Source organism: Neoroseomonas marina (genome assembly GCF_012927745.1).
Lineage (GTDB): Bacteria > Pseudomonadota > Alphaproteobacteria > Acetobacterales > Acetobacteraceae > Neoroseomonas > Neoroseomonas marina.
In genome coordinates, this window is record NZ_JABBKX010000005.1 from 276231 (window position 1) to 332653 (window position 56423).

General features: G+C 67.7%; 53 protein-coding genes (2 of these 53 cut by a window edge). 14 read left to right on the forward strand and 39 right to left on the reverse strand.

The genetic code is table 11. The features are described from left to right. Window positions 1–746: the 5' portion of a restriction endonuclease gene (locus GWK16_RS16280; protein WP_170055021.1), read on the reverse strand. It extends 175 nt beyond the left edge of the window; the window shows 746 of its 921 coding nt (coding positions 1–746); it begins with the start codon at window positions 744–746; the stop codon falls past the left edge of the window. 106 nt (window positions 747–852) lie between these two features. Here GWK16_RS16280 and GWK16_RS16285 point away from each other — a divergent pair, with 106 nt between their 5' ends. Next, window positions 853–1587, forward strand: a complete 735-nt coding sequence (locus GWK16_RS16285) for an SOS response-associated peptidase (protein WP_170055022.1) — start codon at window positions 853–855, stop codon at window positions 1585–1587. On the opposite strand, the gene GWK16_RS16290 is transcribed toward GWK16_RS16285, so the two are convergent. Further along, window positions 1584–2084 (reverse strand): hypothetical protein, encoded by a 501-nt coding sequence (locus tag GWK16_RS16290; RefSeq protein ID WP_170055023.1) that lies wholly within the window; start codon window positions 2082–2084, stop codon window positions 1584–1586. The two genes, GWK16_RS16285 and GWK16_RS16290, sit on opposite strands and share 4 nt — an antisense overlap. Before the next feature lie 98 nt (window positions 2085–2182). Between GWK16_RS16290 and GWK16_RS16295 the strand changes: the two genes are divergently transcribed. After that, window positions 2183–2425, forward strand: a complete 243-nt coding sequence (locus tag GWK16_RS16295; protein WP_170055024.1) for a hypothetical protein — start codon at window positions 2183–2185, stop codon at window positions 2423–2425. 3 nt (window positions 2426–2428) lie between these two features. Further along, a complete protein-coding gene (locus GWK16_RS16300; RefSeq protein ID WP_170055025.1) occupies window positions 2429–5716 on the forward strand; it encodes an error-prone DNA polymerase in 3288 nt (1095 codons plus the stop codon). 88 nt (window positions 5717–5804) lie between these two features. On the opposite strand, the gene GWK16_RS16305 is transcribed toward GWK16_RS16300, so the two are convergent. The 18 genes from GWK16_RS16305 to GWK16_RS16390 all read right to left on the reverse strand — a co-directional run bounded on the left by GWK16_RS16305 (window position 5805) and on the right by GWK16_RS16390 (window position 23291). Next, window positions 5805–7199: a toll/interleukin-1 receptor domain-containing protein gene (locus tag GWK16_RS16305; protein ID WP_170055026.1), complete on the reverse strand. Its 1395-nt coding sequence runs from the start codon at window positions 7197–7199 to the stop codon at window positions 5805–5807. 39 nt (window positions 7200–7238) lie between these two features. Next, the gene (locus tag GWK16_RS16310; protein ID WP_170055027.1) at window positions 7239–7460 is read right to left on the reverse strand and encodes a helix-turn-helix domain-containing protein; all 222 of its coding nucleotides are present in this window, start codon (window positions 7458–7460) and stop codon (window positions 7239–7241) included. Then, complete coding sequence (locus GWK16_RS16315; RefSeq protein ID WP_170055028.1) at window positions 7447–7677, reverse strand: hypothetical protein; 231 nt, start codon at window positions 7675–7677, stop codon at window positions 7447–7449. The genes GWK16_RS16310 and GWK16_RS16315 overlap by 14 nt, the downstream gene beginning before the upstream one ends. 83 nt (window positions 7678–7760) lie before the next feature. After that, window positions 7761–8543 (reverse strand): hypothetical protein, encoded by a 783-nt coding sequence (locus GWK16_RS16320; protein WP_170055029.1) that lies wholly within the window; start codon window positions 8541–8543, stop codon window positions 7761–7763. A 262-nt stretch (window positions 8544–8805) separates the two neighbouring features. Continuing rightward, window positions 8806–10383, reverse strand: coding sequence for an anti-phage dCTP deaminase (locus GWK16_RS16325; RefSeq protein ID WP_170055030.1), 1578 nt, complete (start codon window positions 10381–10383; stop codon window positions 8806–8808). A gap of 535 nt (window positions 10384–10918) precedes the next feature. Next, the gene (locus tag GWK16_RS16330; RefSeq protein ID WP_170055031.1) at window positions 10919–11677 is read right to left on the reverse strand and encodes a hypothetical protein; all 759 of its coding nucleotides are present in this window, start codon (window positions 11675–11677) and stop codon (window positions 10919–10921) included. Between the two features lie 23 nt (window positions 11678–11700). Next, the gene (locus tag GWK16_RS16335; protein ID WP_170055032.1) at window positions 11701–12102 is read right to left on the reverse strand and encodes a hypothetical protein; all 402 of its coding nucleotides are present in this window, start codon (window positions 12100–12102) and stop codon (window positions 11701–11703) included. A gap of 247 nt (window positions 12103–12349) precedes the next feature. Beyond that, window positions 12350–14914 carry a phage/plasmid primase, P4 family gene (locus GWK16_RS16340; protein ID WP_170055033.1) on the reverse strand — a complete coding sequence of 855 codons (2565 nt, stop codon included), beginning with the start codon at window positions 14912–14914 and terminating at the stop codon, window positions 12350–12352. 76 nt (window positions 14915–14990) lie between these two features. After that, complete coding sequence (locus GWK16_RS16345) at window positions 14991–15227, reverse strand: hypothetical protein (RefSeq protein WP_170055034.1); 237 nt, start codon at window positions 15225–15227, stop codon at window positions 14991–14993. A gap of 284 nt (window positions 15228–15511) precedes the next feature. Beyond that, window positions 15512–18580 (reverse strand): phage tail length tape measure family protein, encoded by a 3069-nt coding sequence (locus tag GWK16_RS16350; protein ID WP_170055035.1) that lies wholly within the window; start codon window positions 18578–18580, stop codon window positions 15512–15514. A gap of 12 nt (window positions 18581–18592) precedes the next feature. Beyond that, window positions 18593–19000 carry a phage pre-tape measure protein gene (locus tag GWK16_RS16355; protein ID WP_170055036.1) on the reverse strand — a complete coding sequence of 136 codons (408 nt, stop codon included), beginning with the start codon at window positions 18998–19000 and terminating at the stop codon, window positions 18593–18595. Beyond that, on the reverse strand, window positions 18997–19152 hold the full coding sequence (locus tag GWK16_RS16360; protein WP_170055037.1) for a hypothetical protein: 156 nt from the start codon (window positions 19150–19152) through the stop codon (window positions 18997–18999). The genes GWK16_RS16355 and GWK16_RS16360 overlap by 4 nt, the downstream gene beginning before the upstream one ends. Further along, entirely contained in the window at window positions 19145–19354 is a 210-nt protein-coding gene (locus GWK16_RS16365; protein ID WP_170055038.1) for a hypothetical protein, read from the reverse strand. The genes GWK16_RS16360 and GWK16_RS16365 overlap by 8 nt, the downstream gene beginning before the upstream one ends. A gap of 382 nt (window positions 19355–19736) precedes the next feature. Continuing rightward, window positions 19737–19940, reverse strand: coding sequence for a hypothetical protein (locus GWK16_RS16370; RefSeq protein WP_170055039.1), 204 nt, complete (start codon window positions 19938–19940; stop codon window positions 19737–19739). A gap of 67 nt (window positions 19941–20007) precedes the next feature. Further along, window positions 20008–20433 (reverse strand): hypothetical protein, encoded by a 426-nt coding sequence (locus GWK16_RS16375; protein WP_170055040.1) that lies wholly within the window; start codon window positions 20431–20433, stop codon window positions 20008–20010. Beyond that, on the reverse strand, window positions 20430–20678 hold the full coding sequence (locus GWK16_RS16380) for a helix-turn-helix transcriptional regulator (protein ID WP_170055041.1): 249 nt from the start codon (window positions 20676–20678) through the stop codon (window positions 20430–20432). Before GWK16_RS16380 ends, GWK16_RS16375 begins: the two co-directional genes overlap by 4 nt. 92 nt (window positions 20679–20770) lie before the next feature. Next, window positions 20771–22495, reverse strand: coding sequence for a tyrosine-type recombinase/integrase (locus GWK16_RS16385; protein ID WP_170055042.1), 1725 nt, complete (start codon window positions 22493–22495; stop codon window positions 20771–20773). A gap of 295 nt (window positions 22496–22790) precedes the next feature. Then, the gene (locus GWK16_RS16390; RefSeq protein ID WP_170055043.1) at window positions 22791–23291 is read right to left on the reverse strand and encodes a hypothetical protein; all 501 of its coding nucleotides are present in this window, start codon (window positions 23289–23291) and stop codon (window positions 22791–22793) included. A 230-nt stretch (window positions 23292–23521) separates the two neighbouring features. Between GWK16_RS16390 and GWK16_RS16395 the strand changes: the two genes are divergently transcribed. The 7 genes from GWK16_RS16395 to GWK16_RS25750 all read left to right on the forward strand — a co-directional run bounded on the left by GWK16_RS16395 (window position 23522) and on the right by GWK16_RS25750 (window position 29329). Further along, the gene (locus tag GWK16_RS16395) at window positions 23522–24013 is read left to right on the forward strand and encodes a DUF892 family protein (protein WP_170055044.1); all 492 of its coding nucleotides are present in this window, start codon (window positions 23522–23524) and stop codon (window positions 24011–24013) included. 261 nt (window positions 24014–24274) lie between these two features. Continuing rightward, window positions 24275–24943 carry a hypothetical protein gene (locus tag GWK16_RS16400; RefSeq protein ID WP_170055045.1) on the forward strand — a complete coding sequence of 223 codons (669 nt, stop codon included), beginning with the start codon at window positions 24275–24277 and terminating at the stop codon, window positions 24941–24943. Between the two features lie 96 nt (window positions 24944–25039). After that, window positions 25040–25741, forward strand: coding sequence for a BON domain-containing protein (locus tag GWK16_RS16405; RefSeq protein WP_170055093.1), 702 nt, complete (start codon window positions 25040–25042; stop codon window positions 25739–25741). Between the two features lie 74 nt (window positions 25742–25815). Next, on the forward strand, window positions 25816–26745 hold the full coding sequence (locus GWK16_RS16410) for a manganese catalase family protein (RefSeq protein WP_248291423.1): 930 nt from the start codon (window positions 25816–25818) through the stop codon (window positions 26743–26745). A 28-nt stretch (window positions 26746–26773) separates the two neighbouring features. Continuing rightward, on the forward strand, window positions 26774–27676 hold the full coding sequence (locus GWK16_RS16415; protein WP_170055046.1) for a hypothetical protein: 903 nt from the start codon (window positions 26774–26776) through the stop codon (window positions 27674–27676). A 50-nt stretch (window positions 27677–27726) separates the two neighbouring features. Next, a complete protein-coding gene (locus GWK16_RS16420) occupies window positions 27727–28179 on the forward strand; it encodes a DUF6766 family protein (protein ID WP_170055047.1) in 453 nt (150 codons plus the stop codon). A gap of 70 nt (window positions 28180–28249) precedes the next feature. Further along, complete coding sequence (locus GWK16_RS25750; protein WP_170055048.1) at window positions 28250–29329, forward strand: diguanylate cyclase; 1080 nt, start codon at window positions 28250–28252, stop codon at window positions 29327–29329. A 9-nt stretch (window positions 29330–29338) separates the two neighbouring features. Here the strand turns inward: GWK16_RS25750 and GWK16_RS16430 are convergent, their stop codons facing one another. The 3 genes from GWK16_RS16430 to GWK16_RS16440 form a co-directional block, all read right to left on the reverse strand. Continuing rightward, window positions 29339–30553: an ABC transporter substrate-binding protein gene (locus GWK16_RS16430; RefSeq protein WP_211187477.1), complete on the reverse strand. Its 1215-nt coding sequence runs from the start codon at window positions 30551–30553 to the stop codon at window positions 29339–29341. Between the two features lie 80 nt (window positions 30554–30633). Beyond that, window positions 30634–32442, reverse strand: a complete 1809-nt coding sequence (locus tag GWK16_RS16435; RefSeq protein ID WP_170055049.1) for a thiamine pyrophosphate-binding protein — start codon at window positions 32440–32442, stop codon at window positions 30634–30636. A 22-nt stretch (window positions 32443–32464) separates the two neighbouring features. Beyond that, a complete protein-coding gene (locus GWK16_RS16440) occupies window positions 32465–33274 on the reverse strand; it encodes an IclR family transcriptional regulator (RefSeq protein ID WP_170055050.1) in 810 nt (269 codons plus the stop codon). Between the two features lie 153 nt (window positions 33275–33427). On the opposite strand from GWK16_RS16440, the gene GWK16_RS16445 reads away from it, so the two are divergent. Then, window positions 33428–34030: a Bug family tripartite tricarboxylate transporter substrate binding protein gene (locus tag GWK16_RS16445; protein WP_170055051.1), complete on the forward strand. Its 603-nt coding sequence runs from the start codon at window positions 33428–33430 to the stop codon at window positions 34028–34030. Window positions 34031–34033: 3 nt separating this feature from the next. Here GWK16_RS16445 and GWK16_RS16450 read toward each other — a convergent pair whose 3' ends face one another. From GWK16_RS16450 to GWK16_RS25310, 7 genes are all read right to left on the reverse strand, one after another. After that, a complete protein-coding gene (locus tag GWK16_RS16450) occupies window positions 34034–35056 on the reverse strand; it encodes a succinylglutamate desuccinylase/aspartoacylase family protein (protein ID WP_170055052.1) in 1023 nt (340 codons plus the stop codon). An 8-nt stretch (window positions 35057–35064) separates the two neighbouring features. Continuing rightward, a complete protein-coding gene (locus tag GWK16_RS16455; protein ID WP_170055053.1) occupies window positions 35065–36048 on the reverse strand; it encodes an ABC transporter ATP-binding protein in 984 nt (327 codons plus the stop codon). Beyond that, window positions 36045–37022: an ABC transporter ATP-binding protein gene (locus GWK16_RS16460; protein WP_338144493.1), complete on the reverse strand. Its 978-nt coding sequence runs from the start codon at window positions 37020–37022 to the stop codon at window positions 36045–36047. The genes GWK16_RS16455 and GWK16_RS16460 overlap by 4 nt, the downstream gene beginning before the upstream one ends. Further along, entirely contained in the window at window positions 37019–37903 is an 885-nt protein-coding gene (locus GWK16_RS16465; RefSeq protein WP_168040671.1) for an ABC transporter permease, read from the reverse strand. Before GWK16_RS16465 ends, GWK16_RS16460 begins: the two co-directional genes overlap by 4 nt. Beyond that, window positions 37896–38840 carry an ABC transporter permease gene (locus tag GWK16_RS16470; protein WP_170055054.1) on the reverse strand — a complete coding sequence of 315 codons (945 nt, stop codon included), beginning with the start codon at window positions 38838–38840 and terminating at the stop codon, window positions 37896–37898. Before GWK16_RS16470 ends, GWK16_RS16465 begins: the two co-directional genes overlap by 8 nt. A 4-nt stretch (window positions 38841–38844) precedes the next feature. After that, window positions 38845–40416: an ABC transporter substrate-binding protein gene (locus tag GWK16_RS16475; RefSeq protein WP_170055055.1), complete on the reverse strand. Its 1572-nt coding sequence runs from the start codon at window positions 40414–40416 to the stop codon at window positions 38845–38847. An 87-nt stretch (window positions 40417–40503) separates the two neighbouring features. Continuing rightward, window positions 40504–42699 carry a N,N-dimethylformamidase beta subunit family domain-containing protein gene (locus tag GWK16_RS25310; RefSeq protein ID WP_248291424.1) on the reverse strand — a complete coding sequence of 732 codons (2196 nt, stop codon included), beginning with the start codon at window positions 42697–42699 and terminating at the stop codon, window positions 40504–40506. Window positions 42700–42821: 122 nt separating this feature from the next. On the opposite strand from GWK16_RS25310, the gene GWK16_RS16485 reads away from it, so the two are divergent. Continuing rightward, on the forward strand, window positions 42822–43586 hold the full coding sequence (locus GWK16_RS16485; RefSeq protein WP_170055056.1) for a class II aldolase/adducin family protein: 765 nt from the start codon (window positions 42822–42824) through the stop codon (window positions 43584–43586). 3 nt (window positions 43587–43589) lie between these two features. On the opposite strand, the gene GWK16_RS16490 is transcribed toward GWK16_RS16485, so the two are convergent. The 5 genes from GWK16_RS16490 to GWK16_RS16510 are packed head-to-tail and all read right to left on the reverse strand — an operon-like array spanning window position 43590 to window position 49390. Continuing rightward, window positions 43590–45176 carry an ABC transporter ATP-binding protein gene (locus GWK16_RS16490; RefSeq protein WP_170055057.1) on the reverse strand — a complete coding sequence of 529 codons (1587 nt, stop codon included), beginning with the start codon at window positions 45174–45176 and terminating at the stop codon, window positions 43590–43592. Beyond that, window positions 45173–46006: an ABC transporter permease gene (locus GWK16_RS16495; protein WP_170055058.1), complete on the reverse strand. Its 834-nt coding sequence runs from the start codon at window positions 46004–46006 to the stop codon at window positions 45173–45175. Before GWK16_RS16495 ends, GWK16_RS16490 begins: the two co-directional genes overlap by 4 nt. Further along, window positions 46006–46983, reverse strand: a complete 978-nt coding sequence (locus tag GWK16_RS16500; protein ID WP_170055059.1) for an ABC transporter permease — start codon at window positions 46981–46983, stop codon at window positions 46006–46008. The genes GWK16_RS16495 and GWK16_RS16500 overlap by 1 nt, the downstream gene beginning before the upstream one ends. Window positions 46984–46987: 4 nt before the next feature. Beyond that, entirely contained in the window at window positions 46988–48580 is a 1593-nt protein-coding gene (locus tag GWK16_RS16505) for an ABC transporter substrate-binding protein (protein WP_170055060.1), read from the reverse strand. Window positions 48581–48601: 21 nt separating this feature from the next. Continuing rightward, window positions 48602–49390, reverse strand: a complete 789-nt coding sequence (locus tag GWK16_RS16510) for a VOC family protein (RefSeq protein ID WP_170055061.1) — start codon at window positions 49388–49390, stop codon at window positions 48602–48604. A gap of 42 nt (window positions 49391–49432) precedes the next feature. Here GWK16_RS16510 and GWK16_RS16515 point away from each other — a divergent pair, with 42 nt between their 5' ends. Beyond that, on the forward strand, window positions 49433–50806 hold the full coding sequence (locus tag GWK16_RS16515) for an MFS transporter (RefSeq protein ID WP_248291425.1): 1374 nt from the start codon (window positions 49433–49435) through the stop codon (window positions 50804–50806). A 15-nt stretch (window positions 50807–50821) separates the two neighbouring features. Here the strand turns inward: GWK16_RS16515 and GWK16_RS16520 are convergent, their stop codons facing one another. Beyond that, window positions 50822–51574, reverse strand: coding sequence for an SDR family NAD(P)-dependent oxidoreductase (locus tag GWK16_RS16520; protein ID WP_170055062.1), 753 nt, complete (start codon window positions 51572–51574; stop codon window positions 50822–50824). A 122-nt stretch (window positions 51575–51696) separates the two neighbouring features. On the opposite strand from GWK16_RS16520, the gene GWK16_RS16525 reads away from it, so the two are divergent. Further along, a complete protein-coding gene (locus GWK16_RS16525) occupies window positions 51697–53040 on the forward strand; it encodes a GTPase (RefSeq protein ID WP_170055063.1) in 1344 nt (447 codons plus the stop codon). Here the strand turns inward: GWK16_RS16525 and GWK16_RS16530 are convergent. The 3 genes in view from GWK16_RS16530 to fcl are tightly spaced (at most 22 nt apart) and all read right to left on the reverse strand, a layout consistent with a single transcriptional unit that may run on beyond the window. Further along, window positions 53037–53948, reverse strand: coding sequence for a glycosyltransferase family 2 protein (locus GWK16_RS16530; protein ID WP_170055064.1), 912 nt, complete (start codon window positions 53946–53948; stop codon window positions 53037–53039). The genes GWK16_RS16525 and GWK16_RS16530 overlap by 4 nt on opposite strands. After that, window positions 53945–55621: a glycosyltransferase gene (locus tag GWK16_RS16535; protein WP_170055065.1), complete on the reverse strand. Its 1677-nt coding sequence runs from the start codon at window positions 55619–55621 to the stop codon at window positions 53945–53947. Before GWK16_RS16535 ends, GWK16_RS16530 begins: the two co-directional genes overlap by 4 nt. Before the next feature lie 22 nt (window positions 55622–55643). Further along, on the reverse strand, window positions 55644–56423 hold the 3' portion of the coding sequence (gene fcl, locus GWK16_RS16540) for a GDP-L-fucose synthase (protein ID WP_211187478.1). It continues 174 nt past the right edge of the window; the window shows 780 of its 954 coding nt (coding positions 175–954); its start codon lies beyond the right edge, outside the window — the gene reads right to left on this strand; the stop codon is at window positions 55644–55646.

The window sequence follows — 56423 nt, forward strand, 5'->3', positions numbered from 1 at the left end:
CCGGCCGAAACGAAGAGTCCAATGTCTTCGTCGTCCAGCACCGCGGCGAACGACTTCAGCCCGTTGATGTCCACCTTCTGCAGGACGCGTTTGACCTGGACTTTTATCCGCGGAGGCTTCGTTCCGAGCGGGTCGCTGTAAGCGAGGACATCAATACCTCCGTCCTTTCCAGGGGGAGACACCCACTCAACGTGATAGTCCATTGCACGAAGCAAATCCGCCACGAGGTGCTGAAACTCAAACGGCGGCATGGAGTGCAGAAATTGCTCGATCTCGAGCCGGGCTTGCTCATCGGCGGCCTCGAATGTCACGTCGGCCGATTGCTCGACGGCACTATCCTCAAGTTCAGTTGGCTGGGATGCCGGTTCACCGGTGAAGCTTGATTCAGATGGATAGCCGCTCTTGTTCTTCTCCCAGGCCTGATAGAGCTTTCGAGCCTTGCGGTAAAAGTCTTCACCATCCGTGAAGTCGCTGTACGCCTTCCTCCCGTCTTCCGTGATCGACCAGCGTCCCTTCTCCTTGACCAGCCAACCGGCCTTTGAGCAGTCGACAGTGGCGAAGCGGACGATGCGATCAAACCGCCGCCCGCCCGACGGGTAGTCTCCGGCCTCGTAGGGCGACAGCGAAACGGAGCCCTCAAGCTGCTTGATGGCGTCTCTGCCGAACATGCCGTCGGGGGAGCTCATTAGGATCTTGAATAGCTGGCGAAGAAGTTCTCCGGTCCGGCGGTAGGTGATCTCGGCCATCGCGTCTGTCTACCCCAAGGCAAATTGCATGCTCATGCAAATGCAGCCTAGCTAACCTCGCATTGATCCGCATCAGCGCAGCTAACGAGGCCAGTAGGACCCAAGCATGTGCAACCTCTATTCGATCGTATCGAACCAGCAGGCCATCCTTCAGCTTGCGCGGGCGTTCCGCGACAAGACGGGCAACCTGCAGCCGATGCCTGGCGTGTTCCCGGACTATGCCGCGCCGATCGTGCGGAACACGGCCGAGGGCCGTGAGTTGGCCGTGGTGCGGTGGGGCATGCCCAGCTCGAAGAAGGCGCTGCTCGACGCCGCGACGAAGCGCGCAGACAAGTTGCGGGCGAAAGGTAAGCCGGTCGACTTCGACGAACTGCTCCGCATGGAGCCGGACGCGGGCACGACGAACATCCGCAACACCACCTCGAGCCATTGGAAGCGTTGGCTCGGTGTCGAGCACCGCTGCGTCGTGCCGTTCACATCCTTCAGCGAGTTCAACCGCGATGCGGGCGGTGACATCTGGTTTGCGCTCAGCGAGACGCGTCCGCTCGCCTTCTTCGCTGGCGTGTGGGTTCCGCAGTGGACGAGCGTGCGGAAAATGAAGACCGGCGAGGAGACGATCGACCTCTTTGGCTTCCTCACATGCGAGCCCAACGCCGAGGTGCAGGCCATCCATCCAAAGGCGATGCCGGTTATCCTGACGAAGCCAGATGAGATCGAGGCTTGGATGACGGCGCCGTGGAGCGAGGCGAAGGATCTGCAGCGTCCGTTGCCTGATGGATCGTTGGCCATCGTGGCGCGCGGCGAGAAACACGATCCCGCGGCCGCGAAGAGGCTGATCTAGAACGGCAGCGGCGGTAGGTTATCCGGATCGATTCCCTGCTCGCGTAACGCCGCGCAGATTGCCGCATCCTCTTCTTCGCGCGCTCGAGCCCGCTCGGGGAAGGCGATGTCCTTCAGAACCTCATACTCCTCCTGCGGAAAGTAGACCGCGATGTCGATCCGCTCGTCGGGCCACCTGAGCGTCACGTCGGGACCATAGACGGCGTGAGCGGCGGCGATGATCGCGGCATCCCAGGCCCCGCCGCCTTGGATCTCGCGCTCAGTCGGCTTGTGCTCGTCGAGGAACCCGAAGTCCTCCCACAACTCGCACGCGCTGCTGCCTTCAAATGCCTCAAGCGCCGTCACACCCCGTGCAGCGAACTCGGCACGGATAGCATCCGTCGCTGCTTCCACTTGATCGGGTGTCGCGCCTGGCGCGCGGGCGTGCGCGAAGGATTCACGGCTGATACGCGCCATCTCCGCCAAGGCGGAGGCGCGATCCATCTCGGCGTCGGGCATGAATGCCTCCTCCGATCTGCTGACCAGCGCGATTTCGGCTGGCGAGGCATCCTTACAGTGTTCTTGATTCGTTCTCAAGCGTGCGCCATCGTCCCGCCATGTCCGACCCTCTCGCCATCCCTCCTGTCCCCGCTGCCAGCGCGGGCCTGATGCCGGCAAGCCCGGCCGAAGTGGCGCAGTCCCTGGCCTACGCCCTGCGGTACGACGAGCGTGGCAAGGCCCGGGCGGCCGGGTTGGAACTCATCGCGGCAATCGCCGCGGAACGCCTGGTCGAACACCTGCAGCGCAGCGGCTTCGTGGTGCTCAAGGCGAGGACTGCACCGGCGCACTCCGCGGGATGACACATGACCGCCCCGGCTTTCGCCGAGCTGTGCGCCAGGAGCAATTTCAGCCTCCTCGACGGTGCATCACATCCCGCCGAGCTTGTGTCGAAGGGTGCTGATCTCGACCTCGCCGGGATCGGCATCTGCGACACCAACACCCTCGCCGGCGTGGTGCAGGCGCATGTTGCCGCCAAGGAACTCGGCCTGCCCTTCGCGGTCGGTGCGCGGGTCCTGGTGGACGACGGCGCCGAGTATCTGGTCTGGCCGACGGACCGCGCGGCCTATGGCCGGCTGACCGCCCTCCTGTCCCGTGGCCGGATGCTGGCCCCGAAGGGCGAATGCCGGATCGGCCGCGCCGATCTGATCGGCGCCGTGCAGGGCTCGGCGGTGGCTCTGATGGCGCCCGACCTTCCCTCCGCCGAGTTCGGCGCCCGCCTGTCGGCCGATGCTGAAGCCCTGAGGGACCGTCTGCCGCTTCTACTGCACTGCGCCGTGCCGTGCGTCATGGACGGCGCCCTCGACCGGCGGCTCGACTGCGCCGCCGCTGCCGGCGTGCCGCTGCTCGCCACCACGGCGCCGCGCTACCACGAGGCTTCCCGGCGGCGCCTGGCCGATTTGCTGACGGCCATCCGATTGCGGACCACGGTCGACCGGATCGGTCGGGCCGCGGAGATCAATGCGGAACGCCGCCTGAAGTCCCCGGAGGAGATCGCAAAACTATTTTACCGTCATCCGGAGGCGCTGACGGCCTCGCTTCGCATCCTCGAGGCCACGCGCGGCTTCAGCCTCGACCAGCTCCGCTACGAATATCCCGAGGAGGTGTTGGAACCCGGTAGGACGGCGCAGGAGACGCTTGTCGCGCGCGTCGCCGAGGCGGTCGCGGAGCGCTGGCAGCATGGCGTGTCAGACGATATCACGAGGCGGCTGGATCACGAGCTGCAACTGATCGAGCAACTCGGCTACGCGCCCTATTTCCTGACGGTCCACGAGATCGTCCGCTTTGCCCGGTCCAAGGGCATCCTCTGCCAAGGGCGCGGCAGCGCCGCCAACTCGGCGGTCTGCTACGTCCTCGGCATCACCGCCGTCGATCCGGCCAAGCATGACCTCCTCTTCGAGCGCTTCGTCTCGGCGAGCCGCGGCGAACCGCCTGACATCGACGTCGACTTCGAGCATGAGCGCCGCGAGGAGGTGATCCAGCACATCTACGACCGCTATGGCCGCGACCGTGCGGCCATCGTGGCCACGGTCATCCGATACAGGACGCGCAGCGCCATCCGCGAAGTCGGGAAGGCGATGGGCCTTTCCGAGGACGTGACAGGCAAGCTCGCGAAGTCGGCTTGGGGTCCCGGATCTGACGAGCCGCTCGAGGACATCGCAGCGTCGGCGGGACTGGACACCAGCGACCCGCGCCTTGGCATGGCGCTGGAACTCGCCGGGGAGATCCAGGACTTCCCGCGCCATCTCGCGACGCATGTCGGCGGCTTCGTCATCACGCGGGGGCCGCTCGTCGAGCTGGCGGTGGTGTCGAATGCGGCCATGGAAGGCCGAACCGTGCTCGAATGGGACAAGGACGACGTCGAGGCGCTCGGCATCCTCAAGGTGGATGTGCTCGGTCTCGGCATGCTGTCCTGCCTGCGCCGGGGCTTCGACCTTCTCCGCAACCACCGGCACGTTGCGCTCGACCTGGCCAGCGTGCCGAAGGACGACCCGGCGACCTATGCCATGTTACGCCGTGCTGACAGCCTCGGCGTGTTCCAGGTCGAGAGTCGGGCGCAGATGGCGATGCTGCCGCGCCTGCGTCCGAGGGAGTTCTATGACCTGGTCGTGCAGGTCGCCATCGTGCGGCCGGGACCGATCCAAGGTGACATGGTCCACCCCTACATCCGCCGGCGCTGGGGCCTTGAGGAGCCCGAGTATCCGGGTCCCTCGCCGGAGCATGGGCCGGCCGATGAACTGAAACAGGTTCTCGGCCGCACCCTCGGCGTGCCGCTGTTCCAGGAGCAGGCCATGCGCCTCGCGATCGTCGCAGCACAGTTCTCGCCCGAGGAGGCAGACGCGCTGCGGCGGGCCATGGCAACGTTCAAATACACCCAGGGCGTCGGCGCCTACCGGGACCGCCTGGTGAGCGGCATGGTGCGCCGCGGCTATTCGGAGGAGATGGCCGAGCGGGTCTTCAAGCAGATCGAGGGGTTCGGGAGCTACGGCTTCCCCGAAAGCCACGCCGCCAGCTTCGCCCACCTCGTCTATGCGTCGAGTTGGCTGAAGTGCCACCACCCGGCGGTGTTCGCCTGCGCCCTGCTCAACAGCCAGCCCATGGGCTTCTACGCGCCGGCGCAGATTGTCCGCGACGCGCGAGAGCATGACGTTGTCGTGCGCCCGGTCAGCGTCGACGCCAGCGCGTGGGACTGCTCCCTCGAGCCCGACCCGGCGAGCGCCGATCAGCATGCACTGCGGCTTGGCCTGCGGATGGTGGCAGGTCTTCCGGAGGAGGAAGGCCGGGCGCTGGTGAAGGCGCGGGTCGCGAACAACGGCGCTCCGTTCGCCTCCGTCGAGGAAGTGGCGCGGCGGGCTGGCCTGAGCCGTCGTGCCATCGAAGCCCTTGCGGACGCGGATGCCTTCGCCGCCCTCGGGTCAGGGCGCCGGGAGGCGGCCTGGGATGCCGCGGCCATCGACCGTGGACTGACGACCGACCTGCCGCTCTTTGCGGCGGTGGCGGCCGCCGACCATCCCGACGTGCGGTCCCTGATCCCGGAGGCCGGTCCGACGCTGCCGGCCATGCCCGAGGGCGAGGCCATCGGGCGGGACTACAGCGCAACCGGCCTGACCTTGCGTCGGCATCCCCTGGCGCTGCTGCGCCCGATCCTGGCCCGCCTACGCTGCGACGACACGCGGACCCTGGCTCGGACGCCCGCGGGGCGGCGCGTCCGAATTCCCGGCCTGGTGCTGATGCGGCAGCAGCCGATGACCGCGAAGGGCGTGATCTTCATGACGATCGAAGACGAGCACGGCCAAGGCAACATCGTCGTCTACACGCACATCGCCGAGCGCGACCGCATTCCGCTGCTGACGTCGACACTGATCGTCGTTGAGGGGCGCTTGGAGCGGGAGGACGAGCACGCGGAGGTGCCGATCGTCCATCTCATCGCGTCGCGGCTCATCGACCGGTCGGACCTGCTTGGGCAGTTGGCAGCGATGGGCGAGGACCGTGGCGCGTCGGCGGAGCGGATGCTTGGCCGGGCAGACGAGGTGAAGCGACCGGAGCCCGGGTCGCAGCGTGTGAAGCTGCCTGCGACGCGGGATTTCCAATAGTCAACCGTCAGCGCTGTTCACAAAAGGCACCATGGACGCACTCGAACGGTGTGCGGTGCGGCAATCATTGACGGCACGCCAAGCCAATCTACGATCCGAAGTCCTTCCCGCCGTCGGGCAGAATCGCATAGCGGATCGTTAGCGCGTCGCTTGCTGATCCGCGGGAGCTGTCCTCGACGCCCAAGACTTTGATGGCGGCGAAAAAGCCATGCACATTCCTCAATACCGCAATCTGGCCAGTCTGAATCGCCCGGACGCGGGACGTGAAGTCGTATTCGGACGCGTCCTTAATCTGCTCCAGTTCGGTCGCTCCACGCGCGATAGCAATTCCATGGATCGAGGGTGGATCGTTCATCAGGTAAATGCTGGTATCGCTTGCCTTTGACCAGCAGGTCTCAAACGCCGTCGCTCCGCGCCCGATAATGTATCGTCCATTGTGTGAGCCATAGTCGAACGTCACCTCTCCAGACATGGCCCCGGATGTTGGTGCAGGGACGTCAGAGGCCTTTCCTGACGTCGGGGAGATGCCGACCTTCTTCGCAATCTCGACTGCAAGTTCCGCTGGAGAGTAGCGGTTCGCGTCGAGGTACTGGAGTGTGGCCGGCAGGCCCGGGACCGGCGTCTCGTCGAACCGTACCGGGAGGATAAACTCCTCGTCGCTCTCCATTTGGCGGCTGATGGCGGCTCGCCGTTCATGGCGCGTCCAGCTCTTGCTGACGTACTCCGTAGAGATGAACATCACGACGAACTGGCTGTCGTGCGCAAAAATCTGATGGAAGTACTCAGCGCCGTCTTTGCCCCATAAGGCGTTAGCCTCGAAGCGGTCGTAGAAAACTGCGATATGCTTCGCGGCAAGTGCGTCCGCCACGCGGCTCACGTAGTCGCGCTGCTCACCGGCAAAGGAGAGAGCAACCTGGTACGGGCGCGAAGCTCGTTCGACGTTTCGCGAGGAACCCATCAAAGGCGAAGCCTGGTTGGTGGCATCTTGGCCTCCCGATGCTGGCGGCGTGGGATTTGCCACCAAACGCGCCCCCGGGGCTACCAGGTCAAGGCCAACGTCGAACTGCCGGATCTGATAACGAACGTAGTCGCGGAGCTTGTTCATCCGCCCCTGAATCGCGTTGGTGGCTGCTGTGCCACCAAATTCCGCGCACCACGACGCTAAGTTGGAATTTTGCTCAAGGATCCCAACCATGTCGTGAGCCCGCGCGATGGTTTGGTCTCGACACGCCGGAAAATCGACTCCCGGGATCGACTTCATGTGGCGCAGCACATCGACCATCTCAGACAACGCGGTGTGGAACTCTCCCTCAACCAGACCTGCCACAGCCCTGAGCGTGGCGCCTGATCGGAATAGACCTCTCGCGGCATTGCCAGCCGCAATGGCCCTCGCTCCCTCCCTTGCTCGGCCTGCTGCGGCATTCTGGATGGTGTACAGGCGATCAAGGAAATCGTTCACGGTTGGGAGGGTGTCGTTCGGCATGCAGGAAGTATAGGCAGCTGGATTACCGACCAGCGAGGTCTACGGGGCGGTGGAGCGGCGGCTACCCGACACTGTGGCCGTCGTTTTCGTCGTTCTGATCTCTACCATCAGCCGCAGCGCCACTCGCACCGGACCAGGGATCGCGCGCTCTCCTAGCGCCCATCGCCGCACGGTGCGCGCATCCACCTCGAGCGCTGCGGCAGCTTCGACCTGCGTCATGCCGAGATCCGCGATCGCCTTGCGGAACTCATCCGCGGACAACGATGCCGTCCTCGCGCAGCGTCATGCCGTGCTCGGCGAACACAGGGCGCAGCGTCTCGTAGGTGTCTTCGATGCCGAAGGTGTTCGAGATGGTGCCATCGGCCCGGAAAAGCGCCAGGCGCTCCGGCCGATCGACGCGCCGCGAGACGTAGCCCACGGCCTCCGCCGGGAGGGCGGGGTGGGTCATCGGAACCGGGTTGTAGGTGCGCTTGGCCATGAGGAGAGAAATAGGGCCATTGGCCCTAATTCATCAAGAGTCTTGTCCACGGGATTCCGTGCCGAACTCTCGCGTCTGACGCCTCAGTTTCGGTAGGTGGCTCGCTTTGGGTCAAACCCGGCGGGTTCCTCAACATCGGGCCATGCACGCACGATCGCCCGACATGCAGCTTCGACATTTCGCGCCATGCGCTTATGGCTCGCGGGCGCCGGGGTGGCTGTCTGCCGATGGCTATGGAATACGATGCAGTGATCCGCCGAGGCCCGAACGCCATCCTGCGTGATCGCGCGCTCGACAAGCCGATGGACCATGACAGCTGTTACCTGACTGGCGAGTAAGGCAGCGGCCTGCGCATCTGCAGATTTTAGCATCCCGCCCTTCGCGGGATCGACAATCACTGCGCCAGCCAAATCAAGGCCACGATTCCGGTTGAAGCGCAGCCATATGGTCGGCTGCACGCTCACTGTTACTCCCTCAATCACCATCGGCCTTTGAATCGAAGCTCGCGTTACGATGCAGCCGGCCGTGTCGAGATGCGGAGATGCCTTTTGAAAGGCATCGAGGGCCGCGATCTCATGATCGAGGTTGCGCGACTGTTGCTGAGACGTAGCGGAGCGCCTTCGATTTAGGAGATCCGCTCTGCAAGCTTCGAGGATCGTCGGATCGCGGCTTTGACCAGCGAGATATCGAGCAATGGCCATCCGAACAGTTCTATAGAGCGTCGATCGCGCAATCCGCTCGAACTTCATGCCCCGCACGATGGTATCGCGGGGGTCGTCGTCGGCCGCGATGTACTCCCCAAGCTCAAAGGCGGTAATCCGAGGGCGCCTGTTCACGCGCCAGACCTTGTCGTCGGAACCCAGCATGATTCCCCCGAAGACATCAAGGGCACCGCAGCGCTACGCCACCGAACCGACGGTGACGCGCCCCACTTCGCCGCGCTCTAGCGTCAAGCCCGCTTTCCTGGGTGAGCGACGAGCGCGTGATCCGACTCGTCCTTCGGTGGCGGGTTTCTCACGGCCCTTGTCGCCTCACGCCGCATGGCGTCCTGCTTCCACTGCGGCCAGGACGCTACCTCGCGCTCTGCGCGCTGCATTTCGCGGTTAAGCATCTGCTTGTCATTCATGATCAGGGCTCCTCTTCGTTCTCCGGACTCGGCTCTTCGATACCCCAAGCGTGCTTGTTCATCGAGAGTTCCGCCTCGAACGCAGTTTCAGTGTCGCGAAAAGTGGCGCTCTGCATCACGCGGGGGTTCGCGCGATCCGGGTCCCACTTCACCGCTCTCCCGAGTGCGTCCTTTCGCCGCACCATATCAAAGAACTCCAGATAGCGACGCGGCGCCACGCCGACAAACGGGCGGAAATTCACAGTCTCGCTGCAGGGTGCTGCACTGTGATCCACGTTGATCACCCCCTCGTACAATTCACCCGCCATGCTCTTCGGGTAAGGTTCGACGTAAACGACGGTACTCAAACCGGCCGCCACGATATGACGTGCGCACATGTGGCAAGGGAACGTCGTGCAGTAGAGCGTCGCACCTCTTACTGAGACGCCAAGCCTGGCCGCCGATGTGATCGCCGACATCTCGGCGTGTACGATGCGGCCAAACTCAATGATGCTGGCGGCGCGTGTTCCCTTCAGAATCGCACCGTCTTTGTGGAAGAGCGCAGCGTCGAACATCTGCTCCACCGACTGACCTTGAAGGCGTTCGCTTAGCCAGCCGGCATCCTTCAATCGGCCAAAAATTTCCTCGAGAATCTCTTTCTTCATCCTGGCGCTGGAATCAAAGCCAAGATGGAAATCGCGAATGTCGGATGGTGGACCCGCGTCGCTTCCTTCCCACACGGCGCCGCCGCCGAACTTCGGGACCTCGTTGCACCCCGCGACAAGGATATCGCCATCAGTGTTGGCAATGACGGCCCCCACCTGACGCGATAGATCGGCAGACCGCAACGCTGCTGCACGAGCATGGAACAGGCCGTACTCTTCTTGCGTTGGCGTCCGGAAAGGGTGGCTGAAGAGAATATCGACGAAGCGCGCGATCTGCCTCGTCAGAGCGTCATCGTCCGATGCGTCGAGGAACACATCGCATTCAGGGAAGGCGTCGCGAACGCTCTGACCAAACTCGTCGCCATCCTCCTTTTCATCGCGATCAATCAGCCTTCGGGCCTCTTCCTCATAACCCTCTGATCGGAGGATGTCCCTTGTGTCGCGGATGCGCTTAGCCAGTCGCTTCACTCGAGCGCCCTTCGGCAAATAGACCGCGATGGCGAAGAACGCGGAGCCGTACACGTCACGAAGAGTGCTAATTTCGTCTGGCGTCTTCAGCGAGTGGATAATGTGAGCATGCCGGGCCAGGGTCGGCACCTTATCCGAGCGATCGCCCGCTGCCCGCGCGATCTGCGTTCGCTTCAAGGCGATGTCTCGGATGCCAAGTAGCGCGACAGCGTCACCACGGTTCGCGGCCCGGCGAAGCGCGTCGCCTGCGTCCATCAATTCAGTGAGCCGCTCGTCCTCGGGCCACGGGGGCGCACGTCTGAGAGCGGCGAAGCGGAAGCAACCAAGCAGGCTATCACTCAACCTGATGCGAGTTGCCGAATAAGACACACGGCGCAACTCGCGCTCAATCCGATCACCGATATCCCGCAGGTCTGTGCCGCAGGCACCTACCAAGCCGAAGACTAGCTCGGGACCTTCTCCGGACATGCTCAACCTGCGAATCGGACGACACCCGCATTCAACTGGATTGTGCGGCACAGGGGAATCGCCTTGTTCGGACGGCTCCCCCGCCTATTTGGAGGGAGGCGCCGGGATAGGCAGAGGGGGCGGGGTTCCGGGTCCCTCTGGCCGGCTGGCGGGGCCGGCGGGAGGGCGCTGAGCCCGGGTCGGCACAATTTGGGGGCCTCCCTTGGCACCATTGGTCCGGCCAGGGTGGGGCTACGCCAAGTGGCAAACTAGTTTTTCGGCGGGGCATCCGGGGCGATCTGCGACGCCTGCGACGGCGGAGACGCCTTTTCGAAAACTCCCCTAATCCGCGCGCACGTGAGGAGACTCTTGGAATCGCGTCTTTGTCGTCGCAGCCGTCGCAACCACCCTGGACGATGATCGCGGAATTGCTGGCCGGACCCTACCGGGACCAATGGTGGAAGGCACACAGAGTGCCCCTGGTCCCTGCACCATTGGTCGCAGGCCGATCCCGGACCGAGGGGCGAGGGGGCCTCGGCCGGATCAGATCACGCTGTTAGCGGGCTTGCCCGGTGATGGGGTCTACAAAGTTTGCTGCCCCATTGGGCGCCTTCCAGCCGCCAGGCACTCCGGCAGCTCGCCTGAGTGCCTCATCCAGATCCCGAGCGAATGAGTGCTGCTGCTCGTCCGTCGCCCGGACACGGAGGCCTTCCCGGATGATGCTGTCGATGGCCTTGGACGGAAGCACCCCCAACAGGCGCTGCAGCAGCATGTGACACTCGAGCGCGTCATCCAGGTAGGGGCGCACATGCTCGTCTGCCGCCATGATCGCACGGTTCATCGACCAGTGTGCGCGAGTGGTCAGATAGGCATCCAGCCGCCGGCCGACTTCGAGGTCGGCGTCCGCCGCCTCCGCAATGGCCTTCGCAACCATCTCCTCTCCATGCTGGACGAGTGCCAGATCGTCGGCGGTGCGCTCCTCCGCGTCCTTCAACGCTGCGGCGGCTTCACGCGCCTTTCTGTCCGCAGCCCTCTTCGCGTCGATCGATCCCTTACCCGCAATCATGGCGGCGTAGGTCTCGCGTACCTCCCGCTCGGCATCGGCCAGTACCGCCTTGGCGGCGGGAATACTCGACACCGCTGCACGTGCTGCGGCCAGGCCATCAGTCACGGTTGTGAGTTCCCTCGCTGCCTTGCTGCGCTTCCGGCCAGCGGCGCGCAGGGCCGACGCAAGGTCGGCCAGGTCTTCGCGGACCTCCGCGCGGATACGGTCGCGCAGCGGGATCGCCGCGGTGGTGTCCTCGGTCATCGTCATGGTCATTGTCCTCTTCTCTGTTGTCACAGGTCGTCGTCGTCGGACTTCGGCGGCGCTGGTTCCGTTCTCAGCCCCTCAGGCGACGGCGTCTCCGCAGCGGGCCGATCGCCGTTGAACGACTTGTCGAGCCGGTGCGAAAACTGCAGGCAGATGAAGCCGAGGGCCTGCCGGACGTCCTTCTCGGCTTGGTAGCCGAGTCGGCCCTTCACCTCGTGGAGGAGAATCATCGCCTGGCCGAGCCGCCCCACATCGCCGTCTTTCAGGTCGATGTACGGGCGACCCTTGATGATGCGGTAGACATCGTGGAGAGCCTTCTTCGCGCGGTACTCAGCGTTGCTGTTCTCGCGGCGCTCGCGCGCAGCGGCATCGCTGCAGGCTCGCTCTCGGTCTCGCTTGATCTCCTCAAGCATGTCGGCTGTGGGCACTGTTGAGTCTCCTTCTCAGGGTGAGGTGCGAGGGGGATAGGGTTGATGCCGGCCGAATGAAGCGGGCGGCGAATGGTCCGGCCCGAAGCGGTCGCGGCCATGGGTGGGGACCTGGGCAGGGGCCGCAGACCGCGTTGCGACGGATGCGACGAAAGAGACGCCCTTTCGAAAACTCTCTTCCTATGCGCGCACGTGAGAAGGTCTTCGGAATGCCGTCTCTGTCGTCGCAGGCGTCGCAGATGGAGCATCACAAGTCATCATCCGGCCGGATGCGGAGGCCGCGGAAGCCACGTCCTCTGATACCGCCGGTGTCCTTGATTCGCTCGAACCCCTGGGCGGACAGTGCGAGAGGCAGATCGATCGCAGAGGCGTCCTCGCGCCGACCTTCACGCACGAGCCAATCGGCAAAATTCCGCTTGAGCGCATCGTTTGTGACGGTGAAGCCGGGGCCTGCCTCGCATACCTCGGCGAGGAATCGCGGGACGACGTCCTCGGCTTCAAAGTAGTTTTCGCTTGCCTCTTTGATTGCGTGCGGAATGCTCAGGCCCTCCGCGTACCATCTGGCCGCGCCGTCCAGCATCCATCGAAGGATCGCAGGCGCCTCGCGCCACATCTTCTCCGGCAACTCCGGATCAGGCTTGCTCGGGACCCGGTCAGTCTCGAGGATCAGGAGGCGCCGTCTGATAGCAGCGTCCACTCGCGCAAGCCGTGGCCGAGTGTTCATCGCGAACGTGAACACGAAGGTTGGGATGAAGTTAGTTCGCGCCTGATAGAGGCCGCGCGCGGTGATCGGATCGGTGGAGATCAGCGATGTGAGTCGCTGCTGACTCCACTTTGAGCCGGGCGGGACCTCCTGGACCGTGACAAACCGAAATCCGCGCAGCGCATCAACATCTTCCGAATGCCGCTCTGAGGCGCTGCCAAGGAACGTGGCCGACGAGGCGACGGTCCCGTAGGAGCCGAGGATCTTCTGAATGATGTTGAGCAGGCTGCCTTTGCCATTGCCGCCAGGGCCGACGAGGACGAGTGCGCGGTGCTCCCTCGCGTGGCCGGTCATGCAGTAGCCGAACCACGTTTGGAGAAAGGCGATTATCGTCCGATCGCCTGCGGCGATGAACTCAAGCAGTGCCGCAAAGTGCGGAGCGTCGCGTTCAAGCCTCAACGGATCCGTCTGAGGTGACACCGCCGTGCATCGGAGGAATCGATCCCCTGGTTCGGCGGGGCGCGCGCAGTTCATCGGAAGGATCTGCACGCCGGTAGGTGTCGCCGCTAGATCAGGGTCCCGGTCGAACCTGTCTGCCGTGGTTGCAATGGTGGGTAGAGCCGCAAGAGCGTCGGCCGCACCGCGAATGCGCGACTGTCGTTGGAGCATTCCTGCCAGCGCTGCACATCGCTTCTGCGTTGCTTCGGATCCATCGCTGTTCCGCGCTTCCTGGAGTGCTTCGGAGAACAGTTGCTTGAGCTTCTGCGTGAGACGCTGAAGCACGAATGCCCGAGGGACGGGTTTGAACGACGTCTCACCGTCTTCGCGCCTGAGGAATCCTAGACCATCGATATGGACGATCTGACCTATAAGCCCCTCGGCAGTATGCTCAGCGAGCTGGACTTCGCCGGGCACGGGCGTCGGCGCATCTTCGTTTTCAGGAGCATGTGCCAGCCGCTCGCCTCGGGCCTGCTTGATCAGCCATCTCGCGGTGAGCGGTCGGCGGTCCTTGTGGGAGACGTCGAACGATGGCCACCGGCGCTCGCACTCGGCTTGCACATGTTTGGAGGAGAGGCCGGACCATTCGCACCAGAGGCGAAGGCCGTCGTCGGACCCATCTGTCTCGTGGAACAGCGCCATGCCGACATTGAGCCAGTCGTCGAAGCCGGCGGTTCCGTTGACGCCGTCATTCGGAATGGCGTCGAGAAGCTTCTTCAGATCGTCTAACGAGAGGTTGGCCTTCCCGCGGTCGAGGTTGGCCGTCCAGTCGTCATCGTCTCCCGCCGTGGTCAGGCTCGACGACCCGCGGCGCTTCACCTCCCACCCGAGTTCCTTGCATCGTGCCTCGAACCACTCGATCAGCGCCTTCGCCTGTGCGACCGTGATTAGCGGGAGGTTCGCAGCCTGCACTTCGACCGGGTCGGCGCCTGGCCACACGTAGGGTCGCTTCGTGTCAGGGTGGACGGCGTAGGCAACGAACTGCTCGCCCTCGCCGAGGCCCTCGATCTGCGCTTTGCGGCCCTGCCCATCGACGAACTCGGCCGAGGTGATCTTCTTGATCGGCGTCTCGGTGCGGAACAGCAGCAGGGTCTTCGGCGCCAGCCCGGTGCGCTGCGGCGGGTTGCCGGGCAGGTTCCACAGACACCAGTCGAGCGTCTCGGCCGCCATGCCTTCGTCGATGACGTCGATGTCGATGGCGAAGAGGCCGCGGCCAAGGTTGATACCGACGCCGGCGTCGGTAAGTCTCTTGTCATCGATCCAGGTCTTCACCCGCCTCGGATCCGGCTTCACCGCCGACCAAGGGTCGCCGTTCTTGTGCGACATCCAGACCGGCGGATGCTTCGTCCCGGGCATGATCGGGATGACGGCGTAGCCATTGCGGACAAGGGTGTCGCCGAAGCGAGACAGGTACGACTCGCCCGTCGACGGCGGCGTAGTCCGCTGCTGGCTGGTGCGCCGCTCGAGGGGTGCCGTAGCCCCGGCGAGATCGGCGGTGTGCTGGATGCGCGCCCTTACAGCGTGCTCGACGCTGCGGGGGGCCGGCGCCAGCCCTGGCGCAGACGACAACGGAAAATCATTGAAATGGGAGTCGGTGTCGGATATTTTCACGCCATCGTCTCTCTGCTTGAGCGATAGTTCTGTGGCAGTTGGAAGCCCTCGCCGAACCCGAGCCGGCGGGGGCTTTCTACTGTCCGGCGCGCGGAAGGCTTGCGAACAGCCGCTCAGCGCTCGCGACGCTGATCAGGGACTTGCGGCCGACCTTCACCATCTCGAGCTGCCCCCGGCCAACCAGCTCATAGATCTTCGTTTTACCGATCCTGTAGGCGCCCTGGAACTGCGGGATCTCTAGCCATTTCGGCTCAGAGTTGTGCTCGCTGACGCGCGGAACAGTCCTCACTTCGGGACGCATTTCCATCTCCATGTGCAGCCTTCCGGCGAACGCCGGAGGGCGCTGAAGTAGGGCGGCGACGAAATAGAGTCTAGAAAAAAGACCATGAGAAAGAATGCAGTCAACTTCTTGGTGAGTAATCATTTTGTTGAGTGTCGAGATTATGCCCGAGCGACCGCCGAGTTCTTAGAATACTCAGTGACGTCGTTCTGCCTCGATCACCTCAGGGCGGCCGACAGGCCGCGGAAGGCGCTGCAGGTGCGACCTGCGACGAATCCATCATTGGGGAGCAGAGAAGCGTCCGAGTGATGTGCGGACTACTTCAACATCGAGCGGATTGAGAGGACGTTTCGCTGCAACGTGGACAAGATCACACGCTCGCCCGGCGCGCTGGCCAGCGCATTTGCGATTTCTGACTCGCCAACGGCGAAGACCGCGCGGATCGATTGAGCTGGCCCCTGGCCGCCCTGCGTCGCGCCACCATTGAGGATGTTCCGCGGGTCGTTCTTGGATAGCACCTCTTCGCCGCGCTGCAGGATCGCCGGCACCTCGTCAGGCCGCAGGCCGGCGATGCCGCCGGAGTGAAGCCGCGGGGCGTTGGCGAACCACGAGCTGGTTACGGTGCGCATCGGCGCGGGAGTATGTCCGACGATGCCGCCGGAGTGATTCACGGGTACGGATGTACCGCCGCCAATGGCGCCGACGATGCTCTTGATCGCGAGTAGGGCCTGTTGCTGGATGATGGCCTGCGCAATCGACCGGGCGAAGTCGGCGAAGAACTGCAGGACGGCGCGCCCCGCTTCGTCGAACGCGTCTCCGATCTTGCCGACACCCGCCAGGAAGTTGCCCGCCGCCTGCGCGGCGGTCTCGAACGCAGTGCTGATCGACTGCACGAAACCGATCTCGATCGAGTTCCGCAGCCGCGCGACCGATGGGTCGACCCTTTCGAGATTGGCCCGGTACAACTCGACCTGTGCGTTGACCGATCGATAAGCGCCCTCCGTGATGGCACCCGATGCGCGCGCGGCCTCGGCGGCCTGCTGTAGGAGATCGATCTGACGAACAAGCTCGTCGTTCGTCGCGCGGTACACCTCGACGATGCGACGCTCAGCCTCACTCGACGACACCGCGCCTTGCTGCTCGAGTGCGTTCTGGGTCTGGACGAACTGCTGCCGCTCCTGGACGAGCCGCTGCACCTCGGTCTGTTGCGAGCCGAGGATCTGCTGCACGCCTTGCCGCGAGCCGAGCGCACCCGCCTGCCGCTCGGCCTGTGCGACCAGGGAGTCGATGGCAGCGCGTCGGACGGCATCGCCGCCCTGCTGTGTGTCGCGGAACCGCCGCGCCTCTTCGGCGAGACGCTGCAGGGCCGGTCGGGCTGCGTCGGCGGCCTCCTGGATGCGACGAATCGCCTCGGCCGGCGTCAGTGCTCCCGCCGCCACGTCCTCCTGCGCGCTGCGGATAGTCTCGTCGCGCGTGCGGATGGTGGCGGTGATGTCGTTCTGGATCGCCTGGAAATCGCGACGGACTGCCGCAGCAGCAGCCGCACCGCCGCGCGTCAGCTCCTCCGCGATTTTTTGCCGCAGGGCGATCTCGGCCAGATCGGCGATCTCGGCGAGATCGACATCCGATGCCTCGGGGTTCTGCTCGCGGAAGCGCCGGGTCGCCAGCTCACGCGCAGCGGCAATGCGCCGCGCTCGGGGAAGGGTCCGCTCATCCCGCTCGAACTCGAGAACCTGTTCCTGCCGTGCCCGCTCTGCCGATTGCTGGCCGGGTGTCATCCCGCCAACGGCGCCCCGGCCAGTGGGGGCGCCGGGCGTCCGCGCCGCTTCGCCCTGCGGAATGAGGCCAAGCGATCGGGCGATACGCGCGGCGACGTCGAGTGCCGCGATCGCTGGCGCGAGCGCTGTCGTGATGCCTCGGCCAAGCGCATGGAATGCGAGCCGTGCAGCCTGTGCGCTCTCCCCGATGCGCGCGAGCGCCGCCGCCACGAGTTGCAGCGGTGCGGAGTTCCCGACGTCGTCCAGGAAGTCGCGCCACGCGTTCCGGAGCTCGCGCGTGGCCCGCTGGAACGGCGTGAGGGCCTGCTGCTCGGCGTCGCGGAACCTTTGGCCGAGAATGCCGAGGAGCTGCTGTTGTCGCTCGAACGCGTCGGAGGTCTGGTTCGCCTGGGCAATGGCATCCCGCTCCGCTTGCGTGAAGCGGACGCCCGCCTCCTGCAGCGCCGTGAAGCCCGCCTGTCCGTCGCGCAGTGCGCGGGACACCAGTCGCGTCGCGTCGGCGATGTCGATACCGAGCACGGTCGCGAGGCGTGCCGACGCCGTTGCCGCCGCTTGGATGTTGGCCGGTGCCAGCCCGTCGCGGAGGAACGATAGGGCGGCCTTGCGCGCATCCTCGAAGGACGGGCCAAGACGCTCGACCTGGCGCGCGATCTCGGTGAGCTGCTGCGCGGAGACGCCGAAGGCCGCGCCACCGGACCCGCCGCCGGCGAGAAGGCTGAGGTTCCCGGCAAAGCCTCGGTTCGACGAGGCCGTCTCGTACAGGCGGCCGATCGCCGCGGTAAGGGTGACGAAGCCCGCGGCGAGACCGCCGATCATGGGAGACCAGCGCGCCAGGGAGGCCCATGCACCCGGGCCGAACACCTGGACCATCTGCCCGCCCTGTTGCGCCAGGGCTTGCGTCGCGCTGGTGCCGGACGCGATCTGCGTGAATAGGTCGTTCAGCTGGAAGCCGAGGTTCTGCACCTGGTAGGATTCGAGGCCGAAGACGCCCCGTTGCCCGGCATTCGCCTGCCCCGCCTCGCGTGCCGCCCGTGCGGCCTCCTTGGCGTTGCGGGCATAGCCGAGCATCGCGGTCGTCAGGACGGTGGCCGCCTGGCCCGCCTGCGTCGCCGACTGGACGATGGTGCGCTGCGCTTCCGCGAGGTTCCGGGTGTCGATCCCGGCCGACTGCAGCGCGGTGCGCGACGCCGTCAGTGCCTCCGCGTTGCGTCGTTGTGCAGCCTGCGCGGACTGGTAGGCACGCTCGAGGCGCTTGAAGTCCGCCTCCTGCTTCCGCGTGATATCCGCGGAGCCGGCGAGGGCATACGAGAACTCGCGCAGCGCGCGGCCCGCATCGCGCACGTTGTCCTCGAGGCGTGCAGCATCCGCGGAAAGTCGGTTGAACCGATCCAGGGAACCCTGTTGCTGCGAGAGGGCACGACCGGCCTGCTGAACCTCCCTCAGAGACGCGGCGAGTTCCCCGAACGATGTCTCGCCACGCTTGGCCGCCGCCACCTGGTCACCCAGGTTCTCGGTGACCTGCTGAATGGCGCCGGCAACGTCGCGTAGTGGCTTGCTGCTGAGATCCTTGGCACGGATGAGAAGTTCGACATCGCGACGCTCGACCATGATCCGGGGTCCTCAGTGCAACGACGGAAGGTGTGGCCCGATCAGCGGGCCGAGGATCTCGGCGAAGGGGCGACGGTCGCCTGATTGGCCGAAGGTGAGGCGGTCGATTGCGCCGAGGAGTTGAAGCACGGCACCGAATGGCAGACGCCGCGCTGCCTCGACCTGGTCCGGCTCATCGGACGCGAGGGCGATGACATGGGCGATGGCGCGTGGCGCAATCTCGAGCAGCGCCAGAACCGACGCGACGGGCTCAGCGCGGATCGATCGCAGAGGCACTGCGATGTCGGCTGCATGCTTCCCGAGAAGCGTCGCGATATCCTCCGCCGAAAGAGCGCGGACCGAGAGGGCGACACCCCGCGACAGGACGACGTCCTCACGCTCGGCGGCAATGGAGGCCAGAGCGGCGAGGCGGCCGGTCATGCCCGGCACCCCTCGGCCTTCAGGTGCCCGCGGCGATTGACGAGGGCGTAGCCGGTGGGGCGGGTGTCGGTGGTGTGCAGCGTCATGCCGAGGCGCTGAGCGATCTGCCGCGCCTGGCGCTCGACCTCGCCGCGGCTGAGGTGATCAGCCACGGGCAGCCTCCCGCGGAAGCAGGCCGCAGGTCTCGAGGTTGGCGAGAATGGAGGCCGCACGGCAACTCCCGGACTGCGGTGCTCTGCTCGGCGGCGCCGGCGCCTTGTCGTCGTCGAGGACCGCGATGCCGATCGCTCGGGCGGCGGCCAGGAGGCGCGCCGCGCCCTCCCGAGGAGAATCGGCGGTGGTGGCTGCAGGCATTTCGAGAATTCCCCTCGCAAGCGAGGGCCGAGGCTGTGCCATAGTTCAATTCGGAGTCAAAGGAAACCACGACGGAGAGAATCGATATTGTCCGCAGGACAGATATTAGAACCGGGTGATTTTCAGCGTACTCGGTATACTGTCTGTCATCCTCGGATTATGTCTGCACATGGCGGATATTTTGCTACGAATTCGATGTGGCTTCTCGGTCACTGTAGCGCGGCGGGTTCGGGCGAGGGACACGACCGAACCGCCGGGCATCGGACGCGCTCCCGGCCTCGTGGACTGCGGCGCGCAAGGCGTCCTGCGCGCCGACCCTCGCCGCCTCCCTCATCGGGATATGCCCTTCGTTGCGTCGTTGTGGGGTTGAGGCGGGCGGGACCTACGCTGCCCGGCTTCGCCAGTCGGGCGGCAGGAAGCGATCCACGTCGAGGCGTTGGCCGCTCGTGGCCTCGTGCCGTGCAAGGGTCGCGAGGCCCAGGCTTAGGGCGTCAGTGAGGCCATCATCGACGGCCTGGCCTGTGCTGGAAAGCGCATCACCGATCGCCGAAAGAATACGCGCGAGATCCATGACATTAATTTCCATGTTTTGGCCCTCCTTCCTGGCCGCAAGTCAAGTCATGCATATAGCGCTATGTAATGCATCTACCTTTTTAGTTGGGGGTCTCAACATCGTGTTGAGCCGTATTACTGGTCCACTCCGATCCGGACATTTGCGCAGCCGCGTCAAGGGCGGTTCCGAGGTCTGGCCAGGTTGCCCGCGCTACCGCAAGCAACTCCCGCACTATCGCGCCGTACCGCAGCATCTTCTGGACGTCGCTTCCGATGGTGGCGAGGAGACTGTCCAGGTCCCGCGCCTCCGGCGCCAGCACGCGGATGCGAGCCGACAGGAATGCGATTTCTCGTGCGGCATCGGCATCGGGATACGGGGAGATGTGGCGGGCCGACCTCCCCACGATCGCCGAACCGGCAAGCAGGGCATCCCGGAAGGTGAGCGACCGAACTGCACGCTCCGCGGCCTCGAGACGAGCAGCGCCGAAATAGTCGGCCGGTGTGCCGAACGCGGCGGGCGCCGTCACGACCGCTGCTCCCGCGTCGCCGCCTCGTGTGCGTTCGACTTGAACGTTCGGCTACGCATCCAGGCGTCAAGGTCGGCCTTTGCATAGGCGACGCGGCGCTTTCCGAGGCGGATCATCGGAGGGCCATCGCCATCGACGGCGAGGCGCTCGAGGGTCTTGGTGGAGCACTTCACGTAGATCGCAGCACGGGTGCGCGTCAGATAGACGTCGCTGATGTCGTGTGGGTCGGGCTTGACGGTGTCCATGTCGCCTTCGCTCCTCTGCTTTCGGCAGTCGGAGGAATAGCGGACACGAGCGGACGCGCCGGGGGACAGTCTGCCCGCCGAGGGGGGACAGTTTATCTCGAGCGCGCGGTCGCTCTGCTTGCGATCTCTCGCATCACCTCGTCCAGATTGCTCGGCACAGCATTCTCGCTATTGAGCAGGTCCGTCAGTTCGCGAAGCGCCTGCCACCGACGCTGGATCGAGTTGGACTGATCCTCGAAGTCCGCATTGAGCCGCTCGAGCCGGGGATCAAACTGCACGCCGAGAGATTGGGCGCGCCGAACGGCCTTCATCCACTGCGCAACCGCCTCCCGCCGCTCGTTCATGGCAGTGATTAATCTGCCAGCATTCGTCCCATTCCTCTCTAGCGCTCTGAGCATTCTATCGAAGCGCTTCTCTTCGGTCTCTCGATCCGCCGCGCGGACCCGTCCCGTCCTAACTCGCAACTCGGCAAGGGCCTTACTGCGGAGATGCGGATTCTCAGCGGCTAGGCAAAGCATCTCCTCATTGATGTAGCGAAGCCCAAGTGAGGTCGGGCTCGGCCTGTGAGTGGTGGCTGGGATCTTTGCTGAGGGCACCGCCCCCGCCATCCCGGTGTCGGCCGCGGCAATCAAATCCATGACATGCTTCGACCAACGGTCGAGCGCGTCGCGTCGCTCTGCCTCGTACTGGTGGCGCTGATAGACGCCGACGATGCCGGTGCGCGTTCCGCTCACGTGATTCAGCACTGCCTCGATAATCACGGGCAGCACGCCAAGCCGCTGCATCCCTGTTGCTGCAGTCCGCCGCAGATCATGCAGGACCCAAGGCGCAACGCTCTCCCCAACAGCGTCGTCGAGCCGCGCCTTCATCTTGCTGAAGCCGGATGGCGATGTCTCGCCGCGGCTCTGGAACACGTAGATGGCACCCTTCTCGCGCGGCTGCGATCGAATGATCTCCAGTGCGGAGGCGGAGAGCGGCACAAGGTGGGTCGCATTGTTCTTGGCGCGCTCTCGCGGGATGGTCCACATTGCGCGCTCGAGATCTACTTCTGCCCAGGTCATCCCGGCGACCTCACTGCGGCGCTGCGCCGTCAGGATCAGCAGGCGGGTGATGTTGCGCCAGGTCCGAGCCATTCCCTCCGTCGCCTTCCACACGGCGACAATCTCGTCATCGCTGAGGACTCGGTCTCGGGCGACCGCCTTGGTCGGCTTTGGGATGCTGGCCCACGGATTTACCTCGATCTCGCCCCGGCCGATCGCGAATTTCCAGCATGCATGCCCGGCCGCGTGCAGATGGTTCGCGGCATAGGGGCCCCTCGCCCCAGCCGTGGCATCGAGGGCTTCGCGGACGTCGGTCTTCGTTATGGCGGCAGCCGGCTTGTCCAGGAGCTTATCAAAGGCCGCCTTCAAGGTTCCCTCGCTTTGCGAACGGTAGTCTGCGGTCCGCTGCGACAGGTGCTTCTCGCTCCATTGGTCGATCATGATCCGGACAGTGAAAGCTACGCGTTGGCGCTCAGCCTTTTGCGCGGCCACCGCAGCCTTGCGCTCGGAAACCGGATCGCCGCCAGCGCGGACCCTGCCCCGCTCTTGTTCGGCTCGCTTTCGGGCCTGAGCGGTGGTGAGTTCCGTGCCCCAGGTGCCGATGACGAGCCGCCGCTTCTGGCCGGCCACCTTGTACTGAAGGCCGAAGACCTTCGCACCCTTGGCCGGAACTCGGACGTAAAAGCCTCGGAGGGCGTCATCGAATACGAGGGTGTCCTTGACCCCCGCAGGACAAGCCAGGGCCCCAACAACCGCGTCCGTGAGCCGTACCGCCACCGCCTTCCTCCGCGCGCCCGGCCCAACAATGCGGACCCCTAGCGGACCCCCATTGTCGAGTAGGACGGACCGCTTGTGTCCGTCCTTGTCTCATGCCCTTCCCGGCATATCAACGGTTTTGCGGGCACCTGAGGGCTCGCGGACCCCTCAGTCACCCCACGACGGACCCGGTATCCATTATTCCTAATCCTGGGGCCGTGAGTTCGAATCTCGCCGGGGACACCACCACACCGGCCGCCGCGGCGGCCGGGAACGCCGCGAGCTCAAGCACCCCAAGCAGCCGCCGTCCGCGCCCCTAACCGGCCGCGACGAGCACCCGCAGGCAGATCTCATCCCATGTCAGCTTCGGCGGCGATGGACTGCCGACCGTCTCGCCGTTCTCGGCAAGCCAGCTGGCGATGACGGCATTCACCGACGGATCGTGCAGCATCTTCTCCCGCATCTCGTCATCGGGAACGTCGTCGTCGCCGAACAGCACGTGGCCGAACAGAAGTCCCTGCCTGACCTGGAACCGAGCCGTATGCGGTCCGACACGCAGTACTTCGATCTTCGATCCCATGATGCCCCTCCGGTTCTGCGTTTGCGCGGAAGGTAGGAGGGCCGATCCGTGCTGGCACTCACATTTCTTCGAGCGTGCGCTGTGGGCAACTGCGAAGCAGCGCGCTTCGCCGCCGAAGTGATTGATTCGCACCCGGCGGCCGCCGCAGCCGCGATCCGTCAATTCGCCGCGAGCGCCCCTTCCCGATACAGCAATCGTACCGGCCTGCGTCGTCGATGCTGGCAGCACCGACAGCACAGCGCTGCTGCGCGTGAACCTCCGCCCGCACGCGACGGTTCTAGGAAGGTCCAACCGGAGATGACCCGATGCCTCGGATCAAGAAGGATGCGCCTGCTGCGGCGAGCGTGAAGGCGACGGCACCTGCCAAATCGAAACTGCGCCCTGTACCCGATCGCGCGACGAAGCGCGGTGGGCCGCGCCGCCCGCGGGATGTCGGTCCCGCAATGCGGGCGTGAGGACCGGCATCGATGGCAGATAGCCGCGACATCTTTCTCCAGTGGCTGCGCGATGCGCATGCGATGGAGGAGCAGGCGGAACAGATGCTCGCATCGACGGCCGGCCGTCTCGAAAGCTACGGGGACCTCAAGCTGCGCCTTCTGCAGCACCAATCCGAAACGCGTGAGCATGCGCGCCTCGTGGACGCCTGCTTGAGACGGCATGGCACCGCGTCCTCGACCATCAAGGACATGACCGCACGCGCGACGGCCTTCGCACAGGGGCTCAGCGGCCTCTTCGTGGCGGACGAGGTCATCAAGGCGACGCTGGCGAGCACGACCTTCGAGCACATGGAGATCGCCTCCTACGCGATCATCATCGCAGCCGCCGAGGCGCTCGGCGACGCCGAGACCGTGTCGATCTGCAGGCGCATCCTCGAAGACGAACAGCAGATGGCGCGTTGGCTCGAGGAGAACACGCCGGCGGTGGTGCAGCGCTTCCTGGCGACGGGCGCCGGCACGTAGGCGACCGCGCCTCGAGGTCGCCTGCAGCGACACCGCACACCGCATTCGACACGCCATGCAGCCCCGCGCCGCGTGGCGTTTCCTCGTGCGCGAGCGGGTTTGGAAGGCAGGCTCGATGCGCGGAAGACTCTCATCGCTGTTCATGCAGCGCTGCGAACTTCGGGGCGGACGACCGGTTCTCCTTTGCGGCAACCGAGCGGCCATCGTCCGCTCAATATCGCCAAAGATGAATGGAGACGCAGCATGCCAATGAACCGGAACATGCCGGACCGCGACGAGCGTGGTCGCTTCGTGTCCGACGACGACGACGATCGGCGGGGCGGCCGCGGCCGCTATGAATCGCGCGGCTACGATCGCGACAGGGACGATCGGGGCCGCTTCGTGTCCGACGACGATGACGACGGCTACCGCCGCTCGCGGTCGGGCCGCGACGACGACGATCGTCCCCGCAGCAGCGGCTGGTACGGCGACTCCCGCGGCCATTCGGAGGCCGCGCGCCGTGGCTGGGAAGGCCGCGGCCGCGGCTATCGCGACGACGACGATGACGGCCGGGACCGCTATCGCGGCGAAGGCCGTGACCACGGCGAGGGCGGCTGGTTTGGCGACCCGCGCGGCCGTTCGGAAGCATCGCGGATGGGTTGGGATCACCGGCGCGAGGGCGGCGGTGGCCGCTATCGGGACGATGACGGCGACCGCCGTGGTGGCCGCTACCGCGACGACGATCGCGACCGTGGCCAGGGCGGTTGGTTCGGCGATCCCCGGGGTCATGCCGAAGCGTCTCGCCTCGGCTGGGAGCATCGGCGCGATGGTGGCCGCGGCCGCTACCGCGACGATGACGACGATCGCGGCGGACGCGGTCAGGGCGGCTGGTTCGGTGACCCCGAGGGTCATTCCGAAGCCTCCCGACGCGGGTGGCAGAACCGCCGCTAGCGTGCCGGGGCGGCGGGCGGCCACGGGCACCGTGGCCGCCCACGCCTTCCTTCATCCGGTGCCGCAGTTCTCGCATGTCCAGGGGAGTTTCAGGTGATGCCGCAACGCGGGCGCTATGAGGATCACGAATCCGGTCGGGCGTATCGCTACGGTCGGGACCGCGACGACGCGGGCCGGGACCGCCAGGACTACGGGCGGTCGTACTACGGCGGTGGCGGGGATCGCTACGGTGTCGACAGGCCCGATGGCGACACCTTCGGTCGCCGCAGCCGGGATGATCGTCCCGACTACGGCCGCTCCGACGATGATCGCTATCCTTCGCCCGAGGCCGACTTCGCGCGAAGCGACTGGGCGCGGCGCGACAAGCCCGGCCGCGAGCGCGACGAGTACCGCGACGAGGACTGGCCCAGCGCGCTCACCCAGGATCGCATCGGCGTGGGACAGCAGGACCCCTTCTCCGCCGGGCAGGCGGAAGGGCCGCATCGGGGCAAGGGGCCGCGCGGCTACAGCAGGAACGACGAGCAGATCCGCGAGGATGTCTGCAGTCGCCTGGCCGATGACTCGAATCTGGATGCCACGGATATCGAGGTCGAGGTGAAGGACGGCGAGGTCACCCTCGCCGGCAATGTCCGGGAACGCGGCGACAAGCGTCGCGCCGAGGATATCGCCGATGCCGCATCGGGCGTGAAGCACGTCCAGAACAACCTTCGCCTCAAGCCCGCGGGATCGGGTGGCGAGGAGGACGGGTCCGAGAAGACGTCCGGCACCACGCAGATGCGCGCCGGCAAGAGGACCTGACGAAGCCCGGCGGCGGGGACGCGCGCCCCCGCCGCCGGTCCCCCGTCACGACCGACCATTCCGCAGAGCGAGGTATGACCACCATGTTCCAGCGCATCGACAGGCTGCAGGTCGAGATCCCCGCTCCACGGCGCCAGGATCCGAACGCCGCGGCCGCCCTGCAGGAATTGCTCGGCGGGAAGTACGGGGAGATGTCGACCCTCGGGAACTACATGTTCCAGAGCTTCAATTTCCGCAGCAAGAGCAAGCTGCGCCCGTTCTACAGCCTGGTGGCCAGCATCACGGCAGAAGAACTGGGGCATGTGGAACTGGTGTCCAATGGCGTCGCCATGCTGGCCAACGGGCCGGATCGCGATCCCGCCCCGGACGGCGGCGATGTCGCCGACGCGCCCTTCGAGGCGATGAAGGACATCCGGCTGGCGGCTGCCTTCTTCTCGAATGCCGGGGGCGCGACGCCGGTGAACGCCAATGGCGCATCCTGGAACGCGGACTTCGTCACCACGACGGGCAACGTGGTCCTCGATCTCCTGCACAACTTCCATCTCGAATGCGGCGCGCGGCTGCACAAGCTGCGGGTGTACGAGAGCCTGTCCGATCCGACCGGGCGCGAGGTCTGCGGCTACCTTCTCGTGCGCGGCTCGGTCCACGCGCATGCCTATGCGCTCGCGCTGAAGAAGATCACCGGCGTTGCCATCGAGAAGATGCTGCCGGTGCCGAACATCCCGCTCGACAACATTCCCGAATGCCAGAAGTACCTGGCGGAAGGATCGCATCGGCGCCTCTACACCTTCAGCCCCGCAGATTACGCGGAGATGGCGGGTATCTGGGGCGGCGACGAGACGGCGTTGCCAGCCGATCCGGAAGGGACGCTCGAGGTGGTTCCCGGCATGCCCGACGGCGGGAAGATCCATCAGCTCGAAGGCGTGCCCTCGGCCTTCACGCCCAACTATGCGCCCGAGGAGATGTTCGAGATTGCCGCCAAACTTTACCAGGCATCGCGCTGACCGCGAGCCCACCCAAGGAGAACCGGTGATGTCGGACTATACTGCGGTGCCCGCGATGAACGCGGTGGCGGAGGGCGGGGCCAAGCTCCGGACCCGCGTATCCTTCAGCAGCGTCTTCGTCGGAACGCTGATCGCGATCGCCGTCGGCCTGCTGCTGCATCTGCTCGGCCTCGGCGTCGGAATGACGTCGGTCGACGCGGTGGACCGTGACTCTCCCTCGGCGACGACAGTGCTGCTGATGGCCGGCGCCTGGACCCTGTTCACCGCCCTCGCCTCCCTCGGGATCGGCGGGTACGCCGCGGCACGACTCTCGGGCAATGCCGACCGGTGGGACAGCTCGCTGCACGGGCTGGGTGTGTGGGGCTGCGCGGTCACACTCTCCTCGATCGTGGCGGGTGTCATCGCGATCGGTTCGGCGACGACGGCGACGAATGCCGTCGGGTCGGTCCTGGGCGGTGCCGTCCGGGGCGGAGCGGCAGCGGCGGGTGCCGCCGCCGGCACCGCGGCGCCGCGCATCGACGATCCGGCCGGCCTCGTGCAGCAGTTGCGCACGACCCTGGCGACGCCGGCGGACGTCTCCCGCATGACGACCGAACAACGTGGCGCCGAGATCGCAGCGATCGTCGGGAACCGCGTGCGCGACGGGGAATTCGGGCCCGGCCAACGGCGCCGCCTAGCGGCGTTGATTGCCGCCGAAGCCGGCATCCCGGAGGCCGAGGCGGAGCAGCGCATCGCCGCCTACGAACAGCGGGCCCGCGAAGCGGCGCAGCGGGCCGAACAGCGCGCGCGCGAGGTCGCGGATGCAGCGGCCACGGCCGGCGCCATTTCCGCCTTCTGGGCCTTCGCCGCCTTGCTCATCGGGGCCGCAGCGGCCGTCCTTGGCGCGGCGCAGGGCGCACGCGACATCGCCTACCTCCGGCCGCCGCCCTGATCCGCGGCGACGATCGACGGGCCCGGACGATGGGTGCGCGCGACCGGAGCATGGACGAAGCATCGGGCAGCGCCGGGGGATGGTTCCGGCGCTACGCCTATGCCTGGATCACCTTGCTGTTCTTCGCCGTCTCCCTGGGGCTGCACTGGTGGTTCGGATGGAAAGCGTACCTCAACGAGCAGACGACCCATGCGACGACACCCGAGGTCGGCGGTTTCCTCGTGGAGATGGCACGGGACACCTTCGAGAACTGGCAGTCGGAAATCCTGCAATTGCTGTGGCAGGTCGTGGGCCTCGCCTACTTCCTGTACATCGGATCGCCCGCGTCCAAAGAGAATGACGACCGCACCGAGGCGAAGATCGACGCCATGCTGCGCCTGATCGCGAAGGAAGATGCGGACGCGATCATCGCCGACATCGACCGGCGCTTCCTGCGCACCCACGGCCACGCGCAGCCTCATGCGCATGAGGAACATCGGGAGGCCTGGCGGCGGTTCCGATGAGAGGCCGCGTGGAGGGCATTCGTCCGGGGCGGAGTGCCGACGGTCCGTCGCCGGATAACCATCGATTCACGTGACCGCACGCAGTCTCTCCCAGGCAGCGGCCTTGGGGGACTGCATGCAGGATTCGGCTTCGGGCGACGCCGCCGTGCTGTGCGCGGCGGCGCTTGAATCGATGCGACAGCACGCGCTGCCGCCGACGCCGGTGAACTACGCCGTCTGGTTCGAGTTCCACGCCGGCCGCAAGACGGGGCTGCGGCGCGTGCTCTCGGTCGCCCTGTCGAACCGGCGCGCCATCGACAGCTACATGATGGCGGAACTGCACGACCTCTTCCTCGTCGACGGCGCCGAGCGCCAGGCCGCGCGGGAAGCGCGCGTCGCGATGCGGGCGGCGGCCGAGCGCATCCTGGAAGCCGGAGCCGACGCCGCCCGCTACGGGGACCGGCTCAACGCGGCCGCGGTCGACATGGAGGCTGGGACGCAGGGGCTCGCGACGCTGATCGCCGAGCTGGCGGCGGAGACCGCGGCGCTGTCGGTGCGTTCGGCACGGCTCGGGGAGGAACTCAGCGCCTCCGGCGAACGCATCGCCGAGCTGGAACGGCAGCTCGCCGTGGCCCACCAGGCATCGCTGACCGATGCGCTGACCACCCTGCCCAACCGCCGCGCCTTCGACAGCATGGTGCTGGAACATGCGGCACGGGCGATGAACAGCGGGGACTCGCTCTGCCTGCTGATGATCGACATCGACCACTTCAAGCGCGTGAACGATGCCTGGGGCCATGCGGTGGGGGATGCGGTGATCCGGCTGGTCGCCGCGACGCTGGCGCAGACGCGTCCCGACACAGGCCGCGCCGCGCGGTATGGCGGGGAGGAGTTCGCCCTGCTGATGCCCGCGACGCCGCTGCCAGAGGCCGCGGCGCATGGGGAGAGGCTACGGGCGGCACTTGCCGCCCGGCGGATCAGCCTGCGCGCCAATGCCGCGCCTATCGGCAGCATCACCGTTTCGGTCGGCATCGCGCGCTACGAACCGGGGGAGGCGATCGATCGCTGGATCGAACGCGCCGATGCCGCGCTCTACGGCGCCAAACGCGACGGGCGGAACCGCGTCGTCGTGCTGGAAGCGGCGGCCGAGGACCTCGCCGCCGCCTCCTGACGCCGTTCCTCAGCGCACCAACGGGCAGCCGCCTTCGGCAAGCGGGCGGAAGGCCTGGTCGCCCGGGATGGCCTGCGCGACCTCGAGCAGGTCCCATTCCCCAAGGTTCTGGCCCGGACGCTTGACGCGCATCAGGTACATCTCGCGGATCACGCGGCCGTCGATGCGGATGGAGCCGTTGCGCGTCATGAAGTCGTTGATCGGGATCTCCCGCATCTTCGTCATGACGGCGGGCGCGGCGTCGGTGCCGGCCGCCTGGATCGCCTTAAGGTAATGCGTCACTGCGCCCCAGGTGCTGGCCTGGAAGGCGGTGGGCGGGCGACCGTGGATGCGCTGGAAGCGCGTGGCAAAGGCGCGCGTCTCGTCGTTCTGGTCCCAGTAGTAGGGCTCGGAGTAGACGAGGCCCTGTCCGGTCTCGAGCCCGATGGACTTGATGTTGGTCAGCGAGCAGTTCAGTGCCGCCGGCTGGATGCCGCGGCGAAGCAGGCCGAACTCGCCCATCTGCTTGGCGATGTTGATCATGTCCGCCCCGCCGGCGCAGATGCCGACCACCTCGGCGCCCGAGGCCGCGGCGCGCACCAGGTAGGAGGAGTAGTCCGTCTCGCCCAGCGGCGCCCGCGCGCTGCCGGTCACCGTGCCGCCGAGGCCCTGCAGGATCTGCGAGGCGTTCTGCTCGAGCGAATGGCCGAAGGCGTAGTCGGAGGTGAGGAAGAACCACTTCTTCCGCCCATTGCCGACGAGCGCCGTCACCGGCCCCTTGGCGGCGGAGTAGTTGTCGTAGGTCCAGTGGATGCCGTAGGGCGAGCAATCCTTGCCCGTCAGGTCGGTCGTGCCGGCGGCGATCGGGACGTCGATGCGCTGGCGCTCGCGCGAGAGGTTCTGCACCGCCAGCGCGACGGCGGAATTGCCAAGGCCGAAGATGGCGTCGACCTTCTCCTGGTCGTACCAGCGCCGCGCGATGGCGAGGCCCACATCGGCCCGGTTCTGCAGGTCGGCGTGGACGACCTCGATCGGCGCGCCGTGGACGCGGCCGCCGAAATCCTCGGCCGCCATGCGCGCGCCGACCACGTCGCCCATGCCCTGCTGGTCGGAGAAGACGCCCGACATGTCGTCGAGCACGCCGATCTTCACCACCCCGTCCGAGATCGCCGCCTGGGCGCGCACGGGACTCAGCGTCGGGATCGCCAGCGCACCGGCGCCGGCGAGAAGCATCCTGCGGTTCATCGAATTCCTCCCTTGTCGTTCCTGGCCCCGGGCGTCGGTGCCGGGCCGGGGTTCTCAACGCCCCGGTCCCGGCCTGGACTTCACAGGCTCAGGCCGCGGGCCTGCAGCGCCTTGAGGAAGTTCGGCTCCGGATTGGGCAGCGGCGGCAGGTCCCAGGACCCGGTGCCGATCGGGCGGATGTCGCGGTCCACCGGCACTTCCACGAGGTAAGGGCGGTTCGCCTTGATGGCGGTCTGGATGGCGTCCTCGACCTCGCCGGCGTGCGTCACGCGGTGGGACGGCACGCCGTAGGACTTCGCCATCAATGCGAAGTCGGGGCTGTAGAGCTCGCCGCTGCGCTGGATCTCGAAGGCTGTCGCCAGTTCCCGCCCGCCGAACATGCCGTGCTGGATGTCGCGGATCGAGCAGAAGCCATTGTTGTTCCACACCACCCAGACGACGGGGATGTCGTATTCCACCGCGGTGGCCAGCGCATGCGGCGTCATCAGGAAGGACCCGTCGCCGACCACCGCGACGCAGGGGCGATCCGGCGCGGCGAGTTTCGCACCCAGGATGCCCGAGGTCGCGAAGCCCATCGCCGCGAAGCCCCAGGAATGGATCAGGTGGCGCGGGCGCAGCGTATCCATCAGCTGGATGATCCAGTTGTGGTGCACGCCGACGTCGGAGGCGACGACCGCGTCCTCGGGGATGGCGCGCGACAGGGCGCGCATCAGGCGCTCGGGGCGCAGCGGCATCTGGTCGGACTCCGCCAGGCCGCCTTGGTACTCGCGCCAGACGGTCCGGCCCTTGTCGAGACGCGCGATCCACGCCGCGATGCTGCGGCCCGGGGTCAGCCGCGGCCGCGCTGCCTCGATGAGGAATTCGAGGCTCGCCCGCGCATCGCCGAGGATGCCGTATTCCGCCGGATAGTTCCGCCCGATCTCGGAGGGATCGATGTCGATCTGGATCAGGCGCGAGGGCGGCACCGAGAGCGTGTAGCCGTCGAGCCAGCCGCTGGTCGCGCGGTCGTCGAAGGAGAAACCGATGGCGAGGATGACATCGGCGTTGCGCGTCGCGTCGTTCGCCGCGTAGGCGCCGTTGCGCCCGATGGCGCCGAAGGCCAGCGCGTGGCGGTCGGGGATCGCGCCCTTGCCGTTCGGACTGGTGACGACCGGTATGCCCGTGAGTTCCGCGAAGGCGGTCAGTGCATCGGAGGCATGGCCGATCAGCACACCCTGCCCGGCGATGATCACCGGTTGCTTCGCAGCGAGCAGGAGTTCGAGCGCCGCGGTCAGCTCCTTCGGGTTGCCCGGCGCGGCGTTGACGATGCGGCTCATCGCACCGCCATGGGCGCGCACATCCGTCTCCTCGACAAAGACGTTGAGCGGCACATCGAGGTTCACCGGTCCGGGACGGCCCGAGGTCAGCATGTCCCAGGCCTGCGTCACCGCGAGCGGCACCATGTCCGCCCGCGTCGGCTGGAAGGATCGCTTCACATACGGACGGACCACGGAGGGGAAGTCGCCCTGGAAGTGCCGCCCCGATTCCTGGAAGGGCCCGCGGTTGAACTGGCTCGTCGGCACGTTGCCGGTGATGGCGAGGAAGGCGGAGGAATCCATCATCGCCGCCGCCAGCGCGACCACCAGGTTCGCCGAGCCCGGACCGCAGGAGGTGAAGGTCGCCACCGGTTCCCCCTTCACCTTGTAGTAGGCATCGGCCATGTGGCCGGCGGATTGCTCGTGATGCGTCGAGACGGTGCGGATGCGGTTCTGCGCCTTGAAGGCGGCATCCATGAAGCCGGTGATGCCGTGGCCGCAGAGGCCGAACAGGTAGGGCACCTTCTGCTTCACCAGGTGGTCGACGATGATGTCGGCGCCGTTCATCAGCGCCTGCTTGCTGCTGCCGTCCATGGTCGTTTCCTCTCGAGTCGTATCAGGCGGCCGCCATGGAGGGGCTGCCGAGCATGCGTGAAATGCGCAGCGCCGTGGCTTTCACCTGCGGGATCAGCGCGGCGACGCGCGCAGGATCCATGCGCGAAGCCGGGGCGGAGATGGCCAGCGCGGCGGTCGGCCGTCCCGCATGGTCGGTGATCGGCGCGGCGACGCAGCGCAGGCCCGCCTCGATCTCCTCCTCGTCCTGCGCATAGCCGTCGAGGCGCACGCGGTGCAGCCGCTCGCGCAGCGCCTCGGGGGTGGTGATGGTGTTGGCGGTGAAGCGCGGCAGTCCGTGGGCGGTGACGACGGCGTCCACCTCGGCATCCGGCAGGTAGGCCATCAGCACCTTTCCCAGCGCGCTGGCATGGGCGGGGCTGCGCTTGCCGACGGTGGAGTGCATGCGGACTGCGTGCGTGCCCTCGACGATCTGCACGGTGACGACGATGCCGTCATGCAGGATGCCGACATGCACCGTCTCGCCGGTGCTCTCGGCGAGGTCCTGCAGCGGCGGCAGGGCCTGCCAGCGGAGCTGCTCGTTGCGCACGGCCGCGGCCCCCAGGGCATGCAGCCTGAGGCCGAGCGAATAGCGCCCGGTCGCCGCGTCCTTCGCCAGGTAGCCGAACTGCTCGAGCGTATGGAGCACGCGGAAGATCGTCGCCTTGTTCTGCCCCAGATGGGCGGCGAGGTCGGCCAGGCCCCAGGAATCCCGCGCGGCGAAGCAGTCCAGCACCTCCAGCCCGCGATGCAGCGAGGCGAGCAGGTAGGGGTCCTTCGTGCTGGCCGGGGCGGGCGGATCGGTCGGCATCATGGTGGTTTCCAGTCCGGGGCAGGCGATCGGGAATCGCCTGCCGAAATGCGTTACCGTTCTAGATACACTTGACGCAGAAATCCGAAAAGCGTTTCGCTATGCGTAACACGAAAGGCGGCAGAACCAGCCGCCAGGCTCTGGAGGAACGATCGGATGAAGCGCCTATTCGCCGCCGCGGCGGCGCTGCTGCTGGGCTGCGCCTTGCCGGCGCGCGCGCAGGATTTCCCCAACCGCCAGATCAGCATGATCGTCGTCTTCGCCCCGGGCGGCGCGACCGACGTGCTGGCGCGCATCGCCGCGGAGCACATGTCCCGCACCCTCGGCCGCAGCGTGGTGGTGGAGAACGTCTCGGGCGCCGGCGGGCAGCAGGTGGACAGCGCCTGCGTGCTCGCCCCCGCCGCCGTGCCACAGATCCAGGCCGGCACCATGCGCGGGCTGCTGACCGCCGCCGCGACGCGCAACCCGAATGCGCCGAACGTGCCCTCGGCCGCCGAGGCCGGCGTGCCGGACTACATCTTCCAGGGCTGGAACGCGGTCTTCGCGCCGCGTGGGACGCCGGCGCCGGTGGTGGCAAAGCTGGACGGCGCGTTGCGCGCGGCCCTCGCCGATCCCGCCATCCGCCAGCGGATCGAGGCGCTGGGCTCCATCCCCGCCGCGCCCGACCAGCAGGGCCCCGAGGCCCTCGCCCGGCTGGTGCGCAGCGAGGTCGACCGCTGGTCGACCGTGGTGCGCGCCGCCGGGATCGAGCCGCAGTAACGGCTAGACGGCGAGGTCGCTCGCCAGGTGGAACAGGCAGTCCCCGCGTTTGGTCCGCGCGGGGATGCGCTTGCACATGACGATGCCCGCGGCCTTGAAGGCGATCTCGACCGGCGGCAGCCAGGGCGTCTCGGGCATGTGGATGCGCGCGGCGGGCGTGCCCGGTGCGACCGTGTCGCCCAACTCGACCAGCGGTTCGAAGACGCCGTTCTCGGGCGCATAGACGTACATCTCGGGTCCGCGCACATCGAGGAAGCGCGTCGGCGCCGGTGGTTCGACGAAATGTTCCTGCCCGAGGATGCCGAGATGGGCGAGAAGGTTGCGCAGCCCGCGTTCGGCGATCGCGAGGCCTGACGCGTTCACCGCCCCCGCCCCGCCGAGTTCCGTCCCGAGCGCGATCTTGCCGCGCCGGTCCGCACCGGACCCCAACGTCTGGTCGCCGCCCTGCCCCTGCGCCCCGCCCTGGATGTAGGTGTAGGGCGCGCCGAAGGCCCGCAGCGCGGCGAGCTGCTTCTGGTACAGCACCGGATCGGCCGACTGCTTGGCGAGCGCCGTCGGGATGTAGTTCAGCGAGGAACCACCCGAATGCAGGTCGATCACCAGGTCGGCCAGCGGGATCAACTCACTGTCGATGTAGTGCGCGATCTGCCGCGTCACGGTGCCGTCCGGATCGCCCGGGAAGATGCGGTTCATGTTGAGGTCGTCGATCGGCGAGACGCGGCGCCCGATCAGCGCCGCCGGGTAGTTCGCCATCGGCATCATGATGACGCGGCCCTTGATCATGCCGGGCTCGAGCCACTTGATCAGGTTCGTCAGCGCGACCTGGCCTTCATATTCGTCGCCGTGGTTGCCGGAGGTGAAGAGCGCTGTCGGCCCCTCACCGTTCTTCACCACCACGATCGGCACAGGCAGGAAGCCGTAGGCGGAGTCATGCGTCGAATGGAACAGGCGGATGAAGCCCGTCTGCTTCCCGTCCTTCGCAAAGTCCACTTCCGGGACCAGGCGGGACTTCCGTTGTTGGGACATGGCGTTCCTCAGATATCGGTCAGATGGCAGGCGACCTGGTGGCCCGCGGCGGCCTCGCGCAGCTCCGGCGCGCGTTCGCGGCAGACGGGCATGACGTGCGGGCAGCGCGTGTGGAAGCGGCAGCCGGAGGGCGGATTCAGGGCGGATGGAATATCGCCCGCAATGCGCTGGCGCCGGCCGCGCGAGCGCTGCGCGGGATGCTGGGCCGGCACCGCGGCGATCAGCGCCTGGGTGTAGGGATGCAGCGGCGCGGCGTAGATCGTCTTCTTGTCCGCGACCTCGACCACCTTGCCGAGATACATCACCGCCACGCGGTCAGAGATATGCCGCACCACGGACAGGTCGTGCGCGATGAACAGGTAGGTCAGACCCATCTCCCGCTGCAAATCCTGCAGCAGGTTGACGATCTGCGCCTGTACCGAGACGTCGAGTGCCGAGACCGCCTCGTCGCAGACGATCAGCCGTGGATGCAGGACCAGCGCGCGAGCGATGCCGATGCGCTGGCGCTGGCCGCCCGAGAATTCATGCGGGAAGCGGTCGAGCGCGCGCGCCGGCAGGCCGACCTTCTCCAGCATCTGCGTGACCTGCTTCCGGGTCTCCGCGCCCGGCTTCGCGCCGTGGATGACCAGCGGCTCGGCGATGATGTCCTCGACCGACATGCGTGGGTTCAGCGCGCCGTAGGGGTCCTGGAAGATGATCTGCATGGACCGGCGATAGCCGCGCATCTCCATCCGGCCGATGCGGGTGATGTCGTTCCCGTCGAAGGCGATGGTGCCGGAGGTCGGTTCGATCAGCCGCAGCAGCAGCCGGCCGAGTGTCGACTTGCCGCAGCCGGATTCGCCGACCAGGCCGAGCGTCTCGCCGGCGTTGATGGTGAAGGAGACCTCGTCCACCGCCTTCAGCGTCGCGGCCTTGCGCAGGCCGAAGAAGCCGCCGCCGCCGACCTCGAAATGCTTGGACAGGCCGCTCGCAGTGACCAGGGGCGTCGTCATGCCGGCGCGAGCTCCTGCGCGCGGAAACAGGCGACGGTGTGGGCAGGCTCCAGCAGCTCGAGACCCGGGATGGCTTCGGAGCAGGCCGGCAGCGCGTGGCTGCAGCGCGGGGCGAAGCGGCAGCCCGGCGGGCGGCGCGCGGGTTCGGGGAGCGTTCCGGGAATGGCAACCAGGCGCGGCTTGTCCTCGGTCAAGGAGGGGACGCATTCCAGCAGACCACGCGTATAGGGGTGCAGCGGGCGGTCGAAGACCTGGGCGACGGGGGCTTCCTCGATAACCCGGCCGGCATACATCACCAGCACGCGGTCCGCGGTCTCCGCGATCACGCCCATGTTGTGGGTGATGATCATGATCGCCATGCCGAACTCGTCGCGCAGGTCCATCAGCAGGTCGAGGATCTGCGCCTGGATCGTCACGTCGAGTGCCGTGGTCGGTTCGTCGGCGATCAGCAGCTTCGGATTGCAGGCGAGCGCCATGGCGATCATCACGCGCTGCCGCTGCCCGCCCGACATCTGGTGGGGATAGTCGTCGAGCCGCTTCGAGGCGGAGGGAATGCCCACCTTGTCCAGCATGTCGATCGCGCGCTTGCGCAGGTCCGCCTGGGACAGGCGTTCATGCGCCGCGATCGTCTCCATGATCTGGTCGCCTATGGAAAAGACCGGATTCAGGGAGGTCATCGGCTCCTGGAAGATCATCGAGATCCCGGGGCCGCGGATGCGCTGCATGTCGCGGTCCGACATGCGCGTCAGGTTCTGTCCGTTGAAGACGACCTCGCCGGCCGCCACACGGGCCGGGGGCTGCGGCAGCAGGCCCATGACGGTGAGCGCCGTGACCGACTTGCCGGAACCGGACTCGCCGACGATGCCGAGGATCTCGCCTTCCTTCAGCGAGAAGGAGACCTCCTCGATGGCGTTCACCTCGCCCCGCCCGGTCATGAAGGCGGTGGTCAGGCCGCGGACCTCGAGAAGATTCACTGCTGGATCCTGAGCCGCGGGTCGAGCACGTCGCGCAGACCGTCGCCAAGCAGGTTGAGCCCCATCACCGTGATCATCAGCGCGACGCCGGGAATGGTGATGATCCAGGGGGCCTCGCGCATGAAGTCGCGGCCCTCGGCCATGATGTTCCCCCAGGTGGGCGTCGGCGGCACCGCGCCGACGCCGAGGAAGGAGAGCGTCGCCTCGCTCAGCACCGCATAGGCGAAGAGGAACGACAGCTGCACGATCATCGGCGCCATGGCGTTGGGCAGGATGTGGTGGCGCAGGATGCGCCAGTGTCCAGCACCGGCGGCGACCGCGGCCTGCACGTATTCCATCTCCCGCAGCACGATGACCGACGAACGGACGATGCGCGCGGTACGCGGGATGTAGACGATCGACAGCGCCAGGATGACGTTCAGCGTCGATGGCCCCAGCACCGAGGTCACGGCGATGGCGAGCAGGATCGCCGGGAAGGCCATCAGCGCGTCGTTCACGCGCATCAGCGCATTGTCGAGACGGCGGAAGTATCCGGCGAGCGCCCCGATCAGCGTGCCGAACACCGCGTTCAGCCCGACCACCGACGCCCCGATGATCATCGACAGCTGCGCACCCCAGACCACCCGCGACCACAGCGAACGACCGAAATTGTCGGTGCCGAACACCCAGGCCTCGCCGGGCGGAAGGAACTTGTTGCGCATCGACAGGCGCTGCGGATCGGCCGTGGTGATCCAGGGCGCCGTGATGGCGATGACGGCGATGACGCCGAACAGCAGCAGCCCGGTGACGAACAGGCGATGACGGAACAGCCGCCGCAGCGTCGCCCGCGCGGGATGCTCGCGCTTGAGCGCGATGCCTTCGGCGTCCGCGACGTCACTCATAGCGCACCCGCGGGTCGAGCACGGCGTAAAGCGTGTCCACCGTGATGTTCACCAGCACCAGGAAAGTCGTGACCAGCAGCAACCCACCCTGCACCATCGGATAGTCGCGGCTCAGCACCGCCTGGGTCAGCAGCTGGCCCATGCCGGGCAGGGAGAACAGTGCCTCCGTCACCACCGCACCGGACAGCAGCAGGGAGACGATGATTCCGACCACCGTCACGATCGGGATCAGGGCGTTCGACAGCGCGTGCTTCAGCACCACCTTGCGCTGCGGCAGCCCCTTGGCGCGCGCGGTGCGGATGTAGTCCTGGCGCAGTACCTCGAGCATCGACGACCGCGTGATGCGCGCCAGCAGCCCTGCCTGCAGCAGCGCCAGCGAGAAGGCCGGCATGGTCGTGCTGGCGAGCCACCCCGCCGGATCCTGGCTGAAGGCCACATAGCCGCCCGAAGGCAGCCAGCCGAGATGCACGGCGAAGAGGATGATCATCAGCAGGCCGAGGAAGAAATTCGGCACCGAGATGCCGATCATGGCGAACATCATCGCCGCCTGGTCGATCCAGGAATTCTGCCGCAGCGCCGCGACGATGCCGCTGGCGATGCCGATCAACAGGGTGAAGACCAGGGCATAGAGCGACAGCCCGATCGTCACCGGCAGCCGTTCCATCGTCGCGGCAAAAACGCCCTTGCCCAGCAGCAGCGACCTGCCGAGGTCGCCCCGCGCCAGCCCCTGATAATAGTCCAGCAGCTGCATGTAGATCGGCTGGTCGAGGCCGAGGTCGCGGCGGAGCTGCTCAATCTGCGCCGGCGTGGCGGAAACACCTGCGATGGCCGCGGCCGGATCGCCGGGGATCAGCCGCATCAGCCCGAAGGAGATCAGGCTGACGATGAGGAGAACCGGGATCGCGCTCAGCAGGCGGCGGAAGGCGACCCTGGCCATGGCGTTATCGCTGGACCCACACGTTGGAGAAGCGCGGGATCCGGTAGGGCACGAAGCCCTGCACGTTGGACCGCACCGCCTGCACCTTGGTCAGCGATCCGAAGGGAATCGCATAGACCCGTTCCAGCACCAGGCGTTGCATGGTGGCGAAGGCGGCCTGGCGGGCTTCCGCGGTCCGCTCGTTGTTCATTGCGGTCCAGGCGGCCATCACTTCCGGATCGTCGCGGTCGTCCCGCGGGCGATAGGCGGCATTGGGGCTGACCAGGAACTGCATGGTCGCGAGTGCGCCGAGCGCCGGCTGCGTGCCCCAGCCCGTATGGTAGAAGTGCCACTCGTCGCTGTTGAGTCGCTGCGACATCTGCACCGAGGTCGGCCAGTCCACGACGCGGAGGTTCGCGTTGATCCCGATGGCGCGCATCTGCTGCTGCATCACCAGCGCTGCGTTGTACATCGGCGGATAGTCGCGGTTGGTCAGGATGGTGATCGGCTCGTTGCGGTAGCCGGATTCCCGCAGCAGCGCGCGGGCGCGCGCCTGGTCGTTGATGTTGTAGGTCTCCTTGCCGGCGTCCGTGTAGGCGGGGCGGCCCGGGAACTGGAAGCCGACGTTCAGGCGGTAATTGCCGTCCGTCGCCGCATCCATGATGTCTTCCATGCCGAGCGCGGCCTGCACCGCGCGCCGGAACGCCAGGTTGTTGGTCGGCGGCGTCGAGGTGTTGGGCAGCGCGATCTGGATCCACCAGTTCTCGAGCGGCAGGATGGTGATCGCGTTGTTGCGGCGCAGCGCCTCGACCGAACGGGTCGGCACGTCCTCCACGGCATGCAGCTCGCCGGTCTCGAGGCCGGCCACGCGGGCCGAGGCCTCGGTCACGATGCGGAAGGTGACGGTGTCGACGCAGGCGACGCGATAGCCCCCGAAGCCGGTCCGCTGCTCGAAGGCCGTGTTCGGCTGGTAACCGTCGAAGCGGCCGAGGCGCGCGTGGCTGCCGGGCGTAAATTCCAGAAGCCGGAACGGCCCGGTGCCGACGGCGCGCAGCTGCTGCCGATCGTCGTTCTCGTGCTCGGAGGGAATGATGACGATCGGCACGGAGAAGGAGGACAACGCCTCGATGAAGGTCGGCTGCACCTGCTTCATGCGGATGATGAAGGTGTGCGGGTCCGGCGTGTCCCAGCCCGCCACGTTGTCGAGCGTGCTGCGCTGCAACCCGACGCGGTTGTAGCGGTTGAAGGAGGCCGCGACGTCCGCCGAGGTCATCGGCTTGCCGTTGTGGAAAGTGATGCCGCGGCGCAGCCGGAAGGTGTAGGTCATGCCGTCCGGCGCTTCCTCCATGCTCTCCGCGAGCTCGAGGATCGGACGGTTGTTCTCGTCCCGCGTCATCAGCGATTCGTAGATGTTCATCGCGATGTTGCGGGTGGAGATGGTGCTGGACGTATGCTGGTCCAGCGAGTTCACGTTGGCTTCCTGCCCGAAGACGATGTCGCCGCCGCGCGACGGGCATTGGAATGGTGCCGCGAGGGCCGCCGCGGGCAGGGCGAAGCCCGCCGCGAGGATCGAGGACGCAAGTCGAGAGCGCTTCATGAGCACCATCCCCCGGAAAATGCGTGATCCACCCGAATTGCGCGAAGCGTCCGACGCGATCCGCGGCCTGTCAACCGGGGATGATCGTCATTGCGCTGCGAAACGGCGCAGCACGTTCTCCATGATGCGGCTCACGGGCCCCTGGAAGGCGCCATCCTGCCACAGGCTTCCGCACCAGGTGATCGACCCGGTGGCAAAGACGGCGCCGCCGCCGGGCGTATCGAAGTAGACGATCTCGGCGCGCTTCAGCGCATCGGGCCTTTCACCCGTGACAGTCGCGACATGGGACAGCAGTTCCTCCGGCACCGTGACGAAGGAGGACGGTGGGTCCTCGGATCGCGCGAGGATCGCCGTGCCCTCCGGCGTGCCGAGCGCGAAATCCGCGCGGTCCAGCTCGAAGCCCGCGGCGCCGCCGCCCGACAGGCCGTAGCCGCCGAACGTCTCGCCCTCCACGCCGTCGAAGATCCAGGCGTGCCTGGGATCGCGCCCGAGCGGCAACAGGCGGTAATGCGTTCCCTCGAACAGACCCTGCCCGGAGAAGCCGACACCGGCCAGCATCTGCGGCGGCCGCCTGTTGCGCCGCCACAGGCCGCCATAGGCGCCGTCGGTCTGGTGCCAATACTCGCCCGGTTCGGCTGCCCAGGCCCGGATGCCGCCCTCGGCGCGGCGCAGTTCCATCATGCCTGGCAGCGTCTGCGTCACCGCGATGCGCCAGTAGAAGCCATTGCCGCCGAGATACATCAGCCGCCCGCCGTCCCGCGTGTAGGCGGCCAGCGCATCGAGGGTCTGCAACGTGTGGTACTCCGGGTGGGAGCCGGTCATCACCACGCTGTACGGCTTCAGCAGATCGACGCCCTCGTCGTGCAGGTCCTCATCGGTGATGACGTCGAAGGCGATGCCCTTGGCCTCGAGCCAGGCCAGCAGATGCGTATCGGCCGGATAGTGCCGCAGCCCCGATCCGCGCGCGTCGTTGAAGGTTAGGAAGCCCGGCCGCATGGTCAGGATCGGCCGCAGGCGGGACGAGAAGGCGATGCCGCTCCCGTCCGGGTGCTTGTTGTAGGTGGACCGCCCATAGGCCGGATAGTCGTCGGGATTGTGCGGATAGGCACCCCAGGCCGCGACGCGCGCCTTGTACGCCGCATCCGCATTCCCCCGCGCATGGTTGGCGTAGGCCTGATAGGTGAAGGTCGAGGCGAGGAAGGCGACCCTCGCCTGCGCCTCCCCGCGCGGCGGCAGGACGTAGAGCGGCAGCCAATCCTCCCCGCCTTCGCAGGTGAGGTGAAGCGCGTAGGCGCCGCTGCGGAGGCCGGCCGGCACCTCGAAGGCGACGTCCGCCTGCCAGCCGCAATCGCCGAGGTCGTCGGCGTGGAAATGGATCGCGGCGTAGTCCTCCGGCGCGTGGCGCCAGCACATCTCGCGCCCCGACCAGCGCGCGCCGACCACGGCGCGGGTCGGGATGTTCACCAGGTAGCCGTCGCAGGCCTGGCCGCCGACGTCGAGGATGCGCTGCGTCGGAATGTCGAGCCCGAAGTCCCAGCCGGCGATCGGCGCCAGCGTGGCGAGTGGTGCCTCCGGATGCGGCCAGGCGTCGCGATAGCCCTCGAGCAGGGCGGGGTCCTCGATCTTGCCGGTGAAGTGGTTGGACGGCTCCGCGGTTCCGTTCGCCGCGATGGTGATGCGCCCGCCCCCCGGCGGCATCCGCAGCCCAGGCACCACCGTGGTCGCCACCGTCGCCGCGCCGCCGTCCAGCGGCACCATGCCGACCGCGACGCGGCCAGTGCCGGGATCGGCGCTCAGCCAGACGCGGTGCCACCGACGTAGAGCAGGCGCGCCTCCCGTCGCGACGACGACGGCCCGCGCATCGGCACTCACGATGCCGGTCACGCCGTCGCGCCCGATCGCCAATGTCGCCGCGATGCCCCCCGCCACCTCGCACAGGATCGTCGCCTCTCCCGGCGGCAGGGCGGCCATCCAGACCAGCGCCGTCCAGGTCAGCGGTCCGGCCGCGCGGCGCGGCGCGCGCGGCACCACCGCGTGGGACCCGAGCCGGATCGGCTGCCGCCGCCCGGCGAAGGTGAGATCGACGTGGTGGGACAGGTCCTCGAAGCGCAGTCCCGGGCCGGCCGGGTTCGGATCGCCGGAGATGACCCGGACCAGACGCGCCCGCGCCGTCCCGCCGTCCCGCACGCTGACATGGGCGGTGAAGCGTTCGCCAGGCCGGTGGGAAAAGCGGTCGAGGTAGCCCGTGATCGGCAGTTCGGCGATGGACAACGGCGGGGACATGGCAACACTCCTCGGCAGCAACGGCGCCAACGTCCGGCGATGGCGCGCGCGCGTCAACGGCACCCCATTGGCGTCGCTGCGCGGAACGTGCCAGCCTTGGCCCGGCAGCGCAGGAGGCCCCGATGGCGACCATCGTCCGCAACCTCACGAGCAGCAAGGCAGAGGAACGCGAATGGGCGCTCCGCTGCGACATGGCCGCCGTCTTCCGCATCGGTGCGCGGCTCGGCTGGAACGAGCATATCGGCAACCACAATTCGCTGATGCTGCCGGACGAGGCCGAGCCGACCTTCCTCATCAACCCGCGCGGCTACCTGTTCCAGGAATTGCGGGCGAGCGACCTGATCGTCTGCAACCTCGACGGCCAGGTGCTGCGCGGCAAGGGCGAGCTCCGCAAGGTCGCCTTCCACATCCATTGCCGCATCCACCTGGCGAACCCCAAGGCGACCTGCGTGGTGCACGTCCATCCGCGCTGGCTGACGGCGCTGTCGATGATCGAGGGCGCGGAATTCTCCCTCTCGCACCACAACAGCCTGCTGCTGAACGACCGCACGGTCTACGACGGCGACGGCGACCAGCCGGTGCACACCAATGACGAAGGCGACCGCATCGCGCGGCTGATGGGCGACAAGACCATCATGGTCATGCGCGGGCATGGCGTGACCGTGGTCGGGCCGACCGTCCACGACGCCTTCGACGAGACCTACATGGCCGAGCGCACGACCATGTACCAGATGACCGCGATGCAGACGGGCCTGCCGCTGCACAAGCTGCCGGACAACCTGCGCCGCCACCACACCGGCGCCTGGGGCGAGAAGCTCGACGCGCGGCTGCACCTCGACGCCTGGCGCCGCGTGCTGGACCGCGAGGAGCCCGACTACGCGACCTGAGCGTCAGGTCCCGAACAGCGCGCGGCCGGGGATCGCCTCGATCAGGCTGCGCGTATAGACGCTGCGCGGGGCGGCGAAGACCTCGCCGATCCGCCCCGCTTCCTCGACCACGCCGTTGCGCATGACCGCGACCTCGTCGCAGAGCTGCGCGGCGACGCGCAGATCATGCGTGATGAAGAGGATCGAGAGGCCGAGCCGATCCTGCAACTCGCGCAGCAGCGCCAGCACCTGCGCCTGCACGCTGACGTCGAGGGCCGAGACGGGCTCGTCCGCCACTAGCACTTCCGGCTTCATCGCGAGCGCCCGGGCGATGCCGATTCGCTGGCGTTGGCCGCCGGAGAATTCATGTGGAAAGCGATCCACCGCATCCGGGTCGAGGCCCACGGTGCAGAACAGCTCTCGGGCCTCCGCCATCGCCTGCGCGGACGGCGTGCCCGCGGCGATCGGGCCCTGCGCGACCTGCGCCCCCACCTTCCGTCGCGGATTCAGCGAGGCATAGGGATCCTGGAATACCATCTGCACCAGGCGCGCGGCATCACGCCGGCGCTTCGGCAGCGGCGCCCCGCCGACCACGATCTCCCCGCCATCGGATCCGAGCAGCCCGACGACGCAGCGCGCCAGAGTCGACTTCCCGGATCCGCTTTCGCCCACGATCGCGAGCGTCGAACCGCGCTTCAGCGCCACGGACACGTCGTCCAGCGCCCGCACCGGCTTGCGGCGGCGGAACACGCCGCGCGAGGCGTAGGTCTTGGTCAGACCACGGACCTCGAGCACCGTGTCGGGCGAGAGGTCGCGCGGTTCCGGCGCATGCAGCCCCGGCACGGCGGCGAGCAGCGCACGGGTATATTCATGCTGCGGGGAGGTCAGCACCTCCCGCGTGGTCCCTTCCTCCACCACATGACCGAGCCGCATGACCGCGACGCGATCCGCGATCTCCGCCACCACGCCGAAATCATGCGTGATGAACATGACCGCCGTGCCATGGCGCTTCTGCAGGTCCTTGATGAGCGCCAGCACCTGCGCCTGGGTCGTGACGTCGAGCGCGGTGGTCGGCTCGTCGCAGATCAGCACTTCCGGTTCCAGCGCGAGCGCCATGGCGATCATCACGCGCTGCCGCTGCCCGCCCGACAGTTCATGCGGATAGGCACGCACCGCGCCCTCAGGATCCGGCAGGTTCACCTCGCGCAGCGCAGCGACGGCACGGCGCTGCGCCTCCCGCGCATCAAGGCCAAGATGGACGCGCCACATCTCCTCGAGCTGCGCGCCGACCGTCATCAGCGGGTTCAGCGCCGTCATCGGCTCCTGGAACACCATCGCGACGCGGCGGCCGCGGATGGCGCGCCATTCCTCCGGCGATTTGGTGCAGAGATCCTCGCCCGCCAGCGCCATGCGGCCGCTTGCGATGGACAGGCCCGGCGCCAGCAGCCCCATCACGGCGGAGGCGGTGACCGACTTGCCCGACCCGCTCTCCCCCACCACGCAGAGAATCTCGCCCGAGGCGACGCTGAGCGAGACATTCTCGATCGCGAATTCGCGGTCCGCCCCGCGCGGCAGGCGGATGGTCAGCCCCTCGACGGCGAGCCGCGTCATCGGCTGGCCGCCAGGCGCGGGTTCAGCGCGTCGTTGAGCCCCTGCCCCACCAGCGACACGCCGAGGATGGTCAGCAGGATCGCGACACCCGGAATGGCCGAGACGTACCACTCCGTCCGCAGCACGTTGCGCCCGAGGCCGATGAGGTTCCCCCAGGACGGCACGTTGGGATCGGAGAGCTGCAGGAAAGCCAGTGCGCTCTCGAGCAGGATCGCCACCGCCATGACGACCGAGGCATAGACGATCACCGGCGGCAGCGCGTTCGGCAGCACCTCCCGCACGATCAGGTGAAGGTCGGACAGACCCTGCACGCGGCAGGCCTGCACGAAGTCCCGCGTGCGCAGGGTGAGGAACTCCGCCCGCGTCAGCCGCGCGACCGGTGGCCAGGAGACGAGGCCGATGGCGATCGTCACCGTCTCGATGGTCGAGCCGAACACCGCGACGAGGACAAGCAACAGCAGGAAATTGGGCAGGGTCTGGAAAGCCTCCGTGACGCGCATCAGCGCCGTATCCGTCATCCCGCCATAGAAGCCGGCCAGCGCGCCGATGGCGATGCCGATCATCACCGCGATGGAGGTCGCGACGAAACCGATCAGCAGGGACACGCGGGCGCCATGGAACAACTGCGCCGCGATGTCCCGGCCCGAGGGATCTGTGCCCAGCGGAAACCGCGGATTGGCCCCCGGCCATTGCAGCGGCCGGCCGGCGAGGCCCAGCGGGTCATCGGGATAGAACCAGCTCGCCCCCACGCCCATGACGACCACAGCGAGCAGGATCGCGGTGCCGATGAGCGCCGCCGGGCTTCGGCCATAGGCTTTCAGCGCCCGCATCAGGACCCCGCCGAGATCCGCGGATCGAGCCGCGCATAGAGGATGTCGACGAGGAAGTTGATGCAGATGACCAGCACCGCCGAGATGAAGGCGATGCCGAGCAGCGTGTTGAGGTCGCGCTGCACGACGCTCTCATAGGCAAGCCGGCCGAGACCCGGCAGCGCGAAGACGCTCTCCACCACCACCGACCCGCCGAGCATCGTGCCGGCCTGGAGCCCGATCAGCGTCACCATCGGCAGCATGGCGTTGCGCAGGACGTGGCGAGCCACGACCCGCGTCTCGCTCAGCCCCTTCGCCCGTGCCGTGCGCACGAAGTCCAGCGACAGCACCTCGAGCATCGAAGCCCGCATGATGCGCAGGTAGATGGCAAGGAAGATCAGCCCCAGCGTGAGCGTCGGCAGCACCAGGTAGCGCGCGATGTCGAGCACGGCGGCAATGCCGGTCAGGTTCTGGGTGATGTCCCCGAAGCCGCCCGCCGGCAGCCATTGCAGGTAGACGCTGAACAGCACGATCGCCATCAGCCCGAACCAGAAGGAGGGCGTCGCGTAGAACACCAGCCCCAGCGTGGAGATCAGCGTATCCGGCCACTTGTTCACCCGCCGCGCCGCCACCACGCCGAGCACGAGCCCGAAGAAGAAGGCGAAGGACAGCGCCGAGACCATCAGCAGCAGCGTCGCCGGCAGGCGCTCGAGGATCACGGTCGCCACCGGCTTGCCGTAGATCGAGGAGAAGCCGAGGTCGAGCGTCACCAGCCGCATCAGGTAGCGCCCGAGCTGCGCCGCGATCCCGACATCGAGGCCGTAGAAGCGACGCAGTTCCTCCGCCAGGGCCTGGTCCCCGCCGCCCATCTGCGCCATCAGCGCATCGACCGTGTCGCCCGGGGCGAGCTGCAGCAGCAGGAACAGCCCGACCAGGATGAGGAGGAGCGTGGGCAGCGAGGCGGCGAGCCGCCTCAGCGCAAGCTGCAGGACCCTCAAGGCGTCACGAGGCCAGCCAGGTGTCGTGCCAGGTCGAGGACGCCCAGCGCGGGTTGTTGCCGGCATTGCGGATTCGCCGGTTGAAGACCGAGACGAAGATCTGCTCGATCGGCATCCACAGCGGGAGCTCGGTCTGCGCCGAGCGCACGAAGTCCGCGTAGAGCGCCTTGCGCTTCACCGGATCGACCTCGGTCGCCGCGGCGTCGATGATTCCGTCGATACGGTCGTCCTTCCAGCCCCACTGGTTGGTCCAGGGGGCGCCGCGCGGACTGCCGGAGCGGTACCAAACTGTCGTGCTGACCGCGGGATCGCTGCGGTACTGATGCCAGCCGGAGGCGAGATCGAAATTCCAGTCGTTGTAGACGCTGCGCAGGAAGCCGGCGGCGTCGTTGCGAACGATCTCGACGCGAATGCCGACCTGCTGCAGCGATTGCTGGATGAAGGTCGCCCAGAGGGCGATGTCCTCGCCCCAGGGCGCGGGCAGCAGGCGCACGCTGAAGCGCACGCCGCCGGCACCGCGTCGCTGGCCGGCCTCGTCGAGCAGCCGGTTCGCCAGAGCGACGTCGTAACCGTACTGCGGCATCGGCGCGGTCGGGTAGTAGTCGGTCGACACGGAGGGGATCGGTCCGGTGCCCGGCTTCGCGAAGGGCCCGAGGAAGTTCTCGATGAAGAAGGGCACGTTCAGCGAATGCGCGATCGCCTTGCGCACGCGGATATCGGCCAGCACGGGGTTGCGGAAATTGAACTCGAGCGTGTTGGTGCGGACATTGCCCTCGTTGCCGCGCGTCGTCGCCTCGAAGCGCGGGTCGCGGCCCAGGCGCTGCAGGTCGGCGATGGACAGCGAGGAATAGGGGCTGAACAGGATCTGCCCGGATTCCAGCTGCGCCGCCGCCGCGGCACGGTCGCTGACCACCCGCCAGACCACGCGGTCCAGGTAGGGCATGTTGTCGCGCCAGTAGTTCGGATTGCGGTCGGCGATGATGAACTGCCCGCGCTCGTACTGGACGAACTTGAACGGGCCGGTGCCGATCGGCGCGGTGTTGGCCGGGTTCTGCCGGATGTCGCCGGTCTCGAACACATGCTTGGGAGAGACGTAGCCGAGATCGGGCAGCGCGCGCAGCAGCAGGCCCTGCGGCATCGGCTTCTCGTACTTGAAGACGGCCGTGTGCGGGTCGGGTGTCTGCACCTCGGTCAGGAACTGCTGCAGCGTCGTCCCGTAGTTGAGGATCTTCTTCCACATCTCCATCGCCGTGAACTGCACGTCGGCGGAGGTGAAGGGCTTGCCGTCATGCCAGCTCACCCCGCGGCGCAGGCGGAAGGTATGGGTCAGGCCGTCCGGCGCGGACTCCCAGGACTCGGCCAGCACGCCGACCGGATTGCCCTGCGCGTCGAGGTCGAGCAGCGCCTCCTGGATCTTGCCGCCGACGATGTAGACGCCGGTCGAGGCCTGCAGGGACGGATTGAGGATGCGCTGCTCGGTCGCGAAATGCACCGTCAGCGCGCCCCCGCGTCGCGGTGTCTCCTGCGCGGCGACAGGCACCGGCAGCATGGCCGTGGCGCCGAGAAGCAGCATCTCGCGGCGGGTCGGTTCGGACATTCTCGTTCTCCTGGCGCGGGATCAGGCGGGTTCGAAGATGACGGCAACGCCGGTGGCGAAGCCGGGCGGACGGGGCCTGGTCGAGCCGAGCACCATCGCCGCCCCGCCTTCGCGCGGCAGCGCATCCTCGGCGCAGCCGGCAAGGGTCGCGATCGCGGCGCGCGGTGCGAAGCCGATCGAGCCGCGACCCGGGCCGGTGTCGACGACCCGGAAAGCGCCGTCCGTCCGGACACCGCCTTCGATGGCATCCGCAAGGCCGGCAGCCGCAGCCACGGGATCGTCCGTCGCGACCAGCACGCGACGGATGCGCGTCACGCCGTTTGGATGCGCCTGCAGCGACGGAACCCACACCGCATCGCGTGTGTGGTGCTGGCAGGCGAAGATGCCGAGGCCCCCGACGCGCTGGGTCGGCGGCCAGCGGAACACGGTGAAACGCGCCTCGGTCTCGCTGCCGTCCGGCAACGGGACAGGACGGCCGAAATCGACGGGACCGATGGCGTCCACGCCGCGCGCGCGCAGGGCAGAGACGCCCGCGGCGGCGTCGGTGGTCGTGAAGGCCGCGCGATCGAGTCCTTCGCGCCGTGCCACGAAATCCCGCAGCGCCTGATTGTGCGGCGTCGGCGCCACCACGCCGAGCAGTTCGAGGTAATCCTCCCCGAACATCATGGTGTAGTTGGCGCTGCCGATATGCGCGCTGTGCAGGCCGCGCGGCGACAAGGTGAAGCCGAGCGCCGCCCAGGCGGCGGCCGCGGCATCGAGGTCACGCACGGCGACGACGAGGTGGTCGAGCCCCGTCAGGCTGGTCAGCATGCTCGTCTCCCTGATGGGTGGGAATACTAGGCTCCGACCGTGATGCGCCGCAACATGGGGGCGCGGGACTTCGCCGGCGCGCATCACTGCCCCATACTCGCCTCGGGTACCGGAACGGTGCCCAGGGGGAAGTCGATCCATGTCCGCCGGCCAGGCCAGGTGAGCACCGTACCGCGCGCCGCCGTTCTCGCGCCTTTCCGCCAGCGCAGCTTCCGCTTCCAATGGCCCGCAGACCTCGCCACGTCCTGGGCCTTCGAGATGGAGACCCTGATCCTCGCCTGGTACGTCCTGGCGAAGACGGGATCGGTTGTGGTCCTGACGCTGTTCGGCGCCCTGCAGTTCGTCGGCACGCTCATCTCCCCGATGTTCGGCGTGATGGGCGACCGGCTCGGGCATCGGCGGGTGCTGATCGCCATGCGCGCGACCTACCTGACATTGGCGCTGACGCTCGCGGGCCTGGCGATGACGGGCATGCTGGGCATCGCGGCGATCTTCGTTGTGGCACTACTCGCCGGGCTGGTGCGGCCTTCGGATATCGGCATGCGCAACGCGCTGATCGGCGCGACCATGCCCGCGCCCTACCTGATGGGTGCGATGGGCATCGAGCGCATGAGCGCGGACACGGCCCGCATCGTCGGGGCCTTGACCGGCGCAGCGCTGGTCGCGGCCCTTGGCGTCGGGCCAGCCTATCTGGTCGTGGCGGGCCTCTACCTGACGAGCCTTCTGCTGATGACGGGCATCGAGGAGTCGCGCATCCACGTTCCCGTGGAGGCCGCACCGGCGACGCGCGTCTGGCGCGACGTGCTGGATGGTGCCGCCTATGTGCGCGCGGCACCGGCGTTGCTCGCCGCCATGTGCCTCGCCTTCCTCGCGAACTTCCTCGCCTATCCGCTGACGGGCGGGCTGCTGCCCCACGTCGCGCGCGACATCTATGGCATGGACCAGGGCGGGCTCGGGCGGCTGATCGCCGTCTTCGCGACAGGGGCGCTGATCGGATCGATGGTGCTGAGCGCCCGCGGCGGCGCCTTTCCTCCCGCGCGCACGATGCTCGCCGCCTCCCTTATCTGGTTCCTGCTGCTACTCGGCTTCGCGCAGGTCCGCGACGCGGCGGCAGGCATGGTGCTGCTCGCCGCGATCGGCTTCGTCCAAAGCTTCTGCATGGTGCCGATGGGCGTGTTGCTGCTGCGCGTGACCAAGGACGCCTTCCGTGGCCGCGTCATGGGGCTGCGGATGCTGGCGGTCTACGGATTGCCCGTCGGACTGCTCGGCGCCGGGCCGCTTATCGCGTGGTTCGGCTTCGCCGCGACGGCGACGGCCTTCGCAGGCATCGGACTGGTCGCGACGGTGGCCATCGCCCTGGCGTGGCGCCCCTATCTGTGGCCGGCCGATGCCGCGGCCAATGCGCGGCATCGGTGATGTGGGATCGCCTCCTCAGCCGAGGAAGGCGCCGCCATTCACATGGATGGTCTGGCCGGAGACATATCCGCCTTCCGGCCCGGCGAGCATGCGGACCACGTCCGCGATCTCCTGCACCGCGGCCTTGCGGCGCATCGGGATGCCCTCGTCGCGGCCGAGGGTCTGCGGCATCGCGCCGGCGCTCGCGCCGCGCACCGTGTCCACCGCGCCGGGCGCGACGCAGTTGGCGCGGATGCCCTGCGGCCCGAGCTCGACCGCCAGCGCGCGGATCAGCCCCTCGAGCCCCGCCTTGGACGCAGAGACATGCGCGCGGTTGGGCGTGCCGACATGCGTCGAGATGCCCGAGAGCGCGATGACAGACCCGCCGCCGCGCGCGATCATCTGCGGCACGATGGCGCGGGTCAGGATGAAGGCGCCATCGAGGGCGACGGAGAGGATCTCCCGCCATTCCTCGAGGCTCATCTGCAGGAACGGCGTCTGCCGCCGCAGCCCGGCGTTGGAGACCAGGATGTCGACACCACCGAGCGACGCGGCGACCCGGTCGGCCATGCGCGCCACCTGGCCCGCCGCGGAAACGTCGGCGAGGATCGCCTCGGCGTGGCCGCCGGCGTCGCGGATCTCCTGCGCCACGGCCTCGATCGCCGCCTGGTCGGAGCGCCCGTTCACCACCACCGTGGCGCCGTCGCGCGCGAGCGTCAGCGCGATGGCCCGCCCGATGTTCTTCCCCGCGCCGGTGACCAGCGCGACCTTCCCGTCCAGCACGCCCATGATGCGTTTCCCCTCGCAACGACCCCGCGCCGATAGCATGCGCCGCGCCGGCGCGGCAGGGCCCGCGCTTGACGGCGCGCGGACCGGGCTGCTGACCTTGTGCACAGGGACAGGAGACGGCCATGACCGCAGGGGCAACGACACGCCGGCGCGTGGTGATCCTCGGCGCCGCGGGGCGCGACTTCCACGTCTTCAACACGGTCTACCGCGAGGATCCGTCGCGGGAGGTCGTGGCCTTCACCGCGACGCAGATCCCGAACATCGCCGGGCGGGCGTATCCGGCCGCGCTCGCAGGGCCGCTCTACCCGGCCGGCATCCCCATCGAGGAGGAAACGACCCTGCCCCGCCTGCTGCGCGACCGCGGCATCGACGACGCGGTCTTCGCCTACAGCGACGTGCCGCATGGGCATGTGATGCATCTCGCCTCCATCGCATTGGCGGCGGGGGCGGATTTCTCGCTGCCGGGGCCGAGGGCGACGATGATCCCCTCCAGTCGCCCGGTGATCGCGATCTGCGCCGTGCGGACCGGCTGCGGCAAGTCGCAGGTCGCGCGCTGGATCGCATCCCGCCTGAAGGCGCGCGGGCTGCGCGTCGGCGTGCTGCGCCATCCGATGCCCTATGGCGACCTGGCGCGCCAGGCGGTGCAGCGCTTCGCGACGCGTGCCGACCTCGACGCCGCCGACTGCACCATCGAGGAACGCGAGGAATACGAACCCCACATCGCCGCCGGCGGCGTGGTGCATGCGGGCGTCGACTACGCCGCCATCCTGCGCCAGGCGGAAGCCGAGAGCGACGTCATCCTCTGGGACGGCGGCAACAACGACTTCCCTTTCATCCGGCCGGACCTGCTGATCACGCTGGTTGACCCGCTACGGCCGGGCCATGAAAGCGCCTACCACCCCGGCGAGGCGGTGCTGCGAATGGCGGACGTCGTTCTGGTGGCGAAGGCCAACGCGGCGCCCGCGGGGGCGGTCGAGCAGGTCGCCGCGGCAGCGCACGTCCTGAACCCTGGTGCAACGCTACTGCGCGGCGCGTCCCGCATCACGCTCGAGGATGCGGCGGCCGTGCGCGGGCGGCGCGTGCTGGTGGTCGAGGATGGACCGACGCTGACCCATGGCGGCATGGCGACGGGGGCTGGATATGCGGCGGCGCAGGCGGCCGGCGTCGCGGAGATCGTCGATCCCCGGCGCTCGGCGACGCCGATGATGGCGCGAGTCTACGCCGCCTTCCCGCATCTGGGGCCCGTCCTGCCAGCCATGGGCTACGACCCTGCGCAACGCGCGGCGCTGGCGGCGACCATCGCGGCGTCGGACGCGGATGTCGTGGTCTCCGGCACTCCGGCGGACATCGCGGTGATCCCAGGGCTGGGCAAGCCGGTGGTGCGCGCGCGCTATGCCTATGAGGAGGTCGAGCAGCCCGCGCTCGGCGGCGTGGTGGAAGACTTCCTCGCCCGGCGCGGCCTCTAGCCCTCGCGCCGCACCGCGCGGTCGCGCCAATGCCGCGGCAGCTGCGCGAGGAAGCGCAGCGGCCAGGCCGGGTCCAGGGCGAAGCCCGCGGCCATCGTCCGCAACGCTGTGCCAATCCCGCTGGCGCGCGCCTGTACCATGGCGCGGTAGCCGACCGCCCAGGCGTGCCAGCGCCGATAGGCGGCGCGCTCGGCTGACGCCGGCGGCGTCTCCGCCAGCCGCGTCCGCGCCAGCTCCAGCAGATGCCGCGACAGCTTGTCGCGCAGGTCGCCTGCCGCGAAGGTCAGCGAACCGGCATGGCTGCGGTAGCGGATGACGGTGTCGGGGATGATGACGTGCCGCGGCGCGAGCAGCACCAGCCGCAGCCAGAAATCCTTGTCCGCGGCGAGCGGAAACCGGTCGTCGAAGCCCTTCACCGCCTCGATCAGCGGGCGCCGGTAGAAGGCTGCGTTCATGGTCGTAACATTGCCGATCGCATTCGCTTCGGTGAGCCCGACCGCAGCGGCGCCGGACAGGTGGCGCGTCACGACCTCGCGTCCGTCCCGCTCGGTGAAGAATTCGGCGGCGCCGATGACCATCTGGATGGATGGATCGGCCAGCGCGACCTCCGCCGCGGCGAAGGCGCCCGGCGCGTAGAGGTCGTCACTGTTCAGCAGGCCGACGATGTCGCCGGTCGCGCGCCGCAGTCCCTTGTTGATCGCGTCGTAGAGGTTGCGGTCCTTCTCCCGCACCACGGTCAGATGCGGGTAGCGCGCCAGCACCTCGGCCGTGCCGTCGGTCGATCCGCCATCGACGATGATGTGTTCGACGGAGGGGTGGTTCTGGGCGAGGACGCTCTCGATCGCCGCCCCGATGGTCGCGGCACGGTTGAGACAGGGCGTGACGATGGTGAAGCGGGGCGCGGTCATGCTGCGCCATCCTCGCCGCGCGCGCGCTTCCCGGCCAGTAGGGACCGCAGCCGCCGCAGGCCGCCGCCGAGGATCAGCGACTCCGCCAAGCGGCCGAGGGCCGGCGAGAGGCGATCGGCCGCAGCGACGCAGTCCAAGGCGATCCGGGCGGGCCGCGTGCGCCGGGCGGCCTCGGCTGTGGCCGTATCGGCGGCCGCGAAGGCATCGCGCAGGCGGCCGGCGGCGGCAGGGCCCGCGCGACGTTCCACGAGTGCAATCCAGCCGGCACGGTGGTCGGATTCCGGGCAGGTGGCGAGCACCTCGTCGGCGTCGTGGATGAGCGCCCCTTCGTCGTGCCAGCGCAGCAACAGATCGCCGAGTTCCGACGGCGTCGCGGGCGGCGATGCGCCGATCCGTCGTAACGCATCGGCGCGCAGCAGCGTGGCCGCGGGCGCTCCGAACCCCGCGACTTCGGCGCTGCCCGCCGTCACGCGCGACCAGGCCGCCGCGATGTCTGCGGTGCGGCGAAGATGTTCCGCGCCATCGGCGGTACGGACCAGATGATGGCCGCGGATCGCCACCGCTTCGGGTGGGGCGCCGGCCAGCGCGGCGGCCAGCATCGCGGGTTCCGCCACGGCGTCGCCCGCCGCGGACACGAGGATCCAGGCCGTGTCGGGCATCGTGCCGTCGCAGACGATGCCGATCTCGGGCGCCGCCGCGGCCGGCATCGCGGGCAGAAGGATCCCTCGCCGTCCCGCCGTCCGCGCCAGTGCGGCGGCAGGCGTCGCGACGAACTCCAGAAGCCCCGGCACCGCGGCCTCGAAGCGGCGCCGCCCGACCGCGACGCTCTCCCGGGCGCGGGCGCCGATCCGCCGCGCATCGCCGAAATCCAGCCGCGTCCGCGACCCGGGCGGATAGAGCAGCCCGTTCGCGCCGTGCGAGATCACCTCGTTCATCGTGGGTGCATCCGGCGCCACGACGCAGAGCCCCGCCGCCATCGCCTCGAGGAAGGACATCCCGATGCCCTCGAGCGGGCGGGAGGCGAAGAAGACGTTCGCGCCGCGCAGCGCCGCGTCGAAGGCGTCGCGATCCTCGCCCCAGGTCGTGCGCGTGAGCGTCGCGACATGGGGCGGAGCAGCCAGCTTCCAAGGCGCCTCATGCCCCGGATCCGGCGCGTCATGGATGGCGAGGCTCGCGAAGGGCGTCCCCTCCGTCAACGCGAAGGCCGCCTCCGGCGGGATGTCGCGGCGGCGATACCAGAGGAAGCCGCGCAGCGTGTCGAAGTCGGTGACCGTGGGATGCTGCGCCGGATCGGGAAAGTACTGCACATGCGCATGCAGCGGCGCGCGGCGCATCACCTCGGCGCGCAACGCCCAAGAGAAGCACAGGATCTTCGCCGCGTTCCAGGACGGCTTCCAGACGAAGGCGCCACCGCGGACCATCGCGTCGTACATCGGCGCGAAGGTCACGTTGGGATGGCGACCCGACAGCAGGGCGAAGGCCTCGTGCAGCTGCCAGATCACGATGGCGTCGTAGCGGTCCTCGACGAAGCCCGTACAGCGGTGGCGCACATCGGCGACATCCGCCTCGGCAAAGAAAGTGTCGACCTCGCCCAGGCGTTCGAGCAGGTCGAGGAAGAAGCGGCTGGAGCCCGTCCTCGCGTGGTAGCCAAGGCCGAAGAAGGCGATCCTCATCCCGCGGCCCCGCGCGGCGGCCTCAGCGCCGCAGGTCGGACTGCCGCAGGAACCAGTCGTAGGTCTGCGCCAGACCCTCGGCGAAGCCGATGCGTGCCTGCCAGCCCATCGCGGCGATGCGCGAGACGTCCATCCGCTTCAGCATGGTGCCGTCCGGCTTGGTCGTGTCCCACTCGATCCGGCCCTTGAAGCCCGTCACCCGCGCGATGGTCTCGGCCAGTTCGCGGATGGTGATGTCGGTGCCCGTGCCGATGTTGAGGTGCCCTTCCCCCGAATAGCGGCGCAGCAGGAAGGAACAGGCCTCGGCCAGGTCGTCGACATGCAGGAACTCGCGCCGCGGCGTGCCGGTGCCCCAGCAGGTCACGACCTCGGCGCCGTCCTGCACCGCCGCGTGGAAGCGCTGCAGCAAGGCCGGGATCACGTGGCTGCGCTCAGGGTGGAAGTAGTCGCCGGGCCCGTAGAGGTTGCACGGCATGGCCGAGATGTAGTCGCGCCCGTATTGCCGCCGGTAGGCCTGGCACAGCTTGATGCCGGCGATCTTCGCGATGGCGTACCACTCGTTCGTCTTCTCGAGCGGCCCGGTCAGCAGGGCGTCCTCGTTGATCGGGTTCGGCGCCTCGCGCGGGTAGATGCAGGACGACCCGAGGAAGAGCAGCCGGTTCACGCCCACCCGATGCGACGCCTCGATCAGGTGCGATTCGATCATCAGGTTGTCGTAGAGGAACTCGGCCGGATAGGAGTCGTTGGCGAGGATGCCGCCGACCTTGGCCGCGGCGACGATCACCGCATCCGGCTTCGCCTC

What these genes read in the sequence shown, in the direction of transcription:
- GWK16_RS16450 (WP_170055052.1), bottom strand. Translation starts at nt 35,056, where the DNA reads ATGTCCCAACAACGGAAGTCCCGCCTGGTCCCGGAAGTGGACTTTGCG.
- GWK16_RS16495 (WP_170055058.1), bottom strand. Translation starts at nt 46,006, where the DNA reads ATGCGGGCGCTGAAAGCCTATGGCCGAAGCCCGGCGGCGCTCATCGGC.
- GWK16_RS16290 (WP_170055023.1), bottom strand. Translation starts at nt 2,084, where the DNA reads ATGCCCGACGCCGAGATGGATCGCGCCTCCGCCTTGGCGGAGATGGCG.
- GWK16_RS16435 (WP_170055049.1), bottom strand. Translation starts at nt 32,442, where the DNA reads ATGGACGGCAGCAGCAAGCAGGCGCTGATGAACGGCGCCGACATCATC.
- GWK16_RS16325 (WP_170055030.1), bottom strand. Translation starts at nt 10,383, where the DNA reads ATGTCCGGAGAAGGTCCCGAGCTAGTCTTCGGCTTGGTAGGTGCCTGC.
- GWK16_RS25310 (WP_248291424.1), bottom strand. Translation starts at nt 42,699, where the DNA reads ATGTCCCCGCCGTTGTCCATCGCCGAACTGCCGATCACGGGCTACCTC.
- GWK16_RS16350 (WP_170055035.1), bottom strand. Translation starts at nt 18,580, where the DNA reads ATGGTCGAGCGTCGCGATGTCGAACTTCTCATCCGTGCCAAGGATCTC.
- GWK16_RS16525 (WP_170055063.1), top strand. Translation starts at nt 51,697, where the DNA reads ATGACCGCAGGGGCAACGACACGCCGGCGCGTGGTGATCCTCGGCGCC.
- GWK16_RS16485 (WP_170055056.1), top strand. Translation starts at nt 42,822, where the DNA reads ATGGCGACCATCGTCCGCAACCTCACGAGCAGCAAGGCAGAGGAACGC.
- GWK16_RS16400 (WP_170055045.1), top strand. Translation starts at nt 24,275, where the DNA reads ATGCCGGACCGCGACGAGCGTGGTCGCTTCGTGTCCGACGACGACGAC.
- GWK16_RS16445 (WP_170055051.1), top strand. Translation starts at nt 33,428, where the DNA reads ATGAAGCGCCTATTCGCCGCCGCGGCGGCGCTGCTGCTGGGCTGCGCC.
- GWK16_RS16380 (WP_170055041.1), bottom strand. Translation starts at nt 20,678, where the DNA reads ATGGACACCGTCAAGCCCGACCCACACGACATCAGCGACGTCTATCTG.
- GWK16_RS16535 (WP_170055065.1), bottom strand. Translation starts at nt 55,621, where the DNA reads ATGAGGATCGCCTTCTTCGGCCTTGGCTACCACGCGAGGACGGGCTCC.
- GWK16_RS16370 (WP_170055039.1), bottom strand. Translation starts at nt 19,940, where the DNA reads ATGGAAATTAATGTCATGGATCTCGCGCGTATTCTTTCGGCGATCGGT.
- GWK16_RS16320 (WP_170055029.1), bottom strand. Translation starts at nt 8,543, where the DNA reads ATGCTGGGTTCCGACGACAAGGTCTGGCGCGTGAACAGGCGCCCTCGG.
- GWK16_RS16440 (WP_170055050.1), bottom strand. Translation starts at nt 33,274, where the DNA reads ATGATGCCGACCGATCCGCCCGCCCCGGCCAGCACGAAGGACCCCTAC.
- GWK16_RS16345 (WP_170055034.1), bottom strand. Translation starts at nt 15,227, where the DNA reads ATGGAGATGGAAATGCGTCCCGAAGTGAGGACTGTTCCGCGCGTCAGC.
- GWK16_RS16475 (WP_170055055.1), bottom strand. Translation starts at nt 40,416, where the DNA reads ATGAAGCGCTCTCGACTTGCGTCCTCGATCCTCGCGGCGGGCTTCGCC.
- GWK16_RS16300 (WP_170055025.1), top strand. Translation starts at nt 2,429, where the DNA reads ATGACCGCCCCGGCTTTCGCCGAGCTGTGCGCCAGGAGCAATTTCAGC.
- GWK16_RS16315 (WP_170055028.1), bottom strand. Translation starts at nt 7,677, where the DNA reads ATGGCCAAGCGCACCTACAACCCGGTTCCGATGACCCACCCCGCCCTC.
- GWK16_RS16505 (WP_170055060.1), bottom strand. Translation starts at nt 48,580, where the DNA reads ATGTCCGAACCGACCCGCCGCGAGATGCTGCTTCTCGGCGCCACGGCC.
- GWK16_RS16515 (WP_248291425.1), top strand. Translation starts at nt 49,433, where the DNA reads ATGCGCCGCAACATGGGGGCGCGGGACTTCGCCGGCGCGCATCACTGC.
- GWK16_RS16410 (WP_248291423.1), top strand. Translation starts at nt 25,816, where the DNA reads ATGACCACCATGTTCCAGCGCATCGACAGGCTGCAGGTCGAGATCCCC.
- GWK16_RS16455 (WP_170055053.1), bottom strand. Translation starts at nt 36,048, where the DNA reads ATGACGACGCCCCTGGTCACTGCGAGCGGCCTGTCCAAGCATTTCGAG.
- GWK16_RS16420 (WP_170055047.1), top strand. Translation starts at nt 27,727, where the DNA reads ATGGACGAAGCATCGGGCAGCGCCGGGGGATGGTTCCGGCGCTACGCC.
- GWK16_RS16510 (WP_170055061.1), bottom strand. Translation starts at nt 49,390, where the DNA reads ATGCTGACCAGCCTGACGGGGCTCGACCACCTCGTCGTCGCCGTGCGT.
- GWK16_RS16330 (WP_170055031.1), bottom strand. Translation starts at nt 11,677, where the DNA reads ATGACGATGACCGAGGACACCACCGCGGCGATCCCGCTGCGCGACCGT.
- GWK16_RS16365 (WP_170055038.1), bottom strand. Translation starts at nt 19,354, where the DNA reads ATGCCTGCAGCCACCACCGCCGATTCTCCTCGGGAGGGCGCGGCGCGC.
- GWK16_RS16530 (WP_170055064.1), bottom strand. Translation starts at nt 53,948, where the DNA reads ATGACCGCGCCCCGCTTCACCATCGTCACGCCCTGTCTCAACCGTGCC.
- GWK16_RS16430 (WP_211187477.1), bottom strand. Translation starts at nt 30,553, where the DNA reads ATGAACCGCAGGATGCTTCTCGCCGGCGCCGGTGCGCTGGCGATCCCG.
- GWK16_RS16520 (WP_170055062.1), bottom strand. Translation starts at nt 51,574, where the DNA reads ATGGGCGTGCTGGACGGGAAGGTCGCGCTGGTCACCGGCGCGGGGAAG.
- GWK16_RS16470 (WP_170055054.1), bottom strand. Translation starts at nt 38,840, where the DNA reads ATGGCCAGGGTCGCCTTCCGCCGCCTGCTGAGCGCGATCCCGGTTCTC.
- GWK16_RS16405 (WP_170055093.1), top strand. Translation starts at nt 25,040, where the DNA reads ATGCCGCAACGCGGGCGCTATGAGGATCACGAATCCGGTCGGGCGTAT.
- GWK16_RS16285 (WP_170055022.1), top strand. Translation starts at nt 853, where the DNA reads ATGTGCAACCTCTATTCGATCGTATCGAACCAGCAGGCCATCCTTCAG.
- GWK16_RS16295 (WP_170055024.1), top strand. Translation starts at nt 2,183, where the DNA reads ATGTCCGACCCTCTCGCCATCCCTCCTGTCCCCGCTGCCAGCGCGGGC.
- GWK16_RS16465 (WP_168040671.1), bottom strand. Translation starts at nt 37,903, where the DNA reads ATGAGTGACGTCGCGGACGCCGAAGGCATCGCGCTCAAGCGCGAGCAT.
- GWK16_RS16355 (WP_170055036.1), bottom strand. Translation starts at nt 19,000, where the DNA reads ATGACCGGCCGCCTCGCCGCTCTGGCCTCCATTGCCGCCGAGCGTGAG.
- GWK16_RS16415 (WP_170055046.1), top strand. Translation starts at nt 26,774, where the DNA reads ATGTCGGACTATACTGCGGTGCCCGCGATGAACGCGGTGGCGGAGGGC.
- GWK16_RS16395 (WP_170055044.1), top strand. Translation starts at nt 23,522, where the DNA reads ATGGCAGATAGCCGCGACATCTTTCTCCAGTGGCTGCGCGATGCGCAT.
- GWK16_RS16490 (WP_170055057.1), bottom strand. Translation starts at nt 45,176, where the DNA reads ATGACGCGGCTCGCCGTCGAGGGGCTGACCATCCGCCTGCCGCGCGGG.
- GWK16_RS16305 (WP_170055026.1), bottom strand. Translation starts at nt 7,199, where the DNA reads ATGCCGAACGACACCCTCCCAACCGTGAACGATTTCCTTGATCGCCTG.